At 39.2% G+C, this 57222-nt stretch carries 61 protein-coding genes and 4 tRNA genes (1 of these 65 only partly in view); 23 read left to right on the top strand and 42 right to left on the bottom strand.

Going from position 1 to position 57222, the window contains the following annotated elements; all coding sequences use genetic code 11:
- Nucleotides 1-520, bottom strand: partial view of a methyl-accepting chemotaxis protein gene (locus BLW93_RS03030; protein ID WP_076712635.1) — the beginning only. Its footprint begins 2207 nt before the window's first position; the window shows 520 of its 2727 coding nt (coding positions 1-520); the start codon lies at nt 518-520; the stop codon falls past the left edge of the window.
- A gap of 57 nt (nt 521-577) precedes the next feature.
- Complete coding sequence (locus BLW93_RS03025) at nt 578-1576, bottom strand: DUF475 domain-containing protein (protein WP_076712634.1); 999 nt, start codon at nt 1574-1576, stop codon at nt 578-580.
- Between the two features lie 144 nt (nt 1577-1720).
- Between BLW93_RS03025 and rd the strand changes: the two genes are divergently transcribed.
- Nucleotides 1721-1891, top strand: coding sequence for a rubredoxin (gene rd / locus BLW93_RS03020; protein WP_076712633.1), 171 nt, complete (start codon nt 1721-1723; stop codon nt 1889-1891).
- Entirely contained in the window at nt 1888-2865 is a 978-nt protein-coding gene (locus BLW93_RS03015) for a glycosyltransferase family 9 protein (RefSeq protein WP_076712632.1), read from the top strand. Before rd ends, BLW93_RS03015 begins: the two co-directional genes overlap by 4 nt.
- A 32-nt stretch (nt 2866-2897) precedes the next feature.
- On the opposite strand, the gene BLW93_RS03010 is transcribed toward BLW93_RS03015, so the two are convergent.
- From BLW93_RS03010 to BLW93_RS02970, 11 genes are all read right to left on the bottom strand, one after another.
- Nucleotides 2898-4244, bottom strand: a complete 1347-nt coding sequence (locus BLW93_RS03010; RefSeq protein WP_076712631.1) for a sodium:proton antiporter — start codon at nt 4242-4244, stop codon at nt 2898-2900.
- Nucleotides 4245-4301: 57 nt separating this feature from the next.
- Nucleotides 4302-6044 carry an ABC transporter substrate-binding protein gene (locus tag BLW93_RS03005; protein WP_216818654.1) on the bottom strand — a complete coding sequence of 581 codons (1743 nt, stop codon included), beginning with the start codon at nt 6042-6044 and terminating at the stop codon, nt 4302-4304.
- A gap of 17 nt (nt 6045-6061) precedes the next feature.
- Complete coding sequence (locus BLW93_RS08800) at nt 6062-6232, bottom strand: hypothetical protein (protein WP_158025372.1); 171 nt, start codon at nt 6230-6232, stop codon at nt 6062-6064.
- A gap of 14 nt (nt 6233-6246) precedes the next feature.
- Nucleotides 6247-6408 (bottom strand): hypothetical protein, encoded by a 162-nt coding sequence (locus BLW93_RS08895; RefSeq protein ID WP_173790644.1) that lies wholly within the window; start codon nt 6406-6408, stop codon nt 6247-6249.
- Nucleotides 6409-6431: 23 nt separating this feature from the next.
- The gene (locus BLW93_RS03000; RefSeq protein WP_076712630.1) at nt 6432-8960 is read right to left on the bottom strand and encodes a cytochrome c3 family protein; all 2529 of its coding nucleotides are present in this window, start codon (nt 8958-8960) and stop codon (nt 6432-6434) included.
- On the bottom strand, nt 8960-9766 hold the full coding sequence (locus BLW93_RS02995) for an NHL repeat-containing protein (RefSeq protein WP_076712629.1): 807 nt from the start codon (nt 9764-9766) through the stop codon (nt 8960-8962). Before BLW93_RS02995 ends, BLW93_RS03000 begins: the two co-directional genes overlap by 1 nt.
- Before the next feature lie 4 nt (nt 9767-9770).
- On the bottom strand, nt 9771-10514 hold the full coding sequence (locus BLW93_RS02990) for a hypothetical protein (protein WP_076712628.1): 744 nt from the start codon (nt 10512-10514) through the stop codon (nt 9771-9773).
- A complete protein-coding gene (locus BLW93_RS02985; protein WP_076712627.1) occupies nt 10514-11437 on the bottom strand; it encodes a formate dehydrogenase subunit gamma in 924 nt (307 codons plus the stop codon). Before BLW93_RS02985 ends, BLW93_RS02990 begins: the two co-directional genes overlap by 1 nt.
- A 1-nt stretch (nt 11438) precedes the next feature.
- Nucleotides 11439-12551: a hypothetical protein gene (locus BLW93_RS02980; RefSeq protein WP_076712626.1), complete on the bottom strand. Its 1113-nt coding sequence runs from the start codon at nt 12549-12551 to the stop codon at nt 11439-11441.
- Between the two features lie 37 nt (nt 12552-12588).
- Complete coding sequence (locus tag BLW93_RS02975) at nt 12589-12954, bottom strand: hypothetical protein (protein WP_076712625.1); 366 nt, start codon at nt 12952-12954, stop codon at nt 12589-12591.
- 155 nt (nt 12955-13109) lie between these two features.
- The gene (locus BLW93_RS02970) at nt 13110-13907 is read right to left on the bottom strand and encodes a purine-nucleoside phosphorylase (protein WP_076712624.1); all 798 of its coding nucleotides are present in this window, start codon (nt 13905-13907) and stop codon (nt 13110-13112) included.
- 198 nt (nt 13908-14105) lie between these two features.
- Here BLW93_RS02970 and BLW93_RS02965 point away from each other — a divergent pair, with 198 nt between their 5' ends.
- Nucleotides 14106-14522 carry a Fur family transcriptional regulator gene (locus BLW93_RS02965; protein ID WP_076712623.1) on the top strand — a complete coding sequence of 139 codons (417 nt, stop codon included), beginning with the start codon at nt 14106-14108 and terminating at the stop codon, nt 14520-14522.
- A gap of 8 nt (nt 14523-14530) precedes the next feature.
- Here BLW93_RS02965 and BLW93_RS02960 read toward each other — a convergent pair whose 3' ends face one another.
- The 5 genes from BLW93_RS02960 to queF form a co-directional block, all read right to left on the bottom strand.
- Entirely contained in the window at nt 14531-15961 is a 1431-nt protein-coding gene (locus BLW93_RS02960; protein ID WP_076712622.1) for an aldehyde dehydrogenase family protein, read from the bottom strand.
- 8 nt (nt 15962-15969) lie between these two features.
- Nucleotides 15970-16995, bottom strand: a complete 1026-nt coding sequence (locus tag BLW93_RS02955; RefSeq protein ID WP_076712621.1) for a GGDEF domain-containing protein — start codon at nt 16993-16995, stop codon at nt 15970-15972.
- 104 nt (nt 16996-17099) lie between these two features.
- On the bottom strand, nt 17100-18140 hold the full coding sequence (locus BLW93_RS02950; RefSeq protein WP_144443990.1) for a GGDEF domain-containing protein: 1041 nt from the start codon (nt 18138-18140) through the stop codon (nt 17100-17102).
- Between the two features lie 29 nt (nt 18141-18169).
- A complete protein-coding gene (locus tag BLW93_RS02945; RefSeq protein WP_076712619.1) occupies nt 18170-19027 on the bottom strand; it encodes an MTAP family purine nucleoside phosphorylase in 858 nt (285 codons plus the stop codon).
- Between the two features lie 3 nt (nt 19028-19030).
- Nucleotides 19031-19519 carry a preQ(1) synthase gene (gene queF, locus BLW93_RS02940; RefSeq protein ID WP_076712618.1) on the bottom strand — a complete coding sequence of 163 codons (489 nt, stop codon included), beginning with the start codon at nt 19517-19519 and terminating at the stop codon, nt 19031-19033.
- Nucleotides 19520-19625: 106 nt separating this feature from the next.
- Between queF and BLW93_RS02935 the strand changes: the two genes are divergently transcribed.
- The 6 genes from BLW93_RS02935 (at nt 19626) to thiD (ending at nt 26357) form a co-directional block, all read left to right on the top strand.
- Nucleotides 19626-20339 carry a metallophosphoesterase family protein gene (locus tag BLW93_RS02935; RefSeq protein WP_245791983.1) on the top strand — a complete coding sequence of 238 codons (714 nt, stop codon included), beginning with the start codon at nt 19626-19628 and terminating at the stop codon, nt 20337-20339.
- 80 nt (nt 20340-20419) lie between these two features.
- Nucleotides 20420-21421 (top strand): recombinase RecA, encoded by a 1002-nt coding sequence (gene recA, locus BLW93_RS02930; protein WP_076712617.1) that lies wholly within the window; start codon nt 20420-20422, stop codon nt 21419-21421.
- Entirely contained in the window at nt 21405-22493 is a 1089-nt protein-coding gene (locus tag BLW93_RS02925; protein WP_076712616.1) for a type IV pilus twitching motility protein PilT, read from the top strand. The genes recA and BLW93_RS02925 overlap by 17 nt, the downstream gene beginning before the upstream one ends.
- Entirely contained in the window at nt 22477-22911 is a 435-nt protein-coding gene (locus tag BLW93_RS02920; RefSeq protein WP_076712615.1) for a regulatory protein RecX, read from the top strand. Before BLW93_RS02925 ends, BLW93_RS02920 begins: the two co-directional genes overlap by 17 nt.
- A 42-nt stretch (nt 22912-22953) precedes the next feature.
- Complete coding sequence (gene alaS / locus BLW93_RS02915; RefSeq protein WP_076712614.1) at nt 22954-25581, top strand: alanine--tRNA ligase; 2628 nt, start codon at nt 22954-22956, stop codon at nt 25579-25581.
- Nucleotides 25582-25583: 2 nt separating this feature from the next.
- Nucleotides 25584-26357: a bifunctional hydroxymethylpyrimidine kinase/phosphomethylpyrimidine kinase gene (gene thiD, locus BLW93_RS09040; RefSeq protein WP_078058099.1), complete on the top strand. Its 774-nt coding sequence runs from the start codon at nt 25584-25586 to the stop codon at nt 26355-26357.
- Here thiD and BLW93_RS02905 read toward each other — a convergent pair.
- The 3 genes from BLW93_RS02905 to BLW93_RS02895 all read right to left on the bottom strand — a co-directional run bounded on the left by BLW93_RS02905 (nt 26316) and on the right by BLW93_RS02895 (nt 27541).
- Nucleotides 26316-26394, bottom strand: a tRNA-Asp gene (locus BLW93_RS02905). The two genes, thiD and BLW93_RS02905, sit on opposite strands and share 42 nt — an antisense overlap.
- A 12-nt stretch (nt 26395-26406) precedes the next feature.
- Nucleotides 26407-26482 (bottom strand) — tRNA-Val (locus tag BLW93_RS02900).
- Nucleotides 26483-26545: 63 nt separating this feature from the next.
- Nucleotides 26546-27541, bottom strand: a complete 996-nt coding sequence (locus tag BLW93_RS02895) for a glycosyltransferase family 9 protein (protein WP_076712613.1) — start codon at nt 27539-27541, stop codon at nt 26546-26548.
- 165 nt (nt 27542-27706) lie between these two features.
- Here BLW93_RS02895 and BLW93_RS02890 point away from each other — a divergent pair, with 165 nt between their 5' ends.
- The 5 genes from BLW93_RS02890 to BLW93_RS02870 all read left to right on the top strand — a co-directional run bounded on the left by BLW93_RS02890 (nt 27707) and on the right by BLW93_RS02870 (nt 33362).
- The gene (locus BLW93_RS02890) at nt 27707-28438 is read left to right on the top strand and encodes a universal stress protein (protein WP_076712612.1); all 732 of its coding nucleotides are present in this window, start codon (nt 27707-27709) and stop codon (nt 28436-28438) included.
- Nucleotides 28435-30039 (top strand): sodium/solute symporter, encoded by a 1605-nt coding sequence (locus BLW93_RS02885; RefSeq protein ID WP_076712611.1) that lies wholly within the window; start codon nt 28435-28437, stop codon nt 30037-30039. The genes BLW93_RS02890 and BLW93_RS02885 overlap by 4 nt, the downstream gene beginning before the upstream one ends.
- 109 nt (nt 30040-30148) lie before the next feature.
- Nucleotides 30149-31348 carry a radical SAM protein gene (locus tag BLW93_RS02880; protein WP_076712610.1) on the top strand — a complete coding sequence of 400 codons (1200 nt, stop codon included), beginning with the start codon at nt 30149-30151 and terminating at the stop codon, nt 31346-31348.
- 4 nt (nt 31349-31352) lie between these two features.
- Nucleotides 31353-32387, top strand: a complete 1035-nt coding sequence (locus BLW93_RS02875; RefSeq protein ID WP_076712609.1) for a radical SAM/SPASM domain-containing protein — start codon at nt 31353-31355, stop codon at nt 32385-32387.
- A 12-nt stretch (nt 32388-32399) separates the two neighbouring features.
- Entirely contained in the window at nt 32400-33362 is a 963-nt protein-coding gene (locus BLW93_RS02870) for a pyridoxal-phosphate dependent enzyme (RefSeq protein ID WP_078058094.1), read from the top strand.
- Between the two features lie 23 nt (nt 33363-33385).
- Here BLW93_RS02870 and BLW93_RS02865 read toward each other — a convergent pair.
- The 13 genes from BLW93_RS02865 to gspG all read right to left on the bottom strand — a co-directional run bounded on the left by BLW93_RS02865 (nt 33386) and on the right by gspG (nt 43282).
- A tRNA-Leu gene (locus BLW93_RS02865) sits at nt 33386-33472 on the bottom strand.
- A gap of 58 nt (nt 33473-33530) precedes the next feature.
- Nucleotides 33531-33606, bottom strand: a tRNA-Phe gene (locus BLW93_RS02860).
- A gap of 67 nt (nt 33607-33673) precedes the next feature.
- Nucleotides 33674-34864, bottom strand: a complete 1191-nt coding sequence (locus BLW93_RS02855) for a type II secretion system F family protein (RefSeq protein WP_076712607.1) — start codon at nt 34862-34864, stop codon at nt 33674-33676.
- A 2-nt stretch (nt 34865-34866) separates the two neighbouring features.
- Nucleotides 34867-36288, bottom strand: a complete 1422-nt coding sequence (locus BLW93_RS02850; protein WP_216818653.1) for a GspE/PulE family protein — start codon at nt 36286-36288, stop codon at nt 34867-34869.
- Between the two features lie 8 nt (nt 36289-36296).
- Nucleotides 36297-38264, bottom strand: coding sequence for a type II secretion system secretin GspD (gspD, locus tag BLW93_RS02845; protein ID WP_076712606.1), 1968 nt, complete (start codon nt 38262-38264; stop codon nt 36297-36299).
- Nucleotides 38251-39087 carry a PDZ domain-containing protein gene (locus BLW93_RS02840; RefSeq protein ID WP_076712605.1) on the bottom strand — a complete coding sequence of 279 codons (837 nt, stop codon included), beginning with the start codon at nt 39085-39087 and terminating at the stop codon, nt 38251-38253. The genes gspD and BLW93_RS02840 overlap by 14 nt, the downstream gene beginning before the upstream one ends.
- The gene (locus BLW93_RS02835; protein WP_076712604.1) at nt 39084-39710 is read right to left on the bottom strand and encodes a hypothetical protein; all 627 of its coding nucleotides are present in this window, start codon (nt 39708-39710) and stop codon (nt 39084-39086) included. The genes BLW93_RS02840 and BLW93_RS02835 overlap by 4 nt, the downstream gene beginning before the upstream one ends.
- Nucleotides 39710-40168, bottom strand: a complete 459-nt coding sequence (locus BLW93_RS02830; RefSeq protein WP_076712603.1) for a hypothetical protein — start codon at nt 40166-40168, stop codon at nt 39710-39712. The genes BLW93_RS02835 and BLW93_RS02830 overlap by 1 nt, the downstream gene beginning before the upstream one ends.
- Entirely contained in the window at nt 40168-41208 is a 1041-nt protein-coding gene (locus BLW93_RS02825) for a hypothetical protein (RefSeq protein WP_076712602.1), read from the bottom strand. The genes BLW93_RS02830 and BLW93_RS02825 overlap by 1 nt, the downstream gene beginning before the upstream one ends.
- The gene (locus tag BLW93_RS02820; protein WP_076712601.1) at nt 41205-42068 is read right to left on the bottom strand and encodes a type II secretion system minor pseudopilin; all 864 of its coding nucleotides are present in this window, start codon (nt 42066-42068) and stop codon (nt 41205-41207) included. Before BLW93_RS02820 ends, BLW93_RS02825 begins: the two co-directional genes overlap by 4 nt.
- Nucleotides 42065-42595, bottom strand: a complete 531-nt coding sequence (locus tag BLW93_RS02815; RefSeq protein WP_076712600.1) for a type II secretion system protein — start codon at nt 42593-42595, stop codon at nt 42065-42067. The genes BLW93_RS02820 and BLW93_RS02815 overlap by 4 nt, the downstream gene beginning before the upstream one ends.
- Nucleotides 42582-42881, bottom strand: a complete 300-nt coding sequence (locus BLW93_RS02810) for a type II secretion system protein (RefSeq protein WP_076712599.1) — start codon at nt 42879-42881, stop codon at nt 42582-42584. Before BLW93_RS02810 ends, BLW93_RS02815 begins: the two co-directional genes overlap by 14 nt.
- Nucleotides 42878-43282 carry a type II secretion system major pseudopilin GspG gene (gene gspG, locus BLW93_RS02805; RefSeq protein ID WP_076712598.1) on the bottom strand — a complete coding sequence of 135 codons (405 nt, stop codon included), beginning with the start codon at nt 43280-43282 and terminating at the stop codon, nt 42878-42880. Before gspG ends, BLW93_RS02810 begins: the two co-directional genes overlap by 4 nt.
- 150 nt (nt 43283-43432) lie before the next feature.
- On the opposite strand from gspG, the gene BLW93_RS02800 reads away from it, so the two are divergent.
- From BLW93_RS02800 to BLW93_RS02785, 4 genes are read left to right on the top strand one after another with little or no spacing between them, the layout of a single operon-like run.
- Nucleotides 43433-43903, top strand: a complete 471-nt coding sequence (locus BLW93_RS02800; protein WP_245791982.1) for a DUF2062 domain-containing protein — start codon at nt 43433-43435, stop codon at nt 43901-43903.
- 3 nt (nt 43904-43906) lie between these two features.
- Complete coding sequence (gene dapF / locus BLW93_RS02795; protein WP_076712644.1) at nt 43907-44728, top strand: diaminopimelate epimerase; 822 nt, start codon at nt 43907-43909, stop codon at nt 44726-44728.
- Nucleotides 44721-45389: a uracil-DNA glycosylase gene (locus BLW93_RS02790; protein ID WP_076712596.1), complete on the top strand. Its 669-nt coding sequence runs from the start codon at nt 44721-44723 to the stop codon at nt 45387-45389. The genes dapF and BLW93_RS02790 overlap by 8 nt, the downstream gene beginning before the upstream one ends.
- Nucleotides 45389-45832: a methylated-DNA--[protein]-cysteine S-methyltransferase gene (locus BLW93_RS02785; protein ID WP_078058091.1), complete on the top strand. Its 444-nt coding sequence runs from the start codon at nt 45389-45391 to the stop codon at nt 45830-45832. Before BLW93_RS02790 ends, BLW93_RS02785 begins: the two co-directional genes overlap by 1 nt.
- On the opposite strand, the gene BLW93_RS02780 is transcribed toward BLW93_RS02785, so the two are convergent.
- From BLW93_RS02780 to BLW93_RS02765, 4 genes are all read right to left on the bottom strand, one after another.
- A complete protein-coding gene (locus tag BLW93_RS02780) occupies nt 45814-46311 on the bottom strand; it encodes a hypothetical protein (RefSeq protein WP_076712595.1) in 498 nt (165 codons plus the stop codon). The two genes, BLW93_RS02785 and BLW93_RS02780, sit on opposite strands and share 19 nt — an antisense overlap.
- 83 nt (nt 46312-46394) lie before the next feature.
- Nucleotides 46395-47588 carry a M20 metallopeptidase family protein gene (locus BLW93_RS02775; protein ID WP_173790643.1) on the bottom strand — a complete coding sequence of 398 codons (1194 nt, stop codon included), beginning with the start codon at nt 47586-47588 and terminating at the stop codon, nt 46395-46397.
- Between the two features lie 98 nt (nt 47589-47686).
- On the bottom strand, nt 47687-48760 hold the full coding sequence (locus tag BLW93_RS02770) for a hypothetical protein (protein WP_076712593.1): 1074 nt from the start codon (nt 48758-48760) through the stop codon (nt 47687-47689).
- 20 nt (nt 48761-48780) lie between these two features.
- Entirely contained in the window at nt 48781-50715 is a 1935-nt protein-coding gene (locus BLW93_RS02765) for a DUF505 domain-containing protein (protein WP_076712592.1), read from the bottom strand.
- Between the two features lie 166 nt (nt 50716-50881).
- Here BLW93_RS02765 and BLW93_RS02760 point away from each other — a divergent pair, with 166 nt between their 5' ends.
- The 4 genes from BLW93_RS02760 (at nt 50882) to panD (ending at nt 52985) form a co-directional block, all read left to right on the top strand.
- Nucleotides 50882-51376 carry a hypothetical protein gene (locus BLW93_RS02760; RefSeq protein ID WP_076712591.1) on the top strand — a complete coding sequence of 165 codons (495 nt, stop codon included), beginning with the start codon at nt 50882-50884 and terminating at the stop codon, nt 51374-51376.
- Nucleotides 51373-51918: a hypothetical protein gene (locus BLW93_RS02755; protein ID WP_076712590.1), complete on the top strand. Its 546-nt coding sequence runs from the start codon at nt 51373-51375 to the stop codon at nt 51916-51918. The genes BLW93_RS02760 and BLW93_RS02755 overlap by 4 nt, the downstream gene beginning before the upstream one ends.
- 180 nt (nt 51919-52098) lie before the next feature.
- Entirely contained in the window at nt 52099-52488 is a 390-nt protein-coding gene (gene mscL / locus BLW93_RS02750; protein WP_076712589.1) for a large-conductance mechanosensitive channel protein MscL, read from the top strand.
- 116 nt (nt 52489-52604) lie between these two features.
- Nucleotides 52605-52985, top strand: coding sequence for an aspartate 1-decarboxylase (gene panD / locus BLW93_RS02745; protein WP_076712588.1), 381 nt, complete (start codon nt 52605-52607; stop codon nt 52983-52985).
- On the opposite strand, the gene BLW93_RS02740 is transcribed toward panD, so the two are convergent.
- From BLW93_RS02740 to BLW93_RS02725, 4 genes are read right to left on the bottom strand one after another with little or no spacing between them, the layout of a single operon-like run.
- Nucleotides 52982-54253, bottom strand: coding sequence for an MgtC/SapB family protein (locus BLW93_RS02740; protein WP_076712587.1), 1272 nt, complete (start codon nt 54251-54253; stop codon nt 52982-52984). The genes panD and BLW93_RS02740 overlap by 4 nt on opposite strands.
- Nucleotides 54247-55089, bottom strand: coding sequence for a shikimate dehydrogenase (locus tag BLW93_RS02735; protein ID WP_076712586.1), 843 nt, complete (start codon nt 55087-55089; stop codon nt 54247-54249). Before BLW93_RS02735 ends, BLW93_RS02740 begins: the two co-directional genes overlap by 7 nt.
- Nucleotides 55064-56356, bottom strand: a complete 1293-nt coding sequence (locus BLW93_RS02730) for a replication-associated recombination protein A (protein ID WP_076712585.1) — start codon at nt 56354-56356, stop codon at nt 55064-55066. Before BLW93_RS02730 ends, BLW93_RS02735 begins: the two co-directional genes overlap by 26 nt.
- Nucleotides 56353-56820: a phosphoribosyltransferase gene (locus tag BLW93_RS02725; protein WP_076712584.1), complete on the bottom strand. Its 468-nt coding sequence runs from the start codon at nt 56818-56820 to the stop codon at nt 56353-56355. The genes BLW93_RS02730 and BLW93_RS02725 overlap by 4 nt, the downstream gene beginning before the upstream one ends.
- 24 nt (nt 56821-56844) lie before the next feature.
- Here BLW93_RS02725 and BLW93_RS02720 point away from each other — a divergent pair.
- A partial coding sequence (locus tag BLW93_RS02720) for a transposase (RefSeq protein WP_173790638.1) occupies nt 56845-57222 on the top strand: 378 nt, incomplete at its 3' end.

Here is a 57222-nt window from a genome sequence, read left to right as displayed (position 1 = left end):
CTCTTTCAAAAACTGTATCTTTTAATTCCTTTTCCGCCAGCTTGTGAATATTGTTCATTACACCATCGATATATTCGGTATAGCTTGTCAAGATATCAATATTTGAAACATTGCCGTTATCAATTTCCTGTCTCAATCTCTTAAGTTCCGCTGTGGAAATATCATGAATATCATCAGGAGAAAGATAATGAGAAACAACATAGCGAAAATCAGCAATATCTTTATCCACCTTTTCCCGTTGAGCTAAAAGCTTTGTATAGACAGGAGAGGATTTATCTCTACTTTGAGTAACAAAAGTTGTTGACAAACCTCTTTCAACAGCAAGATCATGGGCAAGCTTCGCAACTGCTTCAACCAGCGGAAAATGTTTTTCCATTATTCTAGCAGGAGTATAAATCTTTCTGTAAACCTCTCTTGCCTGTCTGCCAAGAACCACAACAGCCGCAAGTATTGGAATAAAAACAACAACAAGGATCTGCCTGCTCACCTTTTCCATACCAAGTTTTTTAAGAAAGCCCATTGACCATCCCCCAAAAATATAAACTTTTTCTTATTATCGGTATCTTCAATAATTTTATTATAGCAGTTGACCACTCCTTCTAAGAGAAGAATAAAGGGACGAAAGGATAAACACCAGTGCCGTCAGACTGATAACGGCTTCAGGAATGGAAAAGAAAAGTTCAAGTAGCATCATTATTCCCAAACCACCAATTCCCCAATGTGCCCCATGCTCAAGGTAAGGTAGATGCTGCAATTTACCAGTATCCACAAAATAAACTGTAAGAGAACGTAAAATAAAAGCACCAACAGAAAGGCCGAGAGTTATAATTATAAGATTCTGGCTTATAGCAAATGCACCAACCGTCCCATCAAGTGAACAGGAAGCATCTAAAAGCTCCAGGTAGAGAAAACTGGCCCAACCGCTGTCACCAGAAAAATAGTTTTTCTCTTTAAAATACTCAATCGCATTTTTTATAAAGTGGACTAACTCAAAAAGTAGAATACCCAATATCATGGCAAGGGTAATGTTTTCCTGCTGTTTAAGCAACCCTATAACAAAGACAATTGCAAGAGCCAGAATAAGTTTTATTTCTCCTAACCTGGCGATTTTTGAAGCACCTTCCTCAAAAAATCTTATCCAGTGAAGATTTTTCCCCGCATCAAACAACCAGTTTATAAAAACCATAAGGAGAAAAGAACCACCAAAGGCAAGTATCAGCGGTTCAGCATGTTCAAGATGTTCCGCATAAACAGAAGGATGTTTAAACGCAATACCTATCGTTTCTTTGAAAGAAAGTCCGGAAGTAACCGAAACAATTAAAACAGGAAACAAAAACCTCATACCGAATACTGCCGTAAGTATCCCCCACGTAATAAATCTTTTACGCCACTTGGGCGTCATGGTTGTCAATACAAGGGCATTCATAACAGCATTATCAAAAGATAGTGAAACTTCAAGAAAAGAAAGCAAAGTCCCTTCCAGAACCCCTTTTATCCCCATATATGCAAACTCGATGATCCAGCTTATAACAAAGATAACTCCAAACTCTACAAGCAACTTTTTAAACTTATCCATAACTCCTACCCTATAAGAGATATTCTATGATAACACAAACAGAAAGCAAATCAGGATACTCTCAAAATTGCAAAAGAATAAGATTTCCTTTTCATACAAAAACTATGTGCTATAATGGTAAGAAACCAATAAAAGGGGAACAAGATGGCTACAAAATGGAGATGTACCGTTTGCGGTTACATTTATGATCCTGAAAACGGTGACCCTGAAAACAATGTCTCTCCAGGAACACCGTTTGAAGCAATTCCAGATGAATGGGTATGTCCGATATGCGGTGCGTCAAAAGACAAGTTTGAGCCGTTAGAGGAAGAATGAGAGTATTAATTATAAGACTCTCGTCAATAGGCGATGTAATACTGGTATCTTCAGTGTTTAACGCTCTGAAGAAGGCAGATGTGGAGATAGATATTCTAACCGATAAATCAATAGCATCTATCTTCGTACCGGATCACAGAATAAAAAAGGTAATGGGTGTAAATAAAAAGAAACTTTCTTTTTACGCAATAAAGGAACTGGCAGACACTCTCAAAAAAGAAAACTATGACTACGTTATCGATCTTCACAACATATTGAAAACCAAACTCCTTACAAAATTCTTACCTTTTAAAACGGTTAAATACAACAAACAATCGATATGGAGAAGAGAAGTTATATTCTTCAAATTCCTGAAACGAAAAAAACAGCTTTATGTTCCTGAACTTTACGCAAAGGCTGTGAGAAAAATCGGTATAGAAGTTTCCAAAAATCCGACACCTGACATATTTATTCCAGAAGAAACAGAAAAGCATATATCTCGCTTACTTCCCCACAAGAAATTCGTCGTCATCGCTCCAGGAGCAAGATGGAAAGGAAAAGCCTATCCGATAAGAAAATACAAAAAAATCGCCCAGATTTTGAGAAGAATAGGATACGAAGTCGTAACAGTTGGTGGGAAAGCAGACGTAGAAGCGGGGATGGAAATAACTGGTGCTTACAATCTGAATTTTTGCGGAAGACTCTCTCTTCTTGAATCCATGGCTGTTATTAAAAAAGCAAATTTCGTAATATCAAACGACTCCTCTGCTGTTCATATGGCAAGAGCAGTAAAGACAAAAGTAGCAGTTATTTACGGTGCAACGCACCCCTGCTTCGGGTTTGCACCACTTGAATCAGAAGGCACGGTTATAAAAAAAGAACTTCCGTGTAACCCCTGCTCTATCCACGGAAAGGTGAGATGTGAACATCTAAAATGTCTTGACATTTCTCCGAAAGAAGTTGTCACAAAAGCTCTCCAAATGACGTCGCAATAATAAAAGGGCGGCAAACAACCACCCAAAGATTTTTATCTAAAAAAGATAATCGTAAGAATCACAAACGTTGTAACCAAAACCGGAATTGAATACTTAACGATATAACCGAAAAATGAGGGCATTTCAACACCCTGTTCCCTTGCGATAGAAGCAACCATAAAGTTTGGCGCATTCCCGATATAGGTAATCGCACCAAAGAAAACAGCACCGGCGGATATAGCCTCAAGGTAAATCGAATGAGTGGCTATCAACTTATGAACAGCAATTTTAACAGGAACACCCGGATAAAACTTTCCAAGAGCTGTCATTAAAAATGTCAAATATGTAGGTGCGTTATCAAGAAATGAAGAGAGTGTTCCCGTAGCCCAGAAATAGTGATAAGGTTCAGAGAGCATATGAATCAACCCACCCGCAGGACCGTGTTCACCAGCCTCAAGAATTTTTAAACACGGAATCATAGCAATAAAAATACCTATAAAGAGAATAGCAACCTCTTTTATAGGAAACCAGGTAAACTCGTTCTTTTCTCTCACCATTGGAGGTGTCAAAAGAATTGAAAGAACTGTCAGAACAAGAAGGAAAATGTCTCTCAAAACATCCTGAAGGTAAAGATGAACACCCAGAACATTAATCTTAGGAAGATGAACAATACCACTTAAAAGAACAGCAACAAGAACACCAAGAAGGAAAAGAAAATTTATTGAACCTAAAATTTCAAACTTCTCATCACCTATTGGAATCGTGGATTTATCCTCTTTCGCATAATAATAAGAATCTATGGCAAAGAATATCCCAAGGACGATAACAACTGCCGTCATCCATATAGGAATAAGCCTCAATGTAAAGAAAAATGGCACGCCCTTTAAGAAACCTAAAAACAGAGGAGGATCTCCAAGCGGCGTTAATGCACCGCCTATATTGGCAACAAGAAAAATAAAGAAAACAATTACAAATGTTTTATACTTTCTCCATCTGTTAGCTCTTATCAAAGGACGAACAAGAAGCATTGCAGCACCAGTCGTTCCCATAAACGACGCAAGCATTGCACCTATAAAAAGGAGTACTGTATTAAAAATAGGTTTTCCAACAAAAGAACCCTTTATATAGATACCTCCTGCAATCGTATAAAGGGCTCCAAGAAGAACAAGAAACGGAATATATTCAACCAGAATTGTGTGCAAAATATCATGAACCGCAGTACCGCCATACATAGCGATAAAAGGTATCGCACACGCAACAGCCCAAAAAGCTGAAACCTTACCAAAATGTTTGTGCCAGAAATGAGGAGCCATAAGAGGCAAAACAGCAATAGAAAGAAGAATTCCGGCAAAAGGTATGGTCAACCATAGAGGCATATGCGCTCCTATCTCTTCAACCATAAGTTCCTCCCTCGGGACTAAATTGTTCCTTTTTTAGTTACAGCAGAAAAAATTATATCACTCTTTTATGAAGATTTTTTCTGGCTTATAGATTCCCCATATAGTCGGAAAATAATTTTTAACCCTGTCCCTTGCAGCTTCAAGAACAATAGGAGCAGCTATATAAATAACCGGTTGCTGCCGGCATATTATTCTGTAAACTTCCTTATAAATTTTCACCCTCTTTTTAAAATCAAGCTCTTTCACACCTTCGTCAAAAAGTCTATCAACTTCAGCTTCCCATTTTGTTGCAGGCTTTTTCTGTCCCGGATTCCACAGATGGAGCTGACCTGAACTTTTCCAGACATTTTTACCACCGTTTGGATCCATCGAACCTGTAAGTCCTATAATAACGGCATCAAAATCATGAGTGTTAAGAAGCTTATCAACAAGGTTGTTAAAATCAAGAGGCTGAAAGTGAACATCTATACCAAGCCTTTTAAAATCAAACTTTAAAATCGTTCCTATCCGAACCCTTGCAGGATTGTTGGAATTTGTAAGGAGATTAAATTCCACTTTATGACCGTCAGGCGTTTCAAGCCATCCGTCTCCGTTTCTATCTTTCAACCCCAAACTCTCCAGCAGCTTCTTCGCCTTTTTCAGATCATAAGGGAATTTTGGAGCATTTTTATCGTAATAGAGAGTGTTGGCCGGCGTAACCGGTGTATAGACAGGAAAACCAAGACCGTTATAAACTGTTAGGACTATACCCTTTCTGTCAACAGCATGAGAAATGGCTCTTCTAAAAGTTGCGTTTGAAAAAAGCTTCCACTTCCAGTCGGGAATTGCTCTCTTTTTCTCATTAAAACACAAGAAATCTGCCGTTAAAGAAGGACCTAAATTATATATGGTAAAATTTTTATATTTTTCTTCCTTTTTCAAAGAAGGAAAATCATCTCCCGAAAGGCCATAAAAGTCTATTTCACCATTTTTAAATTTTAAAAGCTCCGTATCTTTTTGTGGAAGAATATATGTAACCTTCTTTTCCACATAAGGCAGTTTACTACCATAACTATCCTTCATGTAATAGTAGGGATTTCTCTCGTAAACGAGATATTGCCCAGGAACATACTTAACAAGCTTATAAGGTCCTGTTCCTATAAGCTTTTCAGGTGGTGTTGATATCGTCCAGATATTTTTAAAGCTTCCATCCTTTACAGATTTTTCAAGAGCATGCTTCGGAAAAATAGCAGCCGAAAGTGAGTAAAGAAGAGGAGCAAAAGGTTCGGGCAAAATAAATTCAACCGTATAATTGTCAAGTTTTTTAACCTCTGGAAGTTTACCGTCGATTTCAAACATATCCTTCACAGAATTGGGATAACGGTGATTAAAGTAGATATCTTTGTAAGTAAAAACAACATCGTCAGCCGTAAAAGGTTTGCCGTCAAACCACCTAACATTTTTCCTTAAATGAAATATCCACCTCGTACCTTTGGCTTTGAATTCCCACGAAACTGCAAGCCTACCTGTAGGTTTTAATGTTTTAATGTCAACATCAGTAAGACCTTCAAAAAGTCCACCAACAGCACCTGTTGAAGATGTCTCATGGGCAAAAACAAGGTTAAAAGTTTTTGGATCAGACGATGAAGAATCGTAAAGAACTCCCCCATAGATACCTTTTTGAAAATGAACTTTTGAGGGGTTTACTCTCTTCCCGAGAGTACTATTACCAACAGGTTCTCCAACAGGTTCATAACATGAAAAAAAGAAAAAGGGCAGAAGTACCAAAAGCACCCTGCCCTTTGAGCTTATCAGTCTCAAAAATGATCTCCAACAAATTAATGTCCACCGCCAAAGAAAAGATGGAAGAGATGAAATCCCTGCTTCACACAATTTATTGAAACCATACCTACCGTAAGTATAGCAACTAAAAGTTCAAACGCAGATATCCAGCTTTTAAAGAAATTTATTTTTTCCATTTTTTCATGAAATTCTCCGCTATGAGCCATCTCTCACCTCCCGATTATAACCACATAAAGAATGATTGAGCATACCAGTGAACAAATTTAACAAACCAAATAAGTATCCATGGAAGGAAAAGAATAATAAATACAGCTGCCAAAACTATCCATGCTTTCTTCCATGAATATCTTTCAAACTCTTCTCTTGTCATCTCCTTAGCCATCTGCAGCTTCCTCCTGAGTTAATTTACTTATAGCTTGATGTGGACTGTCTAACCTCTTTTTTATGATACCACATGTATCTAATAAGAGCTTCATCACCGTGGCAATCAACACAGGTGCTTCCGGCAACAGTTTTATTTCTCAAGAAGTAAGTTTTACCGTGAATGTGAGCATCGTGACATGTTTCACAGGCAATCGCTCCACCTCTTTTAAATTCAGAACCATCTTCTGCAAAAATAGGCCATACACCTTTTCTGCCAGGCCTATCCTGAGCAACGATATCAAAGTCGGCTCTTGGATGGAAATAATATTTAACCGTAGCATTTTCTGCTATGCCGCCTTTGCTGTGACAGGTGAGACAGTAGGAAGAAGCCCTGTCAACCGCTTCTCCGTTTGGATATGTAAAGTGCTTAATATCCATCTTCCAGAGGAAAGCACTTTTAGCCTGGTGAGGAACGTGACATGTAGAACACATCTGTCCATTAATGTCATGACCGGTTCCTTTAATAGAAGCTTCTGCCTTGTGACAAGAAATACACAACTTACTTCCATTATTCGTAACTCTAAGGAACGGTTTAGCTGCAGCACTTCCGTGTGGATCGTGACAGCTCGCACAGTCAACAACTCCCTCTCCGGGAAGTCCCGTCTTTTGATTAATAGCCGGAACAACTTCTGAATCAACTTTTCCGCCGAGTGGATGAGTAATCTTACCGGTCGTGAGATTTGCAGCCATTTCACCCGGAGCGTGACAGGAACTACACTGTTTTTCGTTAACCGTTTTTCCTTCTCCGAGTTCCCTGCTCCAGAGTGTAGGCCCCTTAGGATTGTGAGGCGTATGACATGCAGAACACTGCCCGTTCTTTTCAATATTTCCGTCTTTTGCAACAAGATAGTGAGCTGTTCCTTTAAGATTCTTACTTCTATGACATTCCAAACAGAGAGATGAATCACCTTCAACCGGCTTAACAAGCGCATAAGGATTGGCATTGTGAGGATTATGGCAGCTTGAACATGTCACGACACTTCCATCTTTCATTCTGACATCAATCGGGTGATCCTTAAATTTACCTGCCATAACCTTGGCTTTCGCTACGCCGCCTTTTCCGTGACAGGCCATACAGAAGGAAGAAACGTTATCAAGCCCCTCTCCACCTTTAATACCTTTAAGGTATGCACCAACTGCCTTGTGCGGAACGTGACATGCAGCACAATTTCCAGCATTCTTCGATGTCTCTCCGAGAACATTTTTAACATTAATTGCTGCATGAACTCCCTTTTTACATGCACAATTTCCTGGATGACATCTCCCACACAGATCTTTTTCAGGAACTCTAAGGAAACTTCCGTTAGGCCTGTCGGATTCAGGAGCACCAACTACACTCCATTTATGTGGATTGTGACAGGTAACACAGGCAACTTTTCCATTTTTAAGAGGTAGAGACTTAAATTTCGTCTCAACATTTGTCGGGTGAGAAATCGTTCCTATATCAGGAGCTTCACCACCCGGATAGTGGCATGAAATACACATCTTATCTTCGTTAGAAGCATTCAGATATACAGCATAAGCTTCGGCTTTGTCGTTAAGCTTTCTACCCCAAAGATTTGGGCCAACAGCTTTATGAGCCGTGTGACATTCAAGGCAGGCATCTTTATCAGCAAATCCGTGCTTCGAATGAAGAGCTGTCTTTTCGGAAACGTGACAAGCGATGCAGAGAGCTTTTGGAGATTCAGCAAGAAGTTTAGTCTCTTTAGAATGGTGAACTTTATGGCATGTATAACATTCTACCTTATCTTCACTTCCGAACTTCAAGCCTGTTTCTGCAGGTTTAACACCAAGAGAATTCACAGCAACAAGGATCGGGTGAGACATATTGTTCTTGTGTTCGGGAGAGTTCAATTCTTCCGTGTGACATACGGAACAGAGCTGAGAATTTTTATTTGAAACAATAAGAGCATGTTCTCCCTGTCCTTTATGGGCAGCATGGCATGATTGGCAGGTAACCTCTCCGTCCTTGCCAACTTTACCGTGTAAAGACTCTATTTTAGCTATTACAAATGAAGACATCTTCCCAGCAGTATCGGCAAGAATAGGGTGATTACCGTGTCCCGCGTTATTCTTATGACACTCTATACACATACTTGAATCAGTATTTTTAAATCTCATAAATGTATAGTCCAGCTTGTCCTGGCTGCCCACCTCTGAGTGAGGCGTATGGCAGGTTCCGCAGAAGAGTTTTCCGTTATGAAGCGGAAACTTTTTGGGAATTTCCATATCGGCAGGAACTTTAACATCAACAGGGTGAGAATGCTTACCAAAATTCAAAAATGTTAATCTGTCATCTGCCATAGAACCGTCATGGCAGGTTAAACACATTATCGTATCCCCTGCGGTTAAAGTCCTATCGGTAAGAAGCTTAGGAGAACTTACCTTAGCTTCCAGCAGCCAGTTCTGGTGACAAACCAGACAGTCTTTCTTCATGCTTTTCTCAAGTTTTGCATGAGAAACTGTTGGTATCGCAACCACTGATAGAAGAATAGCTAAGGTCTTCCTCATTATTTAACCCCTTGTACGTTAAATGTAAGTATCTTGTTTTTCAGAGGCTCCAGAACGTAAAGAGTACCTGCATCGTAAGCAATAGAGATTGGATATTGAAGTCCTTTAGCAACAACACCGTCAAAAGCTCCATATGGATTAAAAAGCTGAACAGCACCGTTAACAACATCAGAAACGGCAACTTCTCCGTTAAATACAGCTATACCTTTTGGCCTATATAGATCTCCTTCTTCAACACCAAAGTCACCGAATGTCCTTACAAAGTTTCCATCTTTATCAAAAACTTCTACCCTTGCGTTGATGGAATCTACAACATAAACATCTTTTCCGTCAGTAGCCAGCATAAACGGAGAAACAAAGTCTCCTGGAACAGAACCTTTTTCACCTATACTCTTAATCAACTTTCCGGTTTTAAGAGAAACAACCTTTACACAGTTATTTTTTGCATCCGTAACCCACAGATTATCCCCAAGCTTGACAACATCAACAAGCCTTCCTGAAACATCTATGGTTTTTTTAAGTTCCCCATCTTTTGAAAAAACAAAAACTTTGCCCGACTGTGAAGCAACATAGATATTGTCAGCATCCACATAAATACCGTAAGGATTATCAGCCTTTATCGTGCTTAATTTCTTGCCTTCTTTGGAAAGGACAACTATCCTTCCGTTAAGTCCGTCAACCACATAAATTCTGTTTGACGAAACAGCTATATCAGACGGAAACTTAAAGTTCCCGCTGATTTCACCGGCAAAAGACGGAACGGTAAAAGAAACAATTGTAAACAACACTGCTATTAAAAATCTCATCGCTTTACCTCTTCCAGATGAAGTTTGGGAAGTAAATCTTTCCGTCCTTAAGCAATCCTTTCACAACTTCATTGTTTTCGATCTCATTTATTCTCTCTTGAGAGAAACCTAGTCCTACAAGGTTAAGAGGATTATTTCCTTCATGGCAATCAGCACACGTATAAGGCTTTTTAGCAAGATTGTTATAAATCTTTGAAACCGCTGCCGCATCATGAAGAAGCCCTTCATTACCTTTTAGAGGAATATCAATCGGTTTTCCGTTAACAAGAGGAGTTATCCTTGCATCACTGTCAAGACCGGAAAGAGCAACTCTATCACCAGCCTTAACGTATCTAACTCCATACATGTCTTCGGTGTCTTTTACTATTTTCATTTTTCCATCTTTGGCTATTTCAACCCATGCATAAGTAAGCCCTGCTTCCTTATAGTGACACACGGTACAGCTCATAAATGTTGAGTGAGCATTATAGAAAGGTGACAACGTCTCATCTTTAGTATGAGCCGCATATGAATGGCAAGCCACACATATATCCCTTACAGGATACTCATAACCGTTAGGAGCGTGAAACGGCTGCGGATATTCTGTTTCCTTTGGAAACTGCGGTTTTTCTTTTAGCTGCTCCTCTATCTTCTTTTCCCATCCAGAAATATCAGGGGATGGATTTCCCTTTAAAAGAGGACTGATAACTCCTCCTGCAAAAGCTGTAACAGGAAAACTAAGTGCTATCGCAAAAACAAGTTTTCTCATTATGCTGCCTCCTCGCTAAGTTCCTTTTCAAGAAGGTGATGTGCATATTCATGAATTCTTGCAACAATCTCCTCGTTTGGCAGGTTCTCTATAGATTTAACAAACTCATATCTCTCTTTTAAAGCAGGATACTTTTCAAGAAGCTCGGGCTCATGCTCGGCTGTCCTCTTAATAATTCTTCTCCATGAACGAGGTCTCTCTTCCATCCATTCAAGTTCAGGAGAAATACCTGTAAGCCATATCCAATCCATCGGGAATTTGTGTGGACTATAGTGGGTCATGTAAAGGTGAACAAGAGCAATCCATCCAACGGCAACCATACCTTCATCTGCATGAGCAATAAGAGCTATCTGTATTGATACAGGTGGAAGATGTAAGAATCCTGTAAATACTTCTGGAAGCCAGAGAATCCAGCCAGTAATACCAATTGCAATCATACCCCAGCCAACTGCAAAAAAATCAAACTTATCAACCCACATATACTCGTCATAATCTGGCGGGGATTTTCTAAAACCAAGAAGATATTTAAAATACTGTACTGCCGCTACATCTGTAGGACCTGGAAGAAGCCTATAAGTGTCCCAGAAACCATACTTTTTAACCCTATCCCTGTTGGCTATCATGAACATTATGCAATAGAAAACAACAAATAGGAAGTCAAAAAACATTACGGCACCTTCAACCCTGTGAATGGTCATAAGACCATTTATTCCTCCAAGAGCTTTCACAATATATTTTGCCCACGGCGTATTCCAGTATTTAAGAGGGAAACCTGTTATAACCTGCATAATCATCGTCATAATACCGACATGCATAAGAGACTGCATTACTGTCCACTTTTCAATGAAAAACTTATCACCGTCCACAATAATAAGTTTCTCATAATCCTCTCTCATTCTAAATTTTCTTTTAAGCCATCCCATATTACTTCCTCCTCACAAATTTGAGGGTATCAAGAATAACAACTATTGCTGCAAAGAGAATAACTGAAGCAGCCATCCAGAACATTCCTTCCTCAACACCCCATGCTATCGTCTGAGAAAGGTCCTCACCAAGCACAGGGTCAACGTGAACCCACTTGGTCTCGGCAAAGTTTTTCATGTGATACTTAGGAGCAAGCGGGTGACATTCTGTTGAACGACCACATGTCTGCTCAATGTTTCTCGGATTGATAGAAGATCTCGGATCGTCTTTATGGAAGATATCGTGGAAATTACCATCTTTATTCGTGTGACAGTCTAAACAGTCAGCCGCTCTTGTATCTGATCTATCAAGGTATAACATCTTTGAGTGCATTGTTTTTTCGTAAGATTCAACAGCTTCAAGTATCCTTTGTTTTAAATACTTGTTATGAATACCTTCAATTTTTATAGCTTCTTCCATCTTCTTCTTATCTTCATGACAGCTTGCACAAAGCTCAACGATTTGCCATCCATCTCTTCTTGTTTTAATAAACTGGAAAACATAGCCGTTTTTAATTTCGGGAATATCCATTCTGCTTGCAACGTGAGCAAGCCTGTCAGCAGACCACTCTTTATTGTTGTGACAGAGGTAACACCTATCAAAACTTCCCTCAAGAGTCTCAAACTTTTTAATGTCAACAAGAAGTCTGTTTGTATGGCAGTATTGACAGTTAGGATAAAGATCAGGTGCCTTCTTATAATTTTTACCGTGCACACTCTCTTCCCATGTTTTATAAACAGCTGCATGGGAAAACGGCCTTTTTGTTGCCGGATCAATCACGTGACACTTTGCCGCACAGTTTACTTCTCTTACAACTGCTCTGTTGTGTGGGTAAGATGTTGCTTTCGTGTGACATTCAGTACAGTGGATGTTCCTGTGGACCGAGTGAAGATATTTCGCATCGTTGATGCTACAGTCCTTAATTACCTTTTCGCCTTTGCTGTTATCCTCTACAACCATCAGCCCTTTAAGCCTGTGACAGTAGAGACATCCGTCGTCTCCTATGTTCACATTAGCACGGGCCGTTCCACAGAGGGTAAGCACTCCCAATAAGAACATTATAAAAGCTCTCACTCCAGACCCCCTACACTATAAGTTTCTTGTTCCTTACTCATTGCTTAACTCCTTGTGTATGACAAGCCTTACAACTTGCCACTCCTGGCTTTAAAAACTTCTGAGAAACAACCTTCGCCCTTTTAACATCAGGAATGTGCATCTCCACGTTAAAATGATGGCAGGGCAGGCAACCATACTTTTTGATAATAACCATGTGATCCTTGTGCCTGAATTTTGAAAGTGTAAGTTCTTCCTCAGGCACAGTTACCTTAGGTTTAATTTCTGCTTCCACCTTTTTCTCAGGCTTCACTTCCTGAGTTTTGTTTTCCACGGTAGGCTTCTCCACGGCAGGTTTCGTTTGAACCGTGCCGCATGAAGCAGCAAAAAGAACCATGGCTGATAGAAACAATACCTTTTTCATCTCCACCCATCCTTGTGTTCTATTGTTTTTATGTAAAAAGCTTTCGGAAGCTTGTCCCCTTTTTCCACCACTATCAATATTCTAACCTCCTATCCCACCACAAACATCCTGCAACGTATGTTAGAAAAAATTGTTTCCAATGTCAAGGCAATTATCTATATGTAATTGTATAATTTCATTAATGTCTGTTTTAATACATTGCCTAAACTTGAATTTTTAAGTTCAACTCTTTTAAGAACTTCCTCATGAGTAGTTTTATTATCTATCGTATCGTTAGCAACCACAGCAACTGCCGCAACCTTCATTCCATAAAATTTCGCAGCAATAATTTCAGGTACCGTAGACATGCTTACAACATCAGCCCCAAGCATGGAAAGCATTTTTATCTCCGCAAAACTTTCATAATTGGGACCGTGCACAGCGGCAAGAACGCCGCTTATAGCAGGAACATCATTTTCAAAGCAACAGTCAAGAAATGTGTCTATAAATTTTCTATCATAAACCGACTTCATATCGACAAAAACTTCGCTTCCGTAAGTTTTAACCAAACCTGTAAGTGGATTTTTCCCTATAAGATTTATATGATCTTCAACAACAACGAGTTGTGAAAAAGCTGATCTTCTTGAAACAGCACCAACAGCACAGGTGGCTATAAAAAGTTTGCACCCTATCAGAGAAGATAACTCGGGAATAAATCGTATCTCTTCATTGCTTCTACCTTCATAGTAGTGGAATCTCCCCGAAAAAACAGCTACCATTAGCCTATCAATTTTCAGTACTTTTAGAACTCCTTTATGACCAGGAACAGCCGGAAGCGGCATACCAGGAACGTCCTTATAAGGAATCTCCAGGGTTACTTCCCCCAGTTCCACCCCGGAACCCAAAACTATTGCAACATCAAACTTATCTATGCCGCATCTTTCTTTGATATAAAGTGCCGCTTCGTTTACCACCGTTTTCCCCTAAACCTTTAGGTTTTATTATACACTTTTGCAACCTATCACAGAGATTCTATAAAAAAATCAGAATTTTATCAACACGACACAATTATCATTGACAGTATTTTATCACACTAAAAAGTTTGATAACAAAATGAAAACAGGTTATACTTAATAATAAGTATTATTCCATATTTTTTTCAGGAGATAGAGATGACAACTTCCCATAGAGATAAAAAAGGTAAACGTCAAACAAGACAAAAAGTTGTTATATACAGGACAGTAATTACTTCAAAGGATCATCCAACAGCTGAGCAGGTTTATGAAAGGGCAAGAAAAGAACTAAGCACCATAAGCCTCGCCACTGTATATAGGGTTCTGAAAGAGCTGGTTAAGGAAGGAAAAATAAGCGAGATCGTCGTCAACAAACAGTCCAGATACGATTACAAAACAGAATATCATCATCATTTTGTCTGCACCTACTGCGGAAAGATATTCGACATAGACATCCCGATATGTCAAATGGCACGAGATTTTGTTGAAGGTCCCGGACATATTATAGAAAACGCACAACACACATTCTTTGGCAAATGCAAATTCTGTGCGGAAAAAGAGAAAAAGGGGAAGTAATTTCCCCTTTAAGAAAGATCAAAACAGATTGTCTTAATTTCTGTCATCTCTTCTATAGCATATGAAGGGCCTTCCCTTCCTATGCCGCTCTCTTTCATTCCTCCGTAAGGCATCTGATCAACTCTAAAGGTTGGAATTTCATTGATCATTATTCCACCAGCTTCAACTTCTTTGGCAAACTTAAATGCTGCTTTTAAATTACTTGTAAATATCCCTGCCTGAAGTCCATATCTTGAAAGGTTAATTTTTTCTACTGCTTCCTCTACACTTGTTACTCTATTTACAGCTATTACCGGGCCGAAAATTTCTCCCTTAAAAAGCCTGACATCTTCAGGAATATCAATAAGTATAGTAGGTTCTATTACTGTATCTGATATTCTCTTAGCTCCGCAAACAACCTTTGCACCGGCAGACACAGCTTCATTTATCCATTCCATTATCCTATCTGCCGCCTGAACATCTATAACAGGTCCCATATCAACAGTTTGATCAAGGGGATTACCAACCTTCAACGTTTTTACAAATTCAACAGCTTTCCCTATAAAGTCATCGAAAAGCGAATCATGAACAAATACTCTCTGAACAGATATACAAACCTGACCGGCAAGAGCAAAACCACCGCGACAAACCTTTTCAGCTATAAATCCAAGTTTCTCTGATTGATCCTCATCTATATACACACCTGCATTTGAGCCAAGCTCCATCGCGTACTTTTTTAATCCACCGCGGGACATTATTATTTTGCCGGTTTCAACACTTCCGGTAAAGGTTATCATCCTTACTCTCTCGTCTCTAACAAGAGCATCCCCCGCTTTTTCACCATATCCAGTAACAACATTAACCGCTTCCGGCGGGAAACCTGCTTCTATCAAAACTTCTGCCAGTCTTATAACAACAAGAGAAGTATTCTCGGAAGGTTTTATAACGACACTATTACCAGCAGCAAGTGCAGGACCTACTTTATGACATGTAAGATTAAGGGGAAAATTGAAGGGAGTAATACAGCCAATAACTCCGAGAGGCACCCTTCTATAAAACCCGACCTTCCCTCTTATTCCTGGTGCTGCCTCAAAATTTACTTCTTCTCCAGCAATCCTTTTAGCTTCTTCTGCAGAAAGAGTCAGTGTATTTACCGCTCTTCCTACTTCTCCCATTGATTCTCTTATAGTTTTACCTACTTCTCTCGTAAGAAGCTCTGCAATTTCATAACTTCTATTAGAAAGGATCCTCGCTGCTTTTGAAAGAATAGAGTACCTGTCAAAGGCAGAAAGTTCTTTCATTTTTTCAAAACCTTTTAGAGCAACATCCACCGCCAGCTTTACATCTTCAGCATCTCCGTCAGGAATCGTTCCGACAACAGAATTATCATACGGAAACAGAATTTCTATCTCTTTTTTTTTGAAAACCTTTCTCCCACCTATCAACATGTATCCTTTCATCTATCCTCCTACTCAAGGGATTCTATACGATTACCACCTCTATTTTTAGCAAGATAAAGAGCCTCTTCCAGCCTCCTAAGCACTTCATCAGGATTATCATTTTCTTCCAAAGATGTAACTCCCATACTAACGGTAATTTTACCACCGATTTTTGCAAACACTTTATCTATAATATCTTTTAACTTTTCAGCAAGCTTTATCGCTCCATAAATATCAGTATGAGGAGCAAAAATAATAAATTCATCATCACCCCATCTGACAATTACATCTGCACTTCTTATATTTCTTTCAACAGCTTTCACAACCTGTTTCAGAAAACTGTTCCCTGTTTCAAATCCAAGACTTTTATTTATTTCCCTGAAATTATCAATGTCAAACATTATAAAAGATAAAGGAATGTTGTAACGTTTTGCCCGTGAAATTTCCTTCTCAAGATTCTCAAGGAACCTCACTCTTGAAACTGCTCCTGTCAATTCATCTTTGGAAATCAGCCATTTCAAAAGAAACTGCTGCCTTTCCATCACTTTTGCATATAAAAATCCTCCTGCAACCATAAATACATAAAATACCAACATCTCTTGAAGGAAATAGAGTTCTCCCGTTCCTCGACTATGAACCAAATAGTCGACAATAAAAACAATAAGTCCAAAAAAAACAGAAAGGAAAAGAGCCGTATCAGAAGGAAAAAGAATAAACGCCAGAGCAGGGAAAAGAGCCAGCCACATATACATAAAAGGAATATCTTGATACACAACACTTAAAAGCAACAACCCAACCGAAGCAAAAAGAATCAATTTGGCATAGCCGCACTTTCCTTTTTTATAAAAGAAGTAACTAACAATAAGCAGAATTTCCGAAATTAAGGAAGCTTTTGCTATTACATATTTACCAAAAACAAAATTTCTCAATCCACCAAAAATAGGAACGGTAACAATTGCCGCCATTAGGATGTAATAAAAAATCGCCTGCCTTAAACCTTCCAGATCACTTGAATCTGTTAAACAGCAAATTTTTTTTATTCCCACCTTTTCCATAGTTAAAATTACTCCTTATATTCTGGTTTTAATAAAATTTTAGCAAAAACATTATATTCAAAAACATACGATTAAACAATTGGTCAAGTTTAAATAATAAAAATTCAAACAACTTCCACCCTGTTCCTTCCCGATCTTTTGGCTCTATATAAACCCTCATCAACACGTTTTAAAAGATCATCTATGGTATCGTTCTTTTCCAGTTCTGCCACACCGAAACTAACAGTAACTTTTCCCACCTCATCAAACACAGTGTCTTCTATTTTTTTTCTTATCTTCTCTGCCAGAACCTTAGCACCTTTTTTATCGGTATTCGGGAGAAAAATAATAAACTCTTCACCTCCCCATCTAACAAACATATCCACCTTTCTTATATTATCTTTAACTATCTTTGCTATTTTCTTTAAAACTCTATCCCCTGCATCGTGTCCATAAGTATCATTCACCTTTTTAAAGTGATCTATATCAAACATAATAAGAGAAACAGGATAGTTATATCTCCTAGCTCTTTCAAATTCCCTCTCAAAATCCTCTAAAAATTTCCATCTATTATAAGCACCGGTTAACATATCTTTAGTTGCAAGCTTTTGCAAAACAAGCTCGTGCTCTTCCAGAATCTTTGAATAGAGATAGCCTCCTAAAACCATAAAACAATAGAAAATCAAAACCTCTTGAACATAGTAGAATTTCAACCAGAATGGATAACTATGAAGCGCTAATTCAATAAAAGCTATTAATATTCCAAAAATTATAGAAGCCCGAAGAACAACATAAGAAGGAAACAGAATAAAAGAAACGGCAGGGAAAAGGGCAAACCACATATAATTGTAGTGAACATCCTGAACCAGAATCCCGACAAGAATTGTAAAAACACCTGTTATTGCAAAAGCCCTGGCAAAAGCATAATTTCTTAGTTTAAAAAATATATAAGCAACAAATATTAAAAGCTCAGCAACAGCCGAAAAAACTGCTATTTCTACCTGGCCAAGAAAAAGATTGCGAAGAACAGCAACAAAAGGAATGGAAAAAAGGGCAACTAAAATAGTATATTTTAAAACGGTCAATCTGAAAGGAGTAAAATCATCTCCTTCTTTAGAAGCATTGACAAGTACAGAATATTGAAAATCTCTAAAATTACTCTTCATACCTATCAAAACCTCTTGAACAAAATATGTCAAAACCAGGTTTCCCAATTATCACCTATTACACCTTTAAGTTTATACCTCTTCATAGTATCTTTGCACGGACACCTCCTCTCTTTCTCTGTTAATCTTTCAACAATAGAAAGCATAATTTCAGGAAAACGGGAAACTGCCTTATCAACCAGCTTCTTCTGCTCTTCCGGAAGCATTCCTTCAAAAAGAACGCCAGCTTTGAAACCGTAAGGCTTTATTCCTTCCGCATAATTGGTAACATAACAGATAGCGCCATAGCACATTTCCAACTCTTTTGCCAGAAATACTTCCGGAACAAGAGTCATTCCAACAAGATCCCCACCGAAACCTTTAAACATTCTTATCTCCGCCGGCGTTTCAAGGCGAGGACCTTCAGTGCAAACATACGTTCCACCTACATGGAAAGCAAAGCCTTTCTCATAAAGCACATCTTTCAATGCATCTCTTATTTCCGGACAAAAAACTGGATTTTGTCTGACAAAACCAAGACCTCTATTTTCAAAAAATGTGTAATCTCTCTTTTTCGTAAAATCTATTAGATCATCTGGAATTACATAATCACCCGGCTTAAACTCTTCTCTAATAGAACCCGGACCTGTCCATGCAACTATTCTTTCCACACCACACTTTTTTGCTGCATATATATTCGCACGATAATTAACAAAAGGGGCTGTAAGTTCATAATCCTTTTCTCCGTGACGAGAAAGAAATAAAAATTCTATTCCCGAAGGTGATTTTATCCTATAAATGGGATTGGAAAGGCCGAAAGGTGTTTCTATCCTCTTTATCCACAAAACTTCCCCAAATTGCTCTTTATCAAGAAAATAAGCTCCACTGCCACCCAAAATCAATATCATTAATTACCCCCTATTTCTCAATATCCTCGGAGGATTAATCCTGTGAAGTTTAAATCTTTCTTTCGCTAACTCTTTTACCCAATCCAACCTTTTAAATTTCTGAACGAAAGGATCTATGGAAATACCTCCTCGAGGATTAAATTCACCGTAAACCTCTATATAATAAGGTTCCAGCAAATTAAACAAATCTTCCGCTATTCTATTTACAGTATCTTCGTGAAAATCTCTAGCGTTTCTGTAAGAGAAAAGATAGAGTTTTAAAGACTTACTCTCTACCAACCATTTATCCGGTATATACTGAATGTATATAGTGGCAAAATCGGGCTGACCCGTAATGGGACACAGAGTTGTAAACTCAGGACAGTTAAAAGAAACCCAATAGATATTTTGCGGAAATTTGTTTGGAAATTTCTCCAGAACCTCCGGTTTATATTCAAACACGTAACCTGTCTTCTTTCCAAGAGACTTTACATTTCCAAAATCCTCTCTCATAACAACCTCTTATTAAAGTTTACTTTACATTTCTATTTAAAAATTCTAACATTTAGCAAATTAAAACACCTTCCCCAAACCCACCATAAGTAATAAAATGTAAACCATGATGAAGATAGGAATTATATCCGACATACACGCAAATTTACATGCTCTTGAGTCCATAGCCAAAGATATGGATTCTGAAGGAATTGAGGAAGTCTGGTGTCTGGGTGACACAATTAATTACGGTGCTTTTCCCAACGAATGCTGCCAATGGGTAACCGAAAATGTATCAAACTACATATTGGGCAATCACGAATTGATGCTCCTTGGCCTTGCATCTGTGGAAAACAGATATGTAAACGAATGTCTGGAATGGACAAAAATAGTTATAAAAGAAAAATACATTGAATATTTTGCAAGCAAAAGCGTAATAAATTCTTTGGCCGATATAACCCTTGTTCACGATAATCCTTTATCGCCTGGAAGCATGAAATACATTCTAACCAGAGAGGACGCAGAAAAAGTCCTCTTAAAATCTAGAGCTCATATCTGCTTTTTCGGACATACTCATATTCCAATAGGATATCGTCTTTCAACAATCGGAGCGGAAGTCATAAAAACCCCAACTTATACAATAGATTCAAGAAAACATCTAGTAAACCCCGGAAGTGTCGGACAACCAAGAAATGGACTTCCCCTCGCCTCATATATTATTTTTGAAGGTAACACACTCATATTAAAGAGAATTGAATATAACGTGAAAGAAGCAGCAAAAGCGATAATAGAAGCAAACCTCCCAACCATCATGGCAGCAAGGCTTCTTAAGGGAATATAAAAAACTGTTCAAAATTTAAGTTATAATATTATGCAACGTGGAAATTCACCATCAATTACAAAATTTCAGAGGTTTAAATTATGGAAGACGCTAAAGCAAAAGTTTTAAAAGAGGCTCTTAAACAGATAAAGAAGGACTATGGGGAAGGTGCCGTAATGTTTTTGGGTGAAAAACCCAATGAAAAGATACCCTCTATAAGCACCGGCTCTTTAAGCATAGACTACGCAACCGGTATAGGCGGTGTCCCAAGAGGAAGAATTACAGAAATTTACGGACCGGAATCTTCCGGTAAAACAACTTTGGCACTGCACGTAATAGCAAACGCCCAAAAACAGGGAGGGATAGCGGCATTCATTGATGCCGAGCATGCCCTTGATCCTCTTTATGCTAAAAAGCTGGGAATAAACCTTGATGAACTTTTAATTTCCCAACCTGATAGTGGAGAACAGGCACTTGAAATAGCAGAAACTCTGGTGAGAAGTGGCGCCGTTGATGTGATTGTTATTGATTCTGTTGCTGCACTTGTTCCCGAAGCCGAACTAAAAGGAGATATGGGAGATTCCCACGTAGGATTACAGGCAAGACTAATGAGCCAGGCTCTCAGAAAATTAACCGCCGCAACAAATAAAAGCAACGCGGCTTTGATTTTTATTAACCAGGTAAGGGAAAAAATCGGAGGAATGGGTTACGGACCAAACGAAACTACCACCGGCGGAAGGGCTCTGAAATTCTACTCTTCTCTAAGAATAGAAGTAAGAAACGCAGGAGCTATAAAAGGAAAAAATGACGAAAGACTTGGGCACTCTGCAAGGGTGAAAATAGTTAAGAATAAATTAGCTCCTCCCTTCAGGGAGGCTTTCGTTGATATCTATTATGGAGAAGGCATATCAAGATGGGCAGAACTCATAAATCTTGGAGAGAAACTGGGAATCGTTAAAAAGAGCGGCTCCTGGTATTCCTACGGTAACACAAGACTAGGTCAGGGCAAGGAAAACGCAAGAAAATACCTTAAAGAACATCCTGAAGTGGCAGAAGAGATAGAAACCAAAATAAAGGAGAAACTTTATGGCAACTCTGAATGAGATATTAGAGAAAGCTCTCGCCCTGGGCGCATCTGATATCCACTTAAGAATGAAAATGGCACCCATATTTCGTATTCAGGGAAGACTTGTAAAAACAAACTTTCCCGAATTAACCGGTGTAGAAATATTTGAATTTGTAAAAACAATCCTACCGATAGAGAAGAAAAAAGAGATACCTATACTAAAAAACTACGATACTTCTTACAGCATTCCCGGCGTCGGAAGGTTCAGGGTTAACATTTTCAAACAGAGAAATACGTTTGCCATAGTTATGAGAACAATTCCTACAAAAATTCCGACAATAGAAGAGCTAAACCTTCCTGAAATTATTAAAAAGATTGCCCTTGAACACAGAGGCCTTGTTCTGGTTACAGGAACAACAGGTTCAGGTAAATCAACCACTCTGGCAGCAATGCTTAACGAATTAAACCACAAAGATTCAAGAGTGGTAATAACAATTGAAGACCCTATAGAATACCTTCACAGAGATATAAAATCTATCTTTTATCAGAGAGAAGTCGGCGTTGATGCAGAAGATTTCTTCTCCGCATTGAAAGCCGCCCTTCGTGAAGACCCTGACGTAATCCTGGTTGGTGAAATGAGAGACCCTGAAACTGTGAGAACTGCACTTGATGCTGCTGAAACGGGACACCTCGTATTTTCAACACTCCACACTCTCGATGCCAAGGAAACCATCTATCGTATAGTCTCTTTCTTCCCTCCATACCACCAACAGGCAATTAGATACCAGCTCGCTTCCGTATTAAAAGCTACTATTTCCCAGAGACTCCTACCGAAAGCCGACGGAAAAGGAAGAGTTCCGGCAGTTGAAGTCATGATAACAACAGAAGCTATAAAAGAGAGAATCCTGAATCCGGAACTGACAGAAGAGATTCCTAACTTTATCGAAAAAGGAAGAGAAACATATGGTTCACAAACATTTGACCAATCACTTTATCAGCTGTGGAAAAACGGACTTATAACAAAAGAAGACGCTCTTAAATATGCAACACGAGCGGATGACCTTAAACTAAGAATGGAAGGAATTACCTCAGGTGAACTCAAAATTTAAAGAAGCACTTACCTACTCTCTCCGGCTGTTGAGCCGGAAAGATTACACAGAAAAGGAACTCGTATTTAAACTAAACCGTCGCTTCCCCGAAATTGACTGTGAAAAAGTAATTAAATACTTAAAAGAAAACGGCTATCTTTCTGACTATAGAACTGGATTTAACTACGCTGTCGCAAAAATGGAAAAAGGATGGGGAAGGAGAAAAATCCGATTCTACATGCGCCAGAAAGGTATATCGGAAGAAGTTGCGGACAGAATCATTATGGAAATCGAATTTGACTACTCTTTCATTAAAAAAACGCTGGAAAAACGGTTCGGGAAAAACCTGAAACTTCAGAAAGACAAAGTAATCAGATTTCTACAACAGAGGGGCTTTTCATTCACGGAAATTCACAACCTAATCTCTGGTAAAATATAGCCCAATTTTTACCTGCATAACCACGCATAAAGAGAGGAAAACATGACCGGTAAAGAAATAAGAGAAGCCTTTCTATCATACTTTGAAAGTAAAGGACATACACGCGTTAAAAGTTCACCACTAATCCCGGCAAACGATCCAACACTTCTTTTTACAAACGCAGGAATGGTTCAGTTTAAAGATTATTTCCTTGGAAAAGAAAAACCACCATTCAAAAGAGCTACTTCCTGTCAAAAGTGTATGAGAGCTGGCGGAAAACACAACGACCTTGAAAATGTTGGAAGGACAGGAAGACACCACACTTTTTTTGAAATGCTGGGAAACTTTTCTTTCGGTGATTACTTCAAAAAAGAAGCGATAGAATTTGCATGGGAACTCGTAACAAAGGTATTCAGGCTTCCTGAAGAAAGACTTTACGTTTCTGTCTATGAAAAAGATGACGAAGCCTTTAAAATCTGGAATAAAGTAATAGGAATTCCTGAACATAAAATCTACCGTCTCGGTGAAAAAGACAATTTCTGGGCAATGGGGGACACAGGTCCCTGCGGTCCGTGCAGTGAAATTTACTTTGACAGAGGAAAAGAATTTGCGTGCGGAGAAAACTGCGGTATAGGAAAGTGTGACTGCGATAGATTCCTGGAAATATGGAATCTTGTTTTCATGCAGTATGAAAGAGATGAAGAAGGAAATCTCACCCCTCTTTCCAAACCTTCAATAGATACCGGAATGGGACTTGAAAGAATCGCATCAGTACTACAAAACGTTCCCTCAAACTACGAAACAGATCTTCTATTCCCGATAGTAAAATGGGCTTCCGAAACAGCAGGGATTCCTTATGGAAAAAACGAAAAGAACAACGTATCAATGAGAGTCATTGCAGACCATTTAAGAGCCATGACATTTCTCATAGCCGACGGCTGTCTACCCTCAAATGAAGGTAGAGGTTACGTTTTAAGGAGAATAATAAGAAGAGCTTCAAGACACGGAAGGCTTCTCGGCATACATCGTTCGTTCTTATCCGACGGCGTTGATGTCGTTATAGACATAATGGGAGATGTTTACCCTGAAATCACGGAGAACAAAAAGTTCATAAAACAGGTCATAAGAAAAGAAGAAGAGCGCTTCTCCAGAACACTTGAAAAAGGACTTGAACTTCTTCAGGAAGTTGTCGATAAGATAAAGAAGGAGGAGAAAACAACCATACCAGGAGAAGAGATTTTCCGCCTGTATGACACTTTCGGATTTCCTCTTGACCTGATTCTTGAAGTGGCAAACGACGAAAGATTGAAAGCCGATACTGAAGGCTTTGAAAAACTGCTAAAAAAACAGAAAGAAAGAGCAAGAAAAGCATGGAAAGGCGGCATTCAAAGGGTAATCTCACCAGAATTAGCAGAGCTTTCAGAAAATAACCCTTCAATATTTAAAGGATATGAAATACTTGAAACTACCACAAAAGTAACTGGCATCTTAAAAGGTGAAAACTTAACTAACGAACTCAAAGAAAGTGAAGAAGGAATCATCTTCCTGGCAGAAACCCCTTTCTATCCTGAGAAAGGCGGGCAGGTTGGAGATACAGGAATTATAGAAAACACAAACTGCAAATGTGAAGTTACAGACACCCAGAACATAACTGAAAATCTCATAGGACATAAAGTAAAAGTGCTAAAAGGCACGATTAAAACCGGTGACATTGTTAAAGCTTCTGTTAACAAAGAAAGAAGAGAAGCCATAAAACGAGCTCACACAGCAACTCACCTTTTACATAAAGCGTTGAGAGAAGTTTTAGGAAACCACGTAAAACAGGCTGGTTCTCTCGTCCTTCCGGACAGACTAAGATTTGACTTCACCCATTTTGATTCCGTCAAAGAAGAGGAACTTAAGGAGATAGAAAAACTCATATTTAAATGGATTATAGACAACCTTCCCGTTGTGGTTGAAGAAATGCCTTACGACAAAGCCATCGAAACAGGAGCCATAGCTCTTTTCGGAGAAAAGTATGGCGATGTTGTAAGAGTAGTTAGCGTAGGAGACGTCAGCGTTGAACTTTGCGGCGGAACACACGTTGAAAGGAGTGGTGACATAGGCATGTTCATAACATTGTCAGAATCTTCTGTATCATCAGGAACAAGAAGGATAGAAGCAGTTACTGGCTTTAAAGCCTGGGAAAAAGAGAGGAAAGAGAGAAATATCATAAACACGTTGAAAACCAGTCTCCAATCAAAAGAAGGAGAAATACCTAAAAGAGTAGAAAAGCTTAAAGAAGAACTTAAAGAGAAAGAAAAAGAGATAGAAAGGCTTAGAAAAAAACTTGCCACTTCTGGAATAGATGACATAGTATCAACTGCACCAACGATAAACGGAATAAAAGTCATTACCGCCAGGATAGATGGATACACAGGTAAAGAACTTGTGGAAATCGCCGACGTAATAAGGAACAAAGCAGGAACTTCAGCCGTCATGCTGATTTCTCAAAAAGACGGTAAAAACAGCCTATTAATAGCACTAACGAAAGACCTGACAGATAAATATAAAGCAGGAAACATTATGAAAGAAATAGCACCAATCCTCAAAGGAAAAGGCGGCGGAAGACCAGACATGGCACAAGGTTCAGCTCAGGATATCTCAAAAGTTAAAGAAGCGTTTGAAACCTTTAAAAAAATATTTAAATAATTATGGAAAAGCCCGAAACTCTTTTAACAATTGCCGGCTTTGACCCAACCGGGGGAGCTGGCATATTAAGAGATACATCAATATTCAGATATTCTGGATTTTATGGAACAGCTGTCATAACCGCCAATACGGCTCAAAATACCGCAGGTGTTACTGACATACTGTTTCAACCGGCCGATCTTATAAAAAATCAGATAAAGGCAATACAGGAAGACTTTAAAATCTCAGGAATAAAAATCGGCCTTCCACATCACGACAGAGAGCTTAACATCTGGATAGCAAATTTTATAAAGGAAAATAAAATTCTAACCGTATTTGATCCCGTTTTAAAACCAACATCCGGAAAAACATTTGTAGAGAACATAAGTAGTATCAAACCACTGCTGGAAGCTTCCACCGTAATTACTCCGAATTATTCGGAATATCAGCAGCTTAAAAAATATATCGATGGAATTCAGGCAAGCATAATAGTAAAAGGGATTGTAAAAGACAACAAAGTTGAAGACATCTTAATAGAAAACGGAAAAGAAACCCTTAAAATTTCCCACAGAATAAGAAAAAAAGAGGAAGTTAGAGGAACAGGATGTGCTTTCTCATCATACCTTCTTACACTATTAATGAAAACCGACTTGAAAACTGCCTTCAAGAAGAGTTGTAAATTTTTGCAGGAATTCAGGGAAAAAGCCGTATTTGCAGGAAGTGGAAAACAGAAGATAAACCTTGAATGCCGTGAGTGGCGGGGACGACGGGACTCGAACCCGCGACCTCCGGCGTGACAGGCCGGCGTTCTAACCAGAGCTGAACTACGTCCCCTAAGGAAGAAAATGGTGGGCGGAACAGGGATCGAACCTGTGACCCCCAGCTTGTAAGGCTGGTGCTCTCCCAGCTGAGCTATCCGCCCGAATTGACGATAAAGAAATATAGGATGATTTTTTAGGGTGTCAACTGCCAATCTCGATTTTTTTCAAATTTCCACATTTTTTAGGACATCATTTATCAGAGGATAAACTTTATCCGGAGTAAGCTCCCTCATACACCTAAAGTGTTTTTTGGGACATCTTTTCCCACCGTGAATACCGCACGGCCGACACGGAAGAGAAATTTCTGCGACTCTTGCATTCTCTCCAAGAGGATAGAATCCAAAATCTATTACCGTAGGTCCAAATATTGTGATAACAGGTTTTCTAAAAGCAGAGGCAAAGTGGGTCGGAGACGAATCGTTAGTAATAACTACATTACTTTCGGCAATAAGCGCCATAAATTCTCTTAAACTTGTCTTACCGGCGGTGTTAACGGCAAAAGGAATCCTGTTAAAAACCTCCTCGGCTACAGGAACATCTGCTATACTTCCCACAATAACAGGCACAAGCCCTTTCTCTTCCATCAAGTATCTGCCGACAGAAGCAAAATATTCCGGAAGCCATCTTTTCGTGGGCCAGACAGAACCAGGAGCTATAACGGCAAAAGGAAAATTAAGAGAAAATTTCTCCCTTATATGATTTTTCTCTTCGTCTGAAACAAAAAGTTCAGGTTGAATATCTATTTCAGCACCGGGATTAACAGCAGTCAAAAGCTCCGAATTTCTCTCCACCTCATGAATACCCTGTCTGTAAGTAACTCGTTTAGTGTAAAGAAAAGAAAAACCGGCATTACTAAAACCAACCCTTTGAGGTATCCTGCTTAAAAAAAGAAGCGTTGAAGTTCTGTGAGAACGGTGAGGTGAAAAAACCGCATCGAAATTCATACTTTTCAGTCTGGAGGCAAATTTCCTGATACCTTTCTTATCATAAGGAATAACACCTTCCAAATACTTAAATCCCTCATATATCGATTCGTATCCCCTCTTACAAACCAGAAAAACTTTTGAATCACCATAAGTCTTCGCAACCGACTTAATGAGAGAAGAAACCAGAACAAGGTCTCCTATAAAAGCGGTTTGAAAGATGAGTACCCGTTTCATCAATTTCTCCATTATAGGAATTTCACGGCCGATTATACACGAAGGAATCTCCTATAGATAAAAATATAACTAAAAATAGATATAAGACATCTTGCATTTATTATGGAAATTTTACATAATTTTTACATAGCTTTAACATTTTTTTTACATCTCTGGAGGTGACAGATGGGGTTCCGAAAACTCCTTGTAGCCGTGGACAATTTCTCCGCTTCTTTCGGTGCATTTAAAAAAGCGGTGGAAATTGCACGGGAACACAAAGTCCCACTAACCGTTATCAACGTAGAAGAAGCTCTTCCTCTTCTACCAGCAGAAAAAATGCTCGAAGCACCACCTGATCACTTTGTAACAGATGATCCTCTAACAGTTGCTGAAACCTATGCAAAAAAACACGGAGTAAAAGTAAAAACAGTAAAAAAAACAGGAGCTATCGCCGGTAACATCATAGAAACAGCCAACGAAGAAGACGCCGATCTCATAATTTTAGGAGATTCCGGCATTAAAGGAGTAGAAAAACTATACCTTGGAAGCATAGCTCAATCGGTCGTCGAAAACTCTGAAAGACCTGTCCTGATTGTCCGGAAAGGATGGATGAACATTGAAGACATCATCTCTCTGGCAAAAAGTCTGGAAAAGGGAGAGAAAAAAGAAGAAATCCCCTGCAAATACGATCCTGCACTTGTCAGAGAAAACTTTAAATCAATGGGAACACTATTCTTTATACTGTGCGTCATCTACTTTTTCGCAGCAATCATAACTTCAAAACCGTTTAAAAACATCGCTGCTCTTGAAATCGTAGGGCTTCCATTCGGAATATGGTCAGGCATATTTCTTGTAATTTCCGGAATCATATTAACCCGAATTTACATAAACAAACAGATCGGAGGTAAGACACAATGACATATCCTATAGCATTTATAATAGTTGCCATAAGCGTTCTTGTCTCCATATACGTAAGCTTCTATTTCCGAAAGCACACAAGGACATCCAGTTCATTTTTCGTAGCAGGTGGAGAAATTCCATGGAAAATCAACGGAATGGCAATGTTTGGAGACTACTGCAGTGCAGCAAGCTTTCTGGGAGTCGCAGGTGCCATTGCGATAATGGGCATAGACGGATGGTGGCTTGCTCTCGGCTTTTTTGCAACATGGATGGCAGTTCTCTTTTTAGTCGCAGGACCTCTTAAAAATGCAGGGAAATTTACCGTTGCAGATGTCATAGGAACTCGTTTCGGACAGGACAAAAATATCAGAACAATCTCCATGATAATCACACTCGTTCTGTCAGCCCTCTACCTTGTTCCTCAAATAGTCGGCGCTGGACATCTGTTCAAACTACTTTTAGGATGGCAATATCATACCACCGTTATTGTTTCTGGAGTCTTAATAACCGTGCTTGTCGTTTTAGGAGGAATGAAAGGAACAACCTTTAACCAGGCAATTCAAGGTATCGTCCTGCTCGGCGCGATGCTTCTTCTTCTCATTGCAGCATCTGTTATGTTTTTTAAGGGCAATCCTTTTGGAATAATCAAAGCTGCTAAAGAAATAGTTCCCCCTGTTGTTGCCGCAAAGCAGGCTCCTGACCTGGTGAAAAACGCAGGTTCTGCTCACGAAGCAATTAAAACGGTAAGAGCAGCCCTTGCAGGTGCCCCTTCAGGATTAACACCTGGCGTTGGACTTAGAGACTTCTGGAACCATTTAAGCCTGATTTTAGGGCTCTTCTTCGGCGTTCTGGGACTTCCCCACATCCTCATAAGATTCTACACCGTTAAAAGTGCAAAAGCTGCCCAACGAAGCATCGAATTTACGATATGGGGACTTGCCATCTTTTACACTGCCGTTCTTTTTGTAGGACTTGCAATCATGTACATCCTATATCCAGACCTTGTAACCCTTGTCGCAACCGGAAAAAAAGGAATAGCAACAAACATGGCTGTTCCAATGCTGGGGCAAAAATTAGGAGGAGAGTTGTTCTTAGGACTTATAGCCGCTGGTGCTTTAGCAGCGATGCTCAGTACCTGTACCGGTCTTCTTATTACTGCAACAACAAGCATTGCTCACGACCTTTACGCCTCCATCCTTCGTCCTGACAGCACTGATGAGGAAAGAGTATCCTTTGCCAAAAAGGCTGTTTTCGTTTTATCCGCCATATCACTACTCCTTGCAATATGGCTTAAAAACCAGAACGTTGGAATGTTAGTTGGAATGAGCTTTGGAATTGCAGCAAGTACATTTGCACCTGCTCTTGTTCTTACAGTATGGTGGAAAAAACTAACAAGACAGGGAATTATTGCAGGTATGTGGGTAGGCCTTGCAGTTTCCCTTCTCTTTACATTTGCAAGATTTTTCAAACTAAAAACACTCCTGGGACTTCCGGTATTGGTTAATCCTGCCCTTTACAGCATTCCCGTAGCTCTCATCGTTTTCATTCTTGTCAGCATGGCAACAAAAGACAAAGGAAAAGTTGAAGAATTTATGGCAATAGCACACTGTAAAAAATAACCTTCCTGCTCCGGGAGCCTTCCCGGAGCTTTTCACCATATCTTAAATTTCCAATTTTTCCCCAAACTTTTGATATACTTTGTAAGAAGACTTTTAATGGGAGGATTCAATGGCTATAAACCTTGAGTATATCTTTGACAATGATACAGTAGGATTGGGATGTTTCTCATACCTGCCGGGAGAATTCGTATGGGCATGCACAAATGAATGTAACCTTGAGTGCAAACACTGCTCCATAGAATCAGGACATGGAAGAAAATGGGCTGACGAACTTACAACTGAAGAAGCAAAATCCCTAATCATGGATATCTGGGAACACTTTGGTCCTGTTAAATTCGCGATAACCGGCGGTGAACCTTTACTTAGAGAAGATATTTACGACATCATAAAGTTTGCTTTTGAAAACACAAGAATGCAGCTTGTTATGGCAACAAACGGAACGCTTCTAAACAAAGAAAACATTAAAAAACTCCTCGATGCTGGTATGTGGCGTGTTGGTGTTTCCATCGACGGTGTTGGTGAAAAACACGACGAAATAAGAGGACTTAAAGGCTGTTTTGAAACAGTCTATCATAATCTCAAACTTGCCAAGAAGATGGGACTGAGATTTCAATTCCATACAACCGTCTCAAAACTTAACAAGGACGAAATTCCAGCAATAATAGACCTTGCAGAAGAATTAGGCACGTACAGAATATACTTCGTATTTTTGATCACAACGGGAAGAGGTAAAAATCTACCCGATTTAACACCGGAAGAGGCAAGGGAAGTATTTGAATACATCTACGAAAGACAGAAAACTTCCAATGTATGGCTAAAACCAATCTGTGCTCCATGCTATACAACATGGCTTAAAGATAAAATGACCGAAGAGTATAAAGAGGGTAAAATAAATGTATTCCCGAGAGTAAAACCTATAGGATGCCCGGCTGGAATTACAAGATTCCATATCCTTCCAAACGGTGACGTATGGCCCTGTGCTTACGTTCCAATGAAAGTAGGAAACATAAGAGAGAAAAAACTAAGCAAAATAGCCATAGATACGCCTGACTTCAAAGCAATTAAACTGGCAAGAGGATTCAATCCTGACGTATATGGATTTGACGAAATTAAAAACCCTGTTAAGCTTGAAGAACTGAAAGAAGCGTTCAAAAAAGAGTATGGTTACGAACCTGAACTTGGTGGAATATGCAGAGATTGCGAGTATAAGCAGGAATGCGGCGGATGTAGAGCAAGAGGCTACGCAAAAACAGGAAGTTTCCTCGGCGAAGATATAATGTGCCCTCTGAAAAACATAGAGGAGAAGTGATTATATGTACGATTTGAAACTATCAATAACAAGGGCTTGTAATCTCAAATGTAAATACTGTCATTACATTACAAACGTTGACAAACACGTCCTTTCCGCCTCCTTCTGGAAGGACATCCTTGACCAGTATAAGGATTTAGACCTTGAAAAATACGGCTTATTTGCCGACGGGAAAAAAGTAACGATAACAGGCGGCGAAGCGACCCTTCATCCGGAATTCTGGGAAATCTTTGAACACGCTAAAAAACTCGGATTTTACGTATCTCTACCAACGAACGGAACATATTTAACCGATGAACTTGTAAAAAAGTTCAAAGATTATGGAGTTGATGACATAATCATAGCCATAGACGGGAATAGGGAAAACCACGACTTCCTGAGAGGAAAAGGAAATTTTGACCTTGCAGTAAAAGGTGCTGAACTCGTAAAAAAATACGGCATACCACTTAGAATAACAACATGCATGTCAAAATACAACTACAAAGACCTCCCTTTTGTGACAGAACTAAGTCATCAACTTGGGGCTGAAATCCTCATCATATTCCACTACGTTGAACTTGGAAGAGGCGAAGTCGAACTTCCCCACTCCGAAATGAGCCTTGAAGAAATTGCCGAATCTATGAAAACCATATACGAACTTCAATGTAAATACAAAGATATTGCCCTTTGCACAACAACAATTCCCCATTACTGGGCAGTTCTTAAAAGAATGGAAGAGAAAGGCTCTTTTGTTCCACCTTACTACTACAAAGTATTTCCCGGCTGCAGAGCCGTTAAAGATTTTATCTATGTAACAAGTGACGGCTCGGTATTCCCATGTCCTCTAATTCAAAAACCGATAGGAAATCTTCAAAAAACAAAACTAAGCAAGATATTTGAAAGCGAAGGCGCGAAAATATATGCCGATAGGAATTACTTTAAAGAATGTGTTTCCTGTAAATACAAAGAGCTGTGCGGTGGCTGCAAGGTAAGAGAAACTTCTCTTTGCCCGGCTCTTATAGAAAAAATAGAAGATATATGCACGGACCTTTCCTGTTAATCTGGAGGATAGATGACCGTCCAACGAATTCTGATGTCTTCACTTATTGAAAATTCACGATTTATAGAAGACTTTTTCGGAAGAAAAAGGATAAAAATTCTCCTGTCCGGTTTTTTCGAAAAATTTGGAGCCAGATGTCCTACAGGCTCCTTTAAAGATTACATAACAGGACTAACTCTCTATTTCAGAAAGAAAAAAGAGCTTGTCGTCGTATCAGCCGGCAACGTGGCAAGGGCTTTCTTTTACAAAGCTTCTGTCCTTAAAAGGCCTCTTACGATTGTCCTTCCTGAATATGCTCTTGAAGGCCTGAAAATTCCTGCACCGCCATCAAAAACGGTAACGATCTACGCAATTAAAGGCGAATATAACGACGCTATTGACTTCTCGAAAGAACTCGTCGCTAAAAACCCTGAAAAATATGAACATGAAGGGGGACTCTCAAATAAGTGGAGAATAAAAGGCCTTTGCAGATTGTTCAGAAGACTTCCCCCATTTGACATCTATTTTCAGGCGGTATCTGGCGGTGTAGGACCTATGAGTATATACGAAACCTCAAAAGCCACCGGAAAGGAACTGCCACGGTTATTCCTATCACAGAATCTCCCTTACGCACCTGTTCTTGCCGCTGTTAAAGGAGAAAAAATACCTGAACCGGAACTGGCAGAAAAAATTCTTGCAAAGGTTCTAAGTAATGCAAAAACAAATATCCCACTTTTGTCAAAACTAATAGATGAAAGTAATGGAAAGATTTACGGCATAACAAATGAAGAACTTGTATCTGCAAAAAAAGTTTTTGAAGAATTCATAGAAGAGGAAATAGATTACTCCTGTGGCGTAACTCTCGCAAGCGTCCTTAAAGCAATAAAAAACGGAGATATAAAAGAAGAGGAAAAAATACTTATCCACATAACAGGCGGCGGCTATTCAAAAGTAAAAAAACATTTTCCGGACGAAAAACAGATAATCCACATTTAATTCAAGCAAAATATCGGATTTCGTGGTGCCCGGGGCGGGAATCGAACCCGCACGGCCTTGCGGCCCCGGGATTTTAAGTCCCGTGCGTCTGCCTATTCCGCCACCCGGGCAGGCGGACAAAGATATAAGATTAAACTTTTATTGTATTTTTATGGGGGAAAATAAAAATGGTGCCGAGGGGCGGAATCGAACCGCCGACACGAGGATTTTCAGTCCTCTGCTCTACCGACTGAGCTACCTCGGCAACCATGTAGAAGGAAATATAAACTTTTTGCCCCTTCATGTCAACGGCAATTTAATAATTTCTATAACTACCTTACCGATAGATTAAATATAGGCAGGATTGTGGCAAATACGAAAAACGCAACAAAAACTGCAAGAACAAGGAGTGTTGCAGGTTCAAGGATAGTCATAAACCTGTTTATCAGCTTTTCCGTTTCCTTTCTGTATATAGAACTTACAAGTGAAAGCATCTCTTCAAGCTCTCCGGTCTCTTCACCTATAATGATAAGCCGAACGGCAGCATCAGGAAGCATCTTGTTTTTCCTCAAAAATTCCGACATTTTTTTTCCTTCTCTTATCCAGACGGAGAGATTTTTAAACTTTTCCGCAACAATAGAATTGGCTATTGTCTTATTGGCAACTGTTACCGCTTTGTCAAGGGGCAATCCTCCCGAAAGAAGAATAGATAGAGTTCCTGCCCAGGAGCTGTAAATAGACGAAAGATGAATATCTCTAAAAAAAGGTATTTTAAGCTTAAAACTATCCATTCTCTCTCTGGTAAAAATTTTATCTCGAAAAACAACTGCCAGAACAGCCGTGGGAATCAAAAGTTTTAATAAAACTGAAAGAATAGATGAAAAGCTCATTATGATCCTTGTCGCAAATGGAACATCCTCATTAAATTGAGCATAAATTTTGATAATTCTCGGCACTGCAACTTTCATAACAATAATCATGGCAATAAAACCGATAACTATAACAATCGCTGGATAGGTTAATGCTCCTTTTATCTTCTCTTTAAAATCGGCTTCCCTCTCAAGAAACTTTGAAGCAGAAATAAAAATTTTGCTGAGGGCACCCGATTCCTCTCCAGCCAGAACCATCTCAACAACAAAATCCGGGAAAACATTTGTTTCCCTCATAGCTTCACCAACAGGCTGTCCTTCTGCTACTTTTGAACGGGCTAAAAGAAACGTCTCTTCAAGCTCCGTACCTTTAAACTGATCGGCTAAAATTTCAAAAATATCGGTTATGTGAATACCTCTATCAAAGAGAATGCCCATCTCATAAAGAAGAAGTGCAACTTCCAAATCGGAAATTTTTTTAGATGAAGAGAGAAAAAAACGCCTATTTTTAGCTTTACTTACAGGTGCAATCTCAAAAGGAATTAGACCTCTTTCTTCCAAAACCTGTCTTAAGTGCCCTTCAGAAAGAGCCTCTTCTTTTCCCTTTACTTCTTTTCCGCTTAAATCGTAAGCTCTATACTCAAAAACAGCCATAGCTAATCCCTTGCCACCTGTAAAACCTCTTCAACAGTTGTTACTCCGTATACTACCTTTTCCAGTCCGTCTTCAAGGAGCGTTCTCATACCTTTGCTTCTTGCAATTTCTCTTATCTTTTCCGTATCTGAAGTTTTTGAAACAAGTGCTCTCATCTCTTCATCCATACGCATCACCTGATATATAGCAATCCTGCCGCTGTAACCTGTTCCAAGACATTTATCACAACCTTTTCCCTTTTTCAGTTTTGCAACTTTAACATTTCCTAAAACTGCACGTATAGTTTCCATCTCTTCATCTGTCGGTTGATATTCAAAAGCGCAATAGGAACACACTCTCCTTACAAGTCTCTGGGCAAGCACACACTCAAGAGAAGATGCAACTAGAAAAGGCTCAACTCCCATATCAGTCAGACGGGCAATAGAAGAAGGAGCATCGTTTGTGTGGAGAGTGGAAAAGACAAGATGTCCGGTCATTGAGGCTCTGACAGCTATTTCCGCAGTTTCGAGGTCTCTTATCTCACCTATCATTATCACGTCAGGATCCTGCCTCAGTATGCTCCTTAGACCGGTAGCAAAAGTCAAACCTATTTTAGGATTAACCTGAACCTGATTTATCCCTTCTATCTGATATTCAACCGGATCCTCTATCGTCAGAATATTTTTCTCCGGTGTCCATATTCTCTGGATTGCAGCGTAAAGCGTTGTGGTTTTACCAGAACCGGTGGGCCCTGTAACAAGGATAAGACCGTGAGGTTTTGTAATTACTTCCTCAAAAACGGCATAATCCCTGTCCGAAAAACCAAGTTCTTTTAACGTAAGCAGTTTATGAGAACGATCAAGAAGTCTTATAACAACTCTCTCGCCAAATATTGTGGGAAGCGTTGAAACCCTCATATCTATCTGTTTCTTTCCTATTTTTACTTTTATCCTTCCGTCCTGCGGCAGTCTCTTTTCAGCAACATTCAAACGGGAAATTACTTTAACACGGGAGACAACTTTGGAATAACTTGAAAGAGGAATTCTCATAACCTCGTGGAGAACTCCGTCAAGACGGTATTTAACAACAACCTCTCTTTCGTAAGGTTCAAAGTGTATGTCACTTGCTCTCACTCTTATAGCTTTAAGAAAAATCGTGTTGAGAAGCTGAATGACTGGAGCATCGGAACCGGCAAGAAGGTCTTCAAACACCGCTCCGCCAAAAGTTTCCTCTTCTTCAAGCCTACTCTCAAGAGAAGAGATGTAATCTTCCAGTTTTTCATTAAAAGCCTCTTCATCAATAAGAACAGTCTCTACTGTTCCGAAAGTAAACCTTAAATCCTCTATAACGTGAAACGGAGTTTTTTCCGTAACGTAAAATTTACCTTCCCCGAAAGGAAGAACGTAATAACGTCTCATAAAATCAACAGGTAAAGTTTTATCCACGATTTACCTCAATCGTTTCCTTTTATATTGCTTTTTATCTCTTCCTTTTTCATCTTCTCTTTCTGCTCTTTCTCATATTTAAGAAAAAGTTCGCTCATCTTCTTATGCCACTCTGTTATCTTCGCAATCTCATCGGGTGTTTCAACAACATAAGGAGTCATAAAAATAAACAGGTTGGTTTTCTCGGTATCTTTAGAGTTATACCTAAACAGATTTCCAACAACAGGAATGGAGGAAAGCAATGGAACGCCTTCCATTGTCTCTATCGTTTTCTTAGAAATTAAACCACCTAAAACGATTGTTTTTCCGTCGGGTACTTTTATCGTCGTGTCAAGCTCCCTTTTTGAAGTTATCGGAACAACATACTGAATACCGCCTATGTCCGGTTTTTCGTAACCGATAACATCGTTAACTTCAAGATGTGTCTCCATAACGATGGATTTATCAACCGATATATGAGGAGTAATTTTCAGAACAAGCCCAACAGGCTTATAGGAATAGTTTATTATCGGATTACCGTTAACGTCAAACTTAACGCTTTCGGCAAAAGGTGTTACCTGAGAAACGTCTATTGTCGCTTCCTTATTGTTAATCGTAAAAATCTTCGGAGCAGAAATCACGTTAAAGCCCGTTCCGGACTCAAGAAGAGAAAAGAGGGCAAGAAGGTTCGGAAAGAAAACGTTTGTTCCTCCTATATTAACCGTTTGACCACTTGAACTTAAGAAACCAGCTGCAAAACTGCTCAAACCGACAGATGAATAAAAATCGGCATCTGAAAGCCCTCCTCTAAACGCTGCTCCACCGTTCTTACCGAAAATCTGCCATTTTATACCTATCTCTTTCATCGCCTTCTGAGAAACCTCAGCGATAAAGACGGAAACAAGTACCTGTTTTCTCTTTTTATCAAGCTGCGAAACAAGATTTTCTATTGCTTTATACTCCTTATCATTGGCATAAACTATCAAAGCATTCAAAGAGGTATCGGGAACAATCTTTATTAAATCCTTTGATGAGGAAATAGACACTGCTTTTCCCTTCTTTTTAGGAAATTCTGAATAAATAGCAATACTTGTAACAAGCTTACTAAGCGTATCAGCAAGGTCGTCTGCCTTTGAATTTTTAAGATAAATTACATGGAACGTTCTTTCTTTATTTGTGGAAACCGGTTTATCAAGCTCTTTTATTATTCTGTCAACCTCAGGAATCAAATCTTTCCTTGCGCTGACAACAAGACTGTTTTCGGAATTAACGGGGAACACGACAAATGGAACACCTCTTTTTGACATGGAGGAGTAAACCGTTTTAAGTGCCGTTGCCACCTCGGAAGCCTTTGCGTAATCAAGCGGATATATTTTTACTTCCGTTCCTTTCTCAGCAGAATCTATAAGTTTTAAAACCGATTTAAAGTTCCTGATATTTTCTGCCGTATCGGTTATTATGACCATATTGGCAGGACGATAAAAGAGAAGCGTTCCTCTCCTTCCTCTAAACCGTCCGAGTATCCTTTCCACATTGGTAACATCACCGTTTTTAAATCGATAGACATAAGTTACAAGAACATCCCCTGAAGAAAGCCTCTTCTCAAGCGGCGGCGTCTCTTCCTTTACCCTTGTAAGAGAAATAATCTCGTAAAATTTCCCCCTATCAACTATCGCAAATCCGCGGGTTTTAAGTATCGCCGTGTAAATATTCCAGAAATCACGAACAGATATTGGTTTTGAAAAGATAAGTGTCACTTTTCCTTTCAAGTTAGAAGGAATAATAATGTTTTTTCCTGTCAGCTGAGAGGCAAGGTAAGTAAGATCCCTGATATCAATATCCTTAAAGTTAATCGTAATCTCTTTACTTTTCTTTATCTGATCAATGTTTTGTAGAAGCGCTACTATCTGAGGATTCACGCTATTCGCCGCAAAAGAGGACATCCCTAACAGAACAATCGAAACAAGAACTGTGAAAAAAAACTTACCTAATCTCATATATGATAACCTCCTTCCTTCCCCTTCTTTCAATTTCCACCTTAACAGTATCTTCATTTCTTAGCATATTATAAATCTTAAAAGCATCTTCAACTGTTCTGACAGGCATATTATTAACAGCAGTAACTATGTCTCCGTTTCTAAATCCAATCTTTGTCAAAATTGTTCCAGGCTTTATCCTTAAAAACCTGTAACCTATTGTTTCACCGTGTCTCAAAACCGGAACAATATTCACATCTTTCAGCAGTTTCCCTATGTCTGCCGTTTCCCTTTCCACCATTGTTCTATCAAGTTTTACAATTCTTTCCTTTCCCCTTCTTTCCACAGGAAAATTTGGTGGTAAATTCCGATTTAAACTCCCACTACCGGAAGAGAGAAGATAAATTTTACTCCCATCAGAAAGTTGATAATAAAGAGGGGCTATTTTCACTATCGTTTTTCCATTTAAAGTATCTCCCTCTTTTAAAATCTTGAAACTGTCGCCCTGAGAAATAAGAAGAAACCTATCTTTACCTGTCGTTATAGTCCCTAAAACTTTCCCGGATACCGCAGAAACCTGAGATTGAACATCATTACCAGTTAAAACAACATTAGAAGTTGACTTACTCAAGAAAAACTTATCCAGACCCGAGTAGTTTCTTTTTATATATTTAACTTTCTTATGCAAGGCAGGTGGAAGGGAAGTATCCAGGTTAAACGTTTTAAGAAAAACGAACAGAGAAAAACCTACACCAACAGCAGCAAAAATCACAAAAAGGGAAATGGAATTAACAAATATCGGTAGTAAGGACAAAATCCTATTAAAGATATCTTTTCTGGTCATCTTAACCCTGCCAGTTCATAGTAAAACTTTTCGGAAAATTTTTGCCCTGAAACAAACAGATCGGCAACACCTTTAACTATAACTTTTCCTTTAAACTCTTTAACACTACCGGTAATCCTCCCTCTAATTGGAGAAGAGATTAAATCTGACGAAAAGTTTCCATTTTTATAGGAAAATCGCCCTTCCAGATTTCCGATGTTAATTCCTTTATAAACCGCTCTCTCAAAATTAATCTTTCCATTTAAATCTCCTGACAGATCAAACTTTACAAAACCTTCCGAATTAAGATATCCTTCAGCCTCAAATCCATAAGTTTTTAAAGAAACAGGAAATCGCTTAAGTGAAACTTCAATCTTTTTACTAAAAGGAAAAATACTAACTTTACTCCTGCCGGAAATAATATCCAGAGAAAGAATCTTGTTCACAATATCAACACCTTTTACCGAAACTCCTTTAAACTCCAGATCTGATAAACTCATATGCAAGCCGTTACCTTCGACAGAAGAACATTTAACATTTAAAGCGGAAAGGTAGTTTGCAAACATCACATCTGCCGGCAGGAAGTAGAAAAAGGAAAAAACAGATACAGCTATACACAATACAACCAGCAGAATTTTTTTCATTATTTTTCTCCCGAAACTGTAAAGAGTGCCTTTATCTTACCTGTAACAGTATCAACATTAACATACGGAACGGAAAAACCCTCTTTTTTAAATGTTTTTAAAGCTGAAGCGAAAACATCTGCCGGTGTTCCGTCCACTTTTATCTCAAAATTTCCTCCGGAAGGTTTAATCGAAACAACAAAAGGCTTTATACCGGAATCAGAAAGAACCTTAGAAACATCTTCCAGAGAAATCGGACGACTGCTTTTATCAGGAACTACTTCAGAAAGTAGCTTTTTAAAGGAATAAAATTCAACAACCGTCCTTTTGAGCTGTTCTTTCCCTTTTACGTAACTATTAAAAGCTGCCGGCAGGAAAATAAATCCTCCTCCCAGTATAACAACAGCATAAACTCCAATTACAATCCACCATCTCTCTTTATCGGAGAAAGATGAGAAAAAAAGTCTCACTTTTTCCATCAGTAACGACCCTCTAATCTAAACCTGACTTTATCTTTAAGAGTAACTGTTTCCGTAATCTCGGCATTAAATTTTTTAAGCCGGCCAGCAAAAGAGGTAACAGAAGAAATATCTGGAGCTTCCCCTTCTACTGAAAATCGTCCGTCACCGGCATTAAATTTTAAAACAGAGATGCCGTTTTTCACCTTTCCTATTTCATCCATAACATCCACTGTATCTATTTCCACCTTTGACGCAGAATGGAGCATCCCTTTCAGCTGAGTTAGCGGGTCAACGGCAGGGATATCGGGAAACTTCTTTTCAAAAAGTTCCGCCTCCTTATTCCTAACACCTCTAATTTTCCTTTTAAAGAAAACCCCTCCCGCAAACAAAGCACCGCTGAGAACAACCAGAGAAAACAAAAGGAAAAGAGCCGATTTAACAAGAGAAATTTCCGTATCAGAAGACTCTTCTTTCAAAAAATTCACTTCCGTATTTCTGATTATCTGAAGTGCCGAGCCAAAAAGCGGAAGAATTTTCTTATTCATGGCTTCCAGACGAATAGGCTCACCTATCTTTTCCTTCTCACCTACCTTTACCGAAATCGGAATGCCATCTCTCACAGAAATAATGATATTGCCGTTTTCTTTTTCATAATAAAAATCTCCGTTTTTCCCGCTTAAAAGGACAATCCTTAAAAGAGACACAACCTCACTATCGATAACATCGATTCCCTGTTTTCCTATTCTTTCAATATCTTCCTTACCGGTAATAACAGTGAAAACAGCTGTCCCTTTATCCATCGGGAAAAACAACGAACGGAAAACAAGGTCTCTACCGGAAAGGATAGGATTTGATTTTATTTCCCCTTCAATAATTTTGTAAATTTTCCTCTTATCACTGAAAGGAAAAGTTTTTATTCTAAAGGTTGTCTTCTCAGCCGGAAGGAGAATGAACAGTCGGTCGTAATTATCCCCTCCATAAGGCTTTATTTCTCCTTTCAATACGTTAACTTCAAAACTCTCACCGTATCCGTCAGGATATTCAACTCTAACTATCATTTTACTTTTCTCCAGACCTCTCTTAAGGAAGCCCCATCTCTTTTAAAAAGTATGTAAAGAGAATAGCTACTATCACCAATTTTCACAACCGCTCTGGTCAGGAAATAGGTGCTCTTAACGTCAACAAAAGGTTTTATTCTATAAATAATATCAGATGTCATACCTTCAACGTTTATAAGATCATCAACCTTTTTAAAAGGATGTTTTTTTCTGTATTCAATAATATTATTTGCAAGATTTTCATCTATATTTCTGTCAAGTGCCATTAAAATCCACTTTGATGCCGTGTTCACGTTAACCTTCCCGTCTGTCCACACAGAAAGGAGTGAACGAAGTCCTGGTTTAAAGTGTCCTCCCTCAACCGTTCCGTTAAAAATTTCACCGGTAACACCATCAACAAGCCTAAGCTCTTCCGTCGTGCTAAATCTTGCATGCTTAAAGGTTGAACTGCCGGGAAGAATCCAGTCCTCAATGTCTTTCGTAAGCAAATCTCCACCAAGTTCTGTAATATTAAAAAGTCTGCTAAAAATCTCTTCCGCTTTTTTATTAACCTTACCGTTTTTTACAAGTATATTGGGATTTAAATACCTTTCCTCATCCTCTATTTCAACTGTCAAATCAACACCGTTCAGCGAAACAGGCACCGGATAAGTCCAGTACTCACCATAATAATCAACATTCCCATCATCGCGGGCAAAAAGCTCCTTAACCCCTGCCGAAATTGCATCGGCAAGAGCCATAACTTGCTCCTGCTGAAGAACTTTTGTCACATAGTGAGAGGCAAAGAACGTCTCATCAGCAGTATTTGTTACAGCCATTGTCACGGCACCTATAACCATTAAAATAACAAGAAGAATCATTCTATCTTTCCGGTTATCAAAAATTTTTTACCATCTACAAAAAGTCTTGCAATGCCGGTAAAGTTACCCTCAAAATTTTCTGTCCAGTTTCCGCCATTTAGAACTTGAAATTCAAAATTAGAAAAATCCCCTATAACAATCTTCTTTGTCCCGTTAGAATCAAGTTTTCCGTCAGGATAAGGAAACTCTTGATAGATAACTTCCGTTTTTCCGTTGCCTTCCCTTCTGAAAATATAAACAGCTTTTACTCCGCCAGAGTAAAAAACGGGATAAAGCGTATAAAAAGCAAGCCTATCCTTTGTCAGCAAAAAATTTTCATTTCTAGGTTTAAAAAAAGAGAATAGTTGTCTGGAAAGCTGAGAGTATAAATTCAAATCATTCTCAACATAAACAGCTTTCTGTTCAATATCCCCGGAAGAAAAAACCGTTCCGCTGTAAAAAAACTCAACAGCTGCGAGAAGAACAGCCATAAGAGAAACAACTATAAGAATTTCAAGAAGAGTGAAAGCACTTTTACTCTTTTTCATAATAGTAAAACGTAAAAAGATGTCTCCCGTCTTTATTTACACTAAAACTTTTTTCTACTATTCCATACTCCAGATTAGCCCGGCTTTCCACAATTTTAAATCCATCAGTATCGTTGTACGGCAAACCGTAAATACGTGACTTCATTATATAAATTCCTTTAATCGTATCATCTATTCTTTCCAATCTCTCAACATTTTTTGAAGAAACAAAAATCAAAGCGGAAGCTGCAACAGCAAAAATAGTAACACCAATAAGAACTTCTAAAAGTGTAAACCCCCTTCTCATTGATCCCACACGGAAATATCATCCTGTGTATTTAACTCTCCATCAGGTCCTTTTGACTTCAGCTCAAAGGGATGTTTATCGCCGGGACAAACATAAACAAAGTCGTTCCCCCAGCCGTCCTTCGGAATATTATCAAGATACTGCTTCCAGTGGGCGGGAGCAGGCGGCGTTTCCGGCTTTTCAACAAGAGCTTTTAGTCCTTGAGAAGTCGTAGGATACATGCCGTTATCCAGTTTATACATCTCAAGAGCTCTCTTTATCTCTTTAAGCTGAACCTTCGTAGTCTTTATCTTTGTTTCATTAACCCTTCCCGTGAGTTTTGGAACTACTATCGCAGCAAGCAGAGACAAAATAACAACAACCACAAGAAGCTCTATAAGTGTAAATGCCTTCCTTTTCACTTAAAACCTCCAAAATAAAAAATATCTTAAGTTTTATTTTACCTTAAACAGGAAAACAAAAACCAACGATATTGTTTAATAATTTGTAAAAGCATACATTTTTTTGTAGAATGTGATTCGTAAAGGATATCTAAAATATGAGGAATGGGAATGAAGCTTAAAGAGCTGTTTTCCTTCAGATTCTACATCAAAAAACTTCTTGAATTAAAGGACCAGCCGGAAGAAACAGCAAGAGGATTGGCTCTTGGCGTATTTATAGGATTCCTCCCTGTAAACGGATTTCAGGTATTAATAGCAATCACCATAGCGGCATTTGCAAAAGCAAGCAAGATAGCAGCAGCGATAGGAACTCACGTAACAAACCCGTGGACAACCGTCCCCGTGCTCATTATAGATTACTATGTCGGATACAGAATTTTAAGACTCCTTGGATACCAGGTAATGAGAGTCTCCTTATCTACCTTTTCAATTTCAAAGCTATTCTCAACAGGACTTGCTCTTTTAGTACCGACATTTGTAGGTGGTGCCTCCCTTGGATTAATCTTCTCTATCCTCTCCTATTTCGGATTTAAAAAGTTCGCCGAAAATATCAAAGAAAAGCAGAATGTGGAGACGGCATAAGTGATAAGTTTCTCAAAGTTAGAAGGCACCGGAAATGACTTTATAATAATTGATAATCGAACACATTTCATTAATAACTTTCTGGCAAAAAAAGACTTAAACATAGAAACATTCATCCAGATAATATGTAACAGAAAAAAAGGAATAGGAGCAGACGGCCTCATTCTCATAGAAAAATCTTCTTCCGTTAACTTTAAATGGGATTTTTTCAACGCTGACGGTTCCAGAGCTTCCATGTGCGGAAACGGTGCAAGATGCGCAGCAAGATTCGCCTTTGAAAAGAAAATAGCACCAAAAGAGATGACATTTGAAACAGGAGCAGGAATAATAAAAGCCACAGTAAACGGTAAAACAGTAAAAGTCCTTATGACAAAACCTTACGATATAAATCTTAAATGTAAGATAAAAACGGACACCAGGAACATAGAAGGTGCTTTCTTAAATACCGGTGTTCCCCACTTTGTTGCATTTGTTGAAAATATAGAAAACGTCGATGTGGAAAATCTGGGAAGAAAAATACGCTTCCACGAAATGTTCAAGCCGGAAGGAACGAACGTAAATTTCGCCCAATTTAAAGACGGAAAGCTGTTTGTAAGAACATATGAACGAGGTGTAGAAGGAGAGACTCTCGCCTGCGGCACAGGTTCTGTTGCAGCTGCAATAGCTTTCTCCAGACTATTCTCAAAAGAGCCACCTATAACGGTTATAACGCGCTCCGGAGAGCCCTTGACCATCTATTTTGATAACCAGCTAAAAGATGTATTTTTAGAAGGAAATACCAGCTGGATATGTGACGGAGAACTGTGGGAGGAAATTTTTGGATAAAATCCGGCAGTTCATAATATTTTTAAACGAAATAGGATATGAAGAGATAAAAATTAAAGGAGCTTCCATGGCAGGAAAAGAAAACATTAACATTGAAAATGATACTGATGAGCTTGAAAAGCTAAAAGAAAAAGTCCTTAAATGCAAAAAATGCAGACTTGCTGAAACACGTCACAACGTCGTATTTGGAGAAGGGAACCCCAAAACAAACCTGATGTTCATAGGAGAGGCTCCAGGAGAACAGGAAGATCTTCAGGGAAGGCCTTTTGTGGGAAGAGCAGGACAACTATTGACAAGATTTTTAAACCTTTTCGGCATAGAAAGAGAAAGAGTTTACATCACCAACATTGTAAAATGCAGACCACCAAAAAATAGAAATCCACAGCCGGATGAAATAAAAACCTGCTACCCTTACCTCAATAAACAGATAGAAATAATAAAACCAAAAGTTATCCTGTGTCTTGGTGCTTTTGCCGCAAGAACAGTTTTAAACCTCCCCGAAAAAACACCAATATCAAAAATAAGAGGACAAGAATTCAAGGTAAAAGATTACATAGTTATACCAACATTTCACCCTGCATATCTTTTGAGAAACCGGCGGGGGGAAACCGACTTCCAGAGAGACCTTGAAGTTGCTTTAAGGATAGCTGGAATGATCTAATGATAACCGTTGTTCAGTTCTCATTTGGAGTCACCGTAATAGTAGAACACACAGAAAACACCGCAACAAAAGTGAACTTAACAACAGAAAAGTTGGCAGAGATAGAGGGACATCCTTTAATTGTTAAAAGATTTCAAGCCTACGAGAAATATGGAAAAGTCATTGTCCCTTTCAAGGACGAGTTACTTACACCTTTTCAGTTAAAAGTTTTCTCAACTGTTATGGCCATTCCCCCCGGTAAAACTATAACTTATGGTCAAATCGCAAAGATACTCAAAACATCACCAAGAGCTGTCGGACAGGCACTCAAAAGAAATCCATTTCCAATTATTATTCCCTGCCACAGGGTTATATCATCCAAAAATATTGGCGGTTTTTCCGCTGGCACATCCATAAAAAAATTGCTGCTTAACTTTGAAACAAATCACTTCACACAACGGTAGTGTATGACGCAAAAACCTTCCCTTTTGACAAGGGTTTTCATATCTATATCTTCAGGAACAACCACAATACCATTACGGCAGGAAAGTTCGAGAAACCTTTCAAAAATTTTTGGAAACGGACATAAAGTCCCTTCCAACTCCGCCTCTCCAACTCCTTTTGGGCAAAATCTGCAGGAAGAAGAATATACTTTTATAAAAAAATCTTCTCCTGCAAACTCAACAAAAACTTTACCAATACGAAGACGTTCATTCAGAAACACTATAGCCTTTTTAACTTGCTCTTCAAGTGAAAGAAAAGGGGAAATCGCAAATCCCTTCACCTTTGCAAACTGAAAGAGAAAATCCCCTATCCTGCCGCCTGTCAGATTTATAATTCCCTGATTAAGAATGCCAAACTCGTTAAGTCCTGCCAAAAGCGAAGCAACAAAAACATTCTCTGCCTTTAAATCTTGCTCTTTTATCTTCTCTTCAAGCCCCACAGTGCCCTCCAAAATATCAAAATATCAATACATAACATAAATTTTATCTAAAAACGAAAAAAGACACCAGGGGGCTTCAAAAGCTACTTATCTGAAAGCCATTTAAAGGCAAGAAAAGAGAGAACTGCAGTGCCAACAGGAAGGGCATCTTCATCAATATCAAACCTTGGATTGTGAAGGGGATAAGTTGTTCCTTTTTCTCTGTTGCCAGTTCCAAGTCTGAAATAGGTGCCGGGAACAAACTTCAGATATTCTGCAAAATCCTCTCCGCCCATTGAAGGCTTTTCAAGATAGAGAACATTCCCTTCACCAAGAAGCTCTTTCAAACTGTTCATAGCAAATTCTGTAACTTTCTTATCATTTATAAGAGGTGGAGTACCCTCCTCATAGTCAAATTCATAGGAACCGCCGTAAGCAGATGTTATCCCTCTTAAAGCCTCTTCTATCCATAGCGGAATTTTCTTTCTCACATCTTCGTTTAAAGTTCTTATCGTTCCTGCCATCTCAACGGTATCGGGAATGATGTTCTCAGCTTCTCCTCCCTTTATCGTTCCTATGGTAAGGACAGCCGGATCAAGGGGATCTACTCTTCTGCTCACAATGTGGTGAAGCGTATTAACAACCTGTGACGCTATCAAAACGGTATCAATTCCCATGTGAGGTTTTGACGCATGAGTTCCCTTTCCGTAAATCTTTATCCTGAAAACATCAGACGATGCAAGAGCGGCACCGGGGCAGGTTGCCACTTTTCCCGTTTCAAGCTCCGGGAAAACGTGAATACCGAAAATGGCACCAACATCAGGGTTTCTAAGAACACCGGCAGCAACAAGCCTCTTTGCACCGCGACAGTCCTGCCGCTCCTCACAGGGCTGGAAAATGAGCTTAACGTTTCCTTTAAGTTTTTTCTTATGCTTCACAAGCAGTTTTGCCGCTCCAAGCAACATTGCAGTATGGGCATCATGACCGCAAGCGTGCATAACACCGTCAATTTTTGAAGCGTAAGGTTTCCCGGTTTCTTCTTTTATAGGAAGGGCATCCATGTCTGCCCTTAAAGCAACCGTCCTATCACTGTTTCCTTTTATAAGAGCAACCACAGCCGTTGTCTCTCCAAAGCCTTCCTGCAGTTCATCAACACCTATATCCTTTAACGTGTCGGCAACAAGCTCGGACGTTTTAAATTCCCTTCCTGAAAGTTCAGGATACTGATGTATCTGACGCCTTAAACCGACAATAAAATCTTTTATTTCACGTGCATCTTTCAGAAAATCCACTTTCATCACCTCTCAAAAGAAAATTTTACTATTAGAATATAATCCTTTAAAAGAAAAAAACCCCGACATCTGTCGGGGTTTTCATCAAAACGAAAAACAGTCTATCAAGCAATAGGATAGGCAACTTCTGGTCTCTCTTCAACAAGTCGAATATCATAAGCACCTTCTGGAATTGGAACAACTTTCTCCCTTTTAACCCATCTTTCGGGAAGGTGAATAATTCTGTCACCTATGTGAATAACCGTAGGACGAATATTCGCCTCATATGTAATTTTTACTCCGTAAACTTCCCGGCCAAATCTATTTTTAAACTTACCGGGGCCCTCCATTTTTATATTTCTGGAAGTGCCCGGAATATATATCCTCTTAGCATACTCTCTATTCCTCTTTGGATGATGGTAAACAAGCCATAGAACTTTTCCTTCTTTGTATCTTGCCTCCGTGGGAATATATTTCTGTGCTTTCTCCTCTTCTTCCAGAAGCCTTTCAACATACTGCTCCAGAGTTTCATCTTCTCTTATGTCACTCTCGTCCCAAACTTCGTATGTTACCTTCCAGCCGTTAACTTCTGAAATTATGTTTGCAAGCTTAACCGTTCTTTTTTCCTCTACTTTTACAATTTCATCAATCTTATCAAGGATATCTTCAAATCTTTGCCTGAAATCTTTAAGATGAGTAATTGCAACAATAAGATCAGCCTGATGTTTTAATTTTGTAAGCAATTCTGAAGATTCGACAAGTATCATTGCCTTTCTTATAGCACAGAAATCCCTGCGGAGCTCCTCAAGTATCTCCGGAGACAGTTTCAAATCAACAACTGTCTCTTTAATCTCTTTCATTATCTCTTCAGGTATCTCCTTGAGACGTTCGTCTATCGTCTTGTTATCCCTTCCCCACGGATCGTAAGTCTTATCCCAACCTTTATAAGCAGAAACGTAATTGGCAAGTCTAACAGTTGCCCTGTTCTCCTCCAAAGCAACTTCACGAAGTTTTTCAATCATAGGGCCGAACTTTTTAAGCCAGAATGGAGAATAGGTTAAAGTACAAAGATAGTCAGACCTCTTTTTAAGGTCTGTTAATTGCTCAACACTTTCCACTTCAAGCATTTCATCTCTGATAATACAGTTTATACGCCTGATGTCTTCCGGTGAATCAACTCTTCCGTAGAGCCTTGCCATAACTCCCTCCCTGATAAGGTTTAATTAAGTTTGTCGAAAGCTTCAAGGATCAAAAGGCCTGCTTCATTGATGCTGTTTTTACCAACAAGGTTTGCCTTTTTAAGAATTAAGAGTTCTTCACCGAAAGTCTCTTCATCAAGGCCTGAAAGCTTAATGGCTTCTTTAAGATTTTTCGGAAGAACTCTTACTTTTTGCTCTTTAACATAGAGAGTTCCTACTTTCCTGAGCGCATCAAGCACCCTGACGCCAAGAGGCGTAATAGGATTGGCGAAACCTTCCGGTGTTCCGGCGAGGGCCCTCTTTATAAGTCTTCCAACTTCTGTCAGGACAATTGCCCTGTTTGGTAAGATATCAATATATCCTCTTGCTTCAAGTTTATTAACGGCATATTCAATCTCTTCATGCCACGTCTCATCAAAATGTTCGTAAAGATCATCTACAAAGAAGCCGTTTTCCGGAATTTTGTGAAGAACCTGAAGCTCAAATCTTGTTATGTGGGGAAGTCTCTTGATTCCATAAGCCGCATCTTCATAGAGCTTACCCGCAACCGTCGGCTCCCCACCACCAACAAGCTGAGCGGAAACTGCTTCTTCATACCAGTCAACATTGGGAGCACCGAAAACTCTGTTCTTAATCGTAATAGCTTTAACAGCCGTTGAAGAAATCCTTCTAAATCCTCTTGTCTTCATATCTTCAAGAGCTTTCTTGCCCCAATCTGTTAGATAGTGAACCTTTTTGCCGTTATAATCTTTTGATTCGATAAGGTTAAATGATTCCATAGTATAGAGACTCTCTTGAACAATGTCGTAAAGCTTGACATACCACTTGTTTCCCTTTTCGTAAAAGCTCTTGAAAAGCTCTTCAACCGTTTTAACTTCGGAAAACTTCTTTTTAATCTCTTCTTTTTTCTGATAACCCAAATCCTGATAGAGCCTTCTGCCGTAATGTTCCATAACATGCTTGTAATCTTTAAGAGGCTTGTAAAAAAGGTAATGAACAAGCTCATCGACAGTAGGAACAACTTCCGGATTATCTTCATGCTTTTTCCATACCTCTTCAATACCTTTGAGAAGCTCAGCATCAATATTTTCAACGTTTATCGTCTTAACAGGAAGAACTTCCTTGTCCTTCCAGACCCTGTAAACTTCAAGAAGAGCTTCTCCCGGCGGAAGTAACTCACCTTTATCATCTACAAGAGCAAGTGCCCACAGCACTTCTTTCTCTTCTTCAGTTAATTCATCAATACCGGAATCAAAACACTCTGCAAGTGTGTCCATAATGTCTTCAGAAATAACCACATCAAGAGCCGGCGGAATCAACTCACAAGCCTCCTTGACCTTACATCCGAGAGCGGTAAAAGTATAAACATCGGATGAAGGCACAGAAAAAGCTATAAGTCTCATTGATTCAAGTATGAGAGGCAACCTTTCCTCACCTTTAAGCATTGAGCTTTCGGCAGGACCTGAAGGAATTGATTTAATGTAGTCGTGAAGCTCTTTTGATACAATCAACCTCGGACTTGCATTCTGGAAAATATCATAAACGGCTCTGGCATAATCATTTATAACTTTAAAAGTCCCCTTCTTCTCTATCTTTTTCTCTTCAACAAATCCCCTCTCTTCAAGATACTTTTCAGTAAGCTCTCCAGGAATATCCGCATTTTTGACAGCCGAATCTATCATGGCTATAACTTCAGAACCAACCCATCTAAACTCTTCATCCCACTTTTCAGGATGAGAAATAACTCCCTTCTCAACCATTTCCTTCAAAACGTTTACAAGAGCTTCTCCCCAATACGTCAAAATATACTCAAGAGGTTTTCCCATCCTTGCAAGGTTTGCCATCTCAAGCTCCATAAACGGCGCTTCTTCCGTTTCCTTGACTCTACAGAACTGTCCTTTCTCTACCTCTCTCAGTTTCAGGAGAGCGAGCGCGTGCTCCTTTCTGATTACCATTTTCACCTCCGGTTGTGATTTTTCGTGTTTCAGCAAATACTTCTATATTTGAAAATATATCACACGTAATTTAAAGTCAACTAATATAGAAAACTAAATAAGGTTGACAATAATATTTTAGATTATTAAATTGAGCCATGTTAAATCCAATAATGGGAGGTGAAAGATGAGAAAACCAGCAGGAATACTTGCTCTGCTAACCATCATCGGTCTGTTTCTCGGCTGGAGCATAGGAACATTCTTTACAGGCGTAACGGTAGCAAAAGTTGTAGCGTCAATCCCGGCATCACCGATTGTCACAGAAGTAAGTTACAACAGGAAAAAGCACCAGTTGACCTATTCAATGCTTAATCCCGGAGGAATGCCTTTAACAATTATTCAGGAATCTTTCGTATTTACGCCGGGAAGCAAAACCAAAGAAAAAGGCTACGTGGTTTCTAACATTCCTGTAAAAGTAACACTACCTCCGGGAGTAGTTACTAAAGTGGTTCTAAAACTCAAACCAGGAACAGAAAAACTTGAAATTGGTGATGGTATTCTGGCAACCTTTACCTACATAACACCACTTTCAAGTGATCTTTACACAATAGTACATCCTTTCAAAATGGGCGTATCAAACAAAGCCACTGTTCAAAGCACTCAAAAAGGAGGTGAAAAATGAAAAAAGAAAGGATAGTCTGGTGGTTGTTTATGATTCTTTTTGCAATTACCGTTATCGCAGCAGCCTTTGGAATAGCGGCATTAATTGCAGTTGCCGCATCAAATCCCGAAACAGCAGCATTTTTAATAGGATTAATCGGCTTCTGGCTGTTTGCTAACAGGCTCATCTTTGGCTATGGCGGTGTGGCAAATGCAGCATCAATGTTTCTAAAAGGAGAGGAACTGAGCAAAGAAACCTTAATGGCTAAAGTGAAAGAGCCGGTAGAAAAGATAAAAGAGATGAGCATCGCATCACTTCTAATACTCTGGTATAACTCACTGGAACCGTTTAAGTATGCTTACTACCTTGCCTTTTTCCTGGTTCTTACGTTCTCAATAATTCTGGGAATGAACATAATTGTTGCAGGACCAGTGGCTCTGGTAGTAAAAGCTCTCACCTACGGCGCTGCCATACCGACACTGATCGTGTGGGGTCTTGAGCTTCTTTCAGGCTACTACATTGCCGAAGTTGTTAAGAAGGTTTCCGAAGATATCAATAAGTGAGGGGTGAATCACCCCTCGCTTTCTTCAAATTTTCCCTCCCAGTAATCAAAAAAATCTAAAAAATTAAAAATTGACAGCAAAATTCAAATTATATTAAAATGAGCTTGGATGTATTTTAAATTATTCCGGGAACTAAAATATTTATTTTTGCAAACAAATAACACTATCCGGAGGAAAAGTATGGGAATACTCAAAGAGTTTAAAGAATTCGCCATGAGAGGTAATGTAATTGACATGGCAATCGGTATCATCATAGGTGCAGCATTCGGGAAAATCGTTTCATCATTTGTTGGTGATGTCCTTATGCCACTTATAGGGCTTCTTGTCGGCGGTGTAAATTTTACAGGACTATCTATAACTGTTGGAAAAGCAACTATCAAATATGGAAAATTTATCCAATCTGTCGTTGATTTTGTAATAATAGCTTTCGCAATATTTTTGGCAATCAAAGCTATAAACTCCTTTAAAAAGAAAGAAAAAGAAAAACCATCCGCACCACCAGCACCATCAAAAGAGGAAGTTTTACTTTCAGAGATAAGGGATCTATTAAAAGAAATGGCCGAGAAATAATCTCCAGCGGGCTTGAAGCCCGCTCTTTAAAAGTTCATCTTTTTCTCCCATCTTTGCATTTTCACACCAGATTTATATATATTTACTCTGAATAAACTCTCTTGCGGAGAGGCAGAATGAGAAGATTTATGTTTAAGTCAAAAATACACAGAGCTACGGTAACACAGGCAGACCTTAACTATGAGGGAAGCATTACCATAGACTCTTCACTTATGAAACTTGCCAACATTCTTCCTTACGAAAAGGTTGATATATACAACATCACAAATGGTGAAAGATTTTCCACATACGTAATACCTGGAGAGGCGGAAAGTGGCGTAATATGCTTAAACGGTGCTGCTGCAAGAAAAGTGCAGGTGGGCGATAAAGTTATTATCGTTTCCTACTGTGAACTTGAAGAGGCAGAACTTGAGAACTTCTCTCCAACGGTTGTTCTTGTAGATGAAGAAAACAGACCTGTAAAAGTGGCTTCTCAATCCGGAGGAATCTTAGTTTAACGTAATAAAACTGCAAAAATTCCTGCCAATCCAAGAATTTCTCCGGCAAGAAGCAAAAGGAAGCCTTTAGTGCTTTCTCTAAATATTTCCCTGCCCCCAATGAAAAAGGTAATAAACCATTTAAAAAGTGTGTTCACCGTAGCCGCTATAAATATCGCCGTAACCGCTATCAATGCCGTAATTTCACCGGAAGAGTAAAGTTTTGCCATTGAAAGCGTTATTGCATCCACATCGGAAAGCCCCGAAACGGCTGCTATAGCAAAAAGCCCCCAGGCACCGGCATACTTTGCAGCAAACTTCGTAAGAAAAAGAATAAAACCGAAAAAGACTCCAAATTTAAGAGCCGTTGATAACTCATAAGGATTTTCAACCTCTATCTTTTCATTTCCCTTTGTCATTTTTGCCCTGGCATAGGTGAAGAAGAGGCCGAAAATTGTAGCAACAACACACGGAAAGAGAAAAAACTTTACAAGAGCAGTATTAACGATAAAAACAAGTGTTAAAATCCTAAAAAACATTATCGCAGAAGCACCGACTATCCCGGCGGCATATTCACTCACTATAACCGGATTCCTTTTCGCAAACGACGAAAGAGTAATTGTAACGGCCGTGCTTGAAACAAGACCTCCTATAAGTCCTGTAATAACTGTCCCTTTCTTACTTCCAACAAATTTGGTAAGAACATATCCGATAAAATCTATCGTAGAGATAACAACAACCATCGCCCAAACATCTCTCGGATTTACTCCGTAAAACGTTTTATCAGGAAGGAGAGGATAGATAAGCACCGTAACAACGGCAAATTTTAAAAATGCAAACAAATCATCAAGAGTAATGTGCCTTACAAATTCGTGCATCGGCTTTTTAAACGTAAGAATAGAAAAAACAGCTATCGATATAACGGCAGCTATCTGATACTCTCTGAAAAAGCAGAGGACACCTGTAAAAAAGGTTACAAGGGCGGCAAATTCGGAAGTCAAGCCCGGCTCCTTTTCGTTCTTTTGAGCCATAAGAATAAAAGCAGAAGCAACCACAAAAACCACAGGAACAACAATCGGAGATATACCATCGGCCACATGAGCGGACAAAGTTCCAAGCAAGGATATGAGAATAAACGTTCTAATACCACCAAACGTCGGAATCCCTTCAAGCTGTTTTTTATACTCCCTCTCTATCCCAACAAGAGCACCGAAAATTATTGACAAAAAGTAAGGCTCATACTGATTCCAGACGGAAGAATTAACAAGCTCCCGCATAAACTCTACCATAACTGCTCCATTAGAACTCTTTTCATCACATCTATCGGCGGCTTACGTCCTGTCCATATCCTGAAAGCCCTTGCCCCTTGATGAACAAGCATTCCCAGACCATTTACTATCTTTGCCCCATTTTCTTCTGCCGCCAGAAGGAGTTTTGTTTTAAAAGGTTTGTAAATAATATCAACAACTGTGACAGAGGAAGGAATAAGTATATAGTTAAAAAGCGGTGGATCACTCTCTTTCATACCAAGAGACGTTGTATTCACGATTAAATCAACCTTTTCCAGGAGGTTTTCAACATCGCCCAGAGAAACAGCTTCAACCTTCCCGTAGCTTTCAAGTTTCCCGGCAAGAGACTCTGCTTTTTCAACTGTTCTGTTGGCAATAACCACCTTTTCGGCTCCTCTCTTTAAAAGGGCAAAAGCAACCGCTTTCCCCGAACCTCCCGCTCCTATAAGGAGAACTGTTTTTCCGCTTATATCGACTCCCTCCTCTTCAAGAGAATCAACGAAACCGTCTCCGTCGGTGTTGTAACCGCTCAAAATACCGTTTTCATTCTTAACAGTATTAACGGCTCCCAAAAAGGCTGCTGCCTCATCTACCTTATCAAGAAGCGGAACAATTTTCTCCTTTAAAGGCACGGTGATGTTTATCCCTCTTATATTCATGGCACGAAGACCTGCAACTGCATCCTTTAGGTTTTCAGGATTAACCTCAAAAGGCACATAGACAGCATCAATACCGAGGGTATGAAAAGCCGCAGTCTGCATTAAAGGAGAAAGGGAGTGTTCCACCGGAAAACCAAAAATACCGTAAACGTCAGTCTTTCCTGTTATTTTTAGCACCTTTCATCTCCTCCAGCCACTGTTTTAACTGTTTTTCAAAGCCTATACCATCATCAGAATAAAATTTCCTATCTTCGGAAAGATAGTTCTGCTCAACGTAATGTCCCGGGAAATCATGAGGATAAAGATAACCTTTACCGTGCCCCATATTGCCGGCACCTTTGTAATGAGAATCCCTTAAATGGAGAGGAACAGGAAGGACATCGCCCGATTCAACAGCCTCCACAACCCTTTTGAGAGATTTGTAAACGGCGTTCGATTTCGGACTCATTGAAAGATATATCGTAACCTGGGCAAGGACGAGTGCTGCTTCCGGCATCCCTATCTTTGAAACCGCATCCATTGCAGCATTTGCCATCAAGAGAGCCTGTGGATTTGCATTACCTATATCTTCAGAAGCAAGGATAACAAGACGCCTTGCAATGAAAACTGGATCCTCTCCACCTTTAAGCATCCTTGCAAGGTAGTAAAGTGCCGCATCAACATCACTTCCTCTAACAGATTTTATAAAAGCAGAGATAACATCATAGTGATAGTCTCCCTTACCGTATTTTGTGGTTTCACCGAAAGCCACTTCCTTCACAACCTTTTCATCAATTTCAGAACCAGAAGGAAGCAAAGCAGCAATCTCTTCAAGATAGTTCAAAGCCTTCCTGCCGTCCCCTCCCGAAAGTCTGGCAAGAAGCTCAAGGGCACTTTCGGAAATTGCCAAATTCTGCTTCTTTAAACCTCTCTTATCGGTAAGCGCCCTCATGATTAAAGTCTTAATCTCTCCCGGCGAAAGAGGCTCAAACTTGTAAAGTTTAACCCTTGATCTTAAAGCCGGAACGAGGGAAAAGTAAGGGTTCTCAGTGGAAGCACCTACAAGTATGACATTTCCCGCCTCTATATCGGGAAGCAACGCATCCTGCTGAACCTTGTTAAACCTGTGAATTTCATCTATGAAAAGTATTGTCTTCCTTCCAATCTCAAAGTTTTTTCTCCCCTTTGCAAGAGCCTCTTTTATCTCTTTAATGTTTGAAGTAACAGCGTTAAGCTCTATAAAGTCGGCATTGGACATTTTAGCTATCAACCGTGCCAGTGCCGTTTTGCCGGTTCCAGGTTCTCCCCAAAATATGGAAGGCTTGACAGCATCATTTTCAATAAGTCGCCTTAAAGGTTTACCTTTACCTATAATATGTCTCTGACCAACAAACTCTTCAAAATTTTCAGGCTGAAGCCTGACAGCAAGAGGTCTTTTCCCTTTTGAAAAAAGCGTATCCATCATCTCTCGTTTAACTCTCTAAGTATCTTTATTACCTCTTCATCCTCAACCTGAGGAAAATACTGGTAAAACTGCCCTACGGCATTGAAAAATGTCGGAGCATATAGAACTATAAGGTCGTCAACCAGCGAAGAAAACTCTTCTATCTTATCTTCAGGCATAACAGGAACAGCAAGAATTATACGTAACGGCCGCTCCCTTTTTATTTCAGAAATCGCGGCTTTAACCGTCAACCCCGTTGCTATCCCGTCATCTACAAGAATAACATCTCTGTTATAAAGGTCAACATCAGAAACACCAAATTTCTGTTTTCTCTCTTCAATCTCTCTTATTCTTTCAAGAGCTTTTCTTTCAATATACTCATTCGTAATTCCGAGCTTCGCAGCCACATCATCGGTGATAGAAGGTAGTGTACGATATTTTGTGTAAGCTTGAGAAATGGGATAACCTCCTGGGGAACACCCCACAAATACCAACCCCAGGAGGCAAAAATGGAACTACAGAAGATTTTACCAGACCTAGTTAAGGAAGTGGTAAAGCAAACCTTAGAGTCAATCATGACGGCTGAAAGAGAAGTGTTTCTTAAAGAACATGGAGGAACAAAGAACGGCTTTTACGTTAGAAACTTAGATACTGTTATCGGTAAGCTTGAAAATCTGAGAATTCCAAGAGATAGAGAGGGAAAATTCAGAACAAAGTTGATAGAACCTTATAGAAGAAGAGATATCAATCTTGAAGACTTAATACTTGGGATGTTTGCCTCTGGTATGAGTGCAAGAGCAGTAGCCCAGGCTCTTGAAAGCGTGTTTGAACTTAAATACTCACCCTCAACCATAAGCAAAATATCGCAGGTAACCTTAGAGGAAATA

Origin of the sequence: Desulfurobacterium indicum, from assembly GCF_001968985.1 — a bacterium.
GTDB lineage: Bacteria > Aquificota > Aquificia > Desulfurobacteriales > Desulfurobacteriaceae > Desulfurobacterium_A > Desulfurobacterium_A indicum.
This window is presented reverse-complemented; position numbering and strand designations above follow the sequence as displayed.

Excerpts from the sequence above, each read along its gene's own strand:
- BLW93_RS08895 (WP_173790644.1), bottom strand. The coding sequence starts at position 6,408 with ATGGCTAAGGAGATGACAAGAGAAGAGTTTGAAAGATATTCATGGAAG.
- BLW93_RS02870 (WP_078058094.1), top strand. The coding sequence starts at position 32,400 with ATGACCGTCCAACGAATTCTGATGTCTTCACTTATTGAAAATTCACGA.
- BLW93_RS02770 (WP_076712593.1), bottom strand. The coding sequence starts at position 48,760 with ATGGCAAGGCTCTACGGAAGAGTTGATTCACCGGAAGACATCAGGCGT.
- BLW93_RS03000 (WP_076712630.1), bottom strand. The coding sequence starts at position 8,960 with ATGAGGAAGACCTTAGCTATTCTTCTATCAGTGGTTGCGATACCAACA.
- BLW93_RS02765 (WP_076712592.1), bottom strand. The coding sequence starts at position 50,715 with ATGGTAATCAGAAAGGAGCACGCGCTCGCTCTCCTGAAACTGAGAGAG.
- BLW93_RS02775 (WP_173790643.1), bottom strand. The coding sequence starts at position 47,588 with ATGAAAGTGGATTTTCTGAAAGATGCACGTGAAATAAAAGATTTTATT.
- BLW93_RS02935 (WP_245791983.1), top strand. The coding sequence starts at position 19,626 with ATGATGAAGATAGGAATTATATCCGACATACACGCAAATTTACATGCT.
- BLW93_RS02880 (WP_076712610.1), top strand. The coding sequence starts at position 30,149 with ATGGCTATAAACCTTGAGTATATCTTTGACAATGATACAGTAGGATTG.
- BLW93_RS02785 (WP_078058091.1), top strand. The coding sequence starts at position 45,389 with ATGATAACCGTTGTTCAGTTCTCATTTGGAGTCACCGTAATAGTAGAA.
- BLW93_RS02825 (WP_076712602.1), bottom strand. The coding sequence starts at position 41,208 with ATGATAGTTAGAGTTGAATATCCTGACGGATACGGTGAGAGTTTTGAA.
- BLW93_RS02960 (WP_076712622.1), bottom strand. The coding sequence starts at position 15,961 with ATGAAAGGATACATGTTGATAGGTGGGAGAAAGGTTTTCAAAAAAAAA.
- BLW93_RS02950 (WP_144443990.1), bottom strand. The coding sequence starts at position 18,140 with ATGAAGAGTAATTTTAGAGATTTTCAATATTCTGTACTTGTCAATGCT.
- BLW93_RS02800 (WP_245791982.1), top strand. The coding sequence starts at position 43,433 with ATGAAGCTTAAAGAGCTGTTTTCCTTCAGATTCTACATCAAAAAACTT.
- BLW93_RS02730 (WP_076712585.1), bottom strand. The coding sequence starts at position 56,356 with ATGATGGATACGCTTTTTTCAAAAGGGAAAAGACCTCTTGCTGTCAGG.
- alaS (WP_076712614.1), top strand. The coding sequence starts at position 22,954 with ATGACCGGTAAAGAAATAAGAGAAGCCTTTCTATCATACTTTGAAAGT.
- BLW93_RS02835 (WP_076712604.1), bottom strand. The coding sequence starts at position 39,710 with ATGAAAAAAATTCTGCTGGTTGTATTGTGTATAGCTGTATCTGTTTTT.
- BLW93_RS02985 (WP_076712627.1), bottom strand. The coding sequence starts at position 11,437 with ATGGGATGGCTTAAAAGAAAATTTAGAATGAGAGAGGATTATGAGAAA.
- BLW93_RS02885 (WP_076712611.1), top strand. The coding sequence starts at position 28,435 with ATGACATATCCTATAGCATTTATAATAGTTGCCATAAGCGTTCTTGTC.
- BLW93_RS02925 (WP_076712616.1), top strand. The coding sequence starts at position 21,405 with ATGGCAACTCTGAATGAGATATTAGAGAAAGCTCTCGCCCTGGGCGCA.
- BLW93_RS02810 (WP_076712599.1), bottom strand. The coding sequence starts at position 42,881 with ATGAGAAGGGGGTTTACACTTTTAGAAGTTCTTATTGGTGTTACTATT.
- BLW93_RS03015 (WP_076712632.1), top strand. The coding sequence starts at position 1,888 with ATGAGAGTATTAATTATAAGACTCTCGTCAATAGGCGATGTAATACTG.
- BLW93_RS02995 (WP_076712629.1), bottom strand. The coding sequence starts at position 9,766 with ATGAGATTTTTAATAGCAGTGTTGTTTACAATTGTTTCTTTTACCGTT.
- BLW93_RS02875 (WP_076712609.1), top strand. The coding sequence starts at position 31,353 with ATGTACGATTTGAAACTATCAATAACAAGGGCTTGTAATCTCAAATGT.
- BLW93_RS02895 (WP_076712613.1), bottom strand. The coding sequence starts at position 27,541 with ATGAAACGGGTACTCATCTTTCAAACCGCTTTTATAGGAGACCTTGTT.
- BLW93_RS02855 (WP_076712607.1), bottom strand. The coding sequence starts at position 34,864 with ATGGCTGTTTTTGAGTATAGAGCTTACGATTTAAGCGGAAAAGAAGTA.
- rd (WP_076712633.1), top strand. The coding sequence starts at position 1,721 with ATGGCTACAAAATGGAGATGTACCGTTTGCGGTTACATTTATGATCCT.
- panD (WP_076712588.1), top strand. The coding sequence starts at position 52,605 with ATGAGAAGATTTATGTTTAAGTCAAAAATACACAGAGCTACGGTAACA.
- mscL (WP_076712589.1), top strand. The coding sequence starts at position 52,099 with ATGGGAATACTCAAAGAGTTTAAAGAATTCGCCATGAGAGGTAATGTA.
- BLW93_RS02820 (WP_076712601.1), bottom strand. The coding sequence starts at position 42,068 with ATGATTCTTCTTGTTATTTTAATGGTTATAGGTGCCGTGACAATGGCT.
- BLW93_RS02965 (WP_076712623.1), top strand. The coding sequence starts at position 14,106 with ATGACAACTTCCCATAGAGATAAAAAAGGTAAACGTCAAACAAGACAA.
- BLW93_RS02990 (WP_076712628.1), bottom strand. The coding sequence starts at position 10,514 with ATGAGAAAACTTGTTTTTGCGATAGCACTTAGTTTTCCTGTTACAGCT.
- BLW93_RS08800 (WP_158025372.1), bottom strand. The coding sequence starts at position 6,232 with ATGGCTCATAGCGGAGAATTTCATGAAAAAATGGAAAAAATAAATTTC.
- BLW93_RS02830 (WP_076712603.1), bottom strand. The coding sequence starts at position 40,168 with ATGGAAAAAGTGAGACTTTTTTTCTCATCTTTCTCCGATAAAGAGAGA.
- BLW93_RS02760 (WP_076712591.1), top strand. The coding sequence starts at position 50,882 with ATGAGAAAACCAGCAGGAATACTTGCTCTGCTAACCATCATCGGTCTG.
- queF (WP_076712618.1), bottom strand. The coding sequence starts at position 19,519 with ATGAGAGAGGATTTTGGAAATGTAAAGTCTCTTGGAAAGAAGACAGGT.
- BLW93_RS02840 (WP_076712605.1), bottom strand. The coding sequence starts at position 39,087 with ATGACCAGAAAAGATATCTTTAATAGGATTTTGTCCTTACTACCGATA.
- BLW93_RS03025 (WP_076712634.1), bottom strand. The coding sequence starts at position 1,576 with ATGGATAAGTTTAAAAAGTTGCTTGTAGAGTTTGGAGTTATCTTTGTT.
- BLW93_RS02945 (WP_076712619.1), bottom strand. The coding sequence starts at position 19,027 with ATGATATTGATTTTGGGTGGCAGTGGAGCTTATTTTCTTGATAAAGAG.
- thiD (WP_078058099.1), top strand. The coding sequence starts at position 25,584 with ATGGAAAAGCCCGAAACTCTTTTAACAATTGCCGGCTTTGACCCAACC.
- BLW93_RS02815 (WP_076712600.1), bottom strand. The coding sequence starts at position 42,595 with ATGAAAAAGAGTAAAAGTGCTTTCACTCTTCTTGAAATTCTTATAGTT.
- gspD (WP_076712606.1), bottom strand. The coding sequence starts at position 38,264 with ATGAGATTAGGTAAGTTTTTTTTCACAGTTCTTGTTTCGATTGTTCTG.
- BLW93_RS03010 (WP_076712631.1), bottom strand. The coding sequence starts at position 4,244 with ATGGTTGAAGAGATAGGAGCGCATATGCCTCTATGGTTGACCATACCT.
- BLW93_RS02955 (WP_076712621.1), bottom strand. The coding sequence starts at position 16,995 with ATGGAAAAGGTGGGAATAAAAAAAATTTGCTGTTTAACAGATTCAAGT.
- BLW93_RS02975 (WP_076712625.1), bottom strand. The coding sequence starts at position 12,954 with ATGAAAAAGGTATTGTTTCTATCAGCCATGGTTCTTTTTGCTGCTTCA.
- BLW93_RS02740 (WP_076712587.1), bottom strand. The coding sequence starts at position 54,253 with ATGGTAGAGTTTATGCGGGAGCTTGTTAATTCTTCCGTCTGGAATCAG.
- BLW93_RS02755 (WP_076712590.1), top strand. The coding sequence starts at position 51,373 with ATGAAAAAAGAAAGGATAGTCTGGTGGTTGTTTATGATTCTTTTTGCA.
- recA (WP_076712617.1), top strand. The coding sequence starts at position 20,420 with ATGGAAGACGCTAAAGCAAAAGTTTTAAAAGAGGCTCTTAAACAGATA.
- BLW93_RS02890 (WP_076712612.1), top strand. The coding sequence starts at position 27,707 with ATGGGGTTCCGAAAACTCCTTGTAGCCGTGGACAATTTCTCCGCTTCT.